General features: G+C 72.8%; 36 protein-coding genes and 1 pseudogene. 19 read left to right on the plus strand and 18 right to left on the minus strand.

Annotated features, from left to right (window positions below; translation table 11 throughout):
* Positions 1-709 (plus strand): annotated as a pseudogene (locus OM076_RS39700) (hypothetical protein); the annotation flags it as partial.
* A 75-nt stretch (positions 710-784) separates the two neighbouring features.
* Positions 785-1,345 carry a calcium-binding protein gene (locus OM076_RS39705; RefSeq protein WP_270045740.1) on the plus strand — a complete coding sequence of 187 codons (561 nt, stop codon included), beginning with the start codon at positions 785-787 and terminating at the stop codon, positions 1,343-1,345.
* 165 nt (positions 1,346-1,510) lie between these two features.
* On the opposite strand, the gene OM076_RS39710 is transcribed toward OM076_RS39705, so the two are convergent.
* Entirely contained in the window at positions 1,511-4,150 is a 2,640-nt protein-coding gene (locus OM076_RS39710) for an ATP-binding protein (protein WP_270045741.1), read from the minus strand.
* A 64-nt stretch (positions 4,151-4,214) separates the two neighbouring features.
* Between OM076_RS39710 and OM076_RS39715 the strand changes: the two genes are divergently transcribed.
* A complete protein-coding gene (locus OM076_RS39715) occupies positions 4,215-4,625 on the plus strand; it encodes a nuclear transport factor 2 family protein (RefSeq protein WP_270045742.1) in 411 nt (136 codons plus the stop codon).
* 9 nt (positions 4,626-4,634) lie between these two features.
* Here OM076_RS39715 and OM076_RS39720 read toward each other — a convergent pair whose 3' ends face one another.
* From OM076_RS39720 to OM076_RS39735, 4 genes are all read right to left on the minus strand, one after another.
* A complete protein-coding gene (locus OM076_RS39720; RefSeq protein ID WP_270045743.1) occupies positions 4,635-8,360 on the minus strand; it encodes a phosphodiester glycosidase family protein in 3,726 nt (1,241 codons plus the stop codon).
* Between the two features lie 109 nt (positions 8,361-8,469).
* Entirely contained in the window at positions 8,470-8,844 is a 375-nt protein-coding gene (locus OM076_RS39725; protein ID WP_270045744.1) for an arsenate reductase family protein, read from the minus strand.
* 13 nt (positions 8,845-8,857) lie between these two features.
* Positions 8,858-11,857 (minus strand): GAF domain-containing protein, encoded by a 3,000-nt coding sequence (locus tag OM076_RS39730; RefSeq protein WP_270045745.1) that lies wholly within the window; start codon positions 11,855-11,857, stop codon positions 8,858-8,860.
* A 63-nt stretch (positions 11,858-11,920) separates the two neighbouring features.
* Positions 11,921-12,742 (minus strand): alpha/beta fold hydrolase, encoded by an 822-nt coding sequence (locus tag OM076_RS39735; protein ID WP_270045746.1) that lies wholly within the window; start codon positions 12,740-12,742, stop codon positions 11,921-11,923.
* A 66-nt stretch (positions 12,743-12,808) separates the two neighbouring features.
* Between OM076_RS39735 and OM076_RS39740 the strand changes: the two genes are divergently transcribed.
* A complete protein-coding gene (locus tag OM076_RS39740; protein WP_270045747.1) occupies positions 12,809-13,501 on the plus strand; it encodes a molybdopterin-dependent oxidoreductase in 693 nt (230 codons plus the stop codon).
* Entirely contained in the window at positions 13,488-14,009 is a 522-nt protein-coding gene (locus OM076_RS39745) for a cytochrome b/b6 domain-containing protein (protein ID WP_270045748.1), read from the plus strand. The genes OM076_RS39740 and OM076_RS39745 overlap by 14 nt, the downstream gene beginning before the upstream one ends.
* Here the strand turns inward: OM076_RS39745 and OM076_RS39750 are convergent.
* From OM076_RS39750 to OM076_RS39775, 6 genes are all read right to left on the minus strand, one after another.
* Positions 14,002-16,905 carry a protein kinase domain-containing protein gene (locus OM076_RS39750; protein WP_270045749.1) on the minus strand — a complete coding sequence of 968 codons (2,904 nt, stop codon included), beginning with the start codon at positions 16,903-16,905 and terminating at the stop codon, positions 14,002-14,004. The two genes, OM076_RS39745 and OM076_RS39750, sit on opposite strands and share 8 nt — an antisense overlap.
* Positions 16,906-16,997: 92 nt before the next feature.
* On the minus strand, positions 16,998-17,816 hold the full coding sequence (locus OM076_RS39755) for an ABC transporter permease (RefSeq protein ID WP_270045750.1): 819 nt from the start codon (positions 17,814-17,816) through the stop codon (positions 16,998-17,000).
* Positions 17,817-17,822: 6 nt separating this feature from the next.
* A complete protein-coding gene (locus tag OM076_RS39760) occupies positions 17,823-18,674 on the minus strand; it encodes an ABC transporter permease (RefSeq protein WP_270045751.1) in 852 nt (283 codons plus the stop codon).
* A gap of 4 nt (positions 18,675-18,678) precedes the next feature.
* Entirely contained in the window at positions 18,679-19,893 is a 1,215-nt protein-coding gene (locus OM076_RS39765; protein WP_270045752.1) for an ABC transporter substrate-binding protein, read from the minus strand.
* A gap of 9 nt (positions 19,894-19,902) precedes the next feature.
* On the minus strand, positions 19,903-20,919 hold the full coding sequence (locus tag OM076_RS39770) for an ABC transporter ATP-binding protein (RefSeq protein ID WP_270045753.1): 1,017 nt from the start codon (positions 20,917-20,919) through the stop codon (positions 19,903-19,905).
* Positions 20,920-20,943: 24 nt separating this feature from the next.
* Positions 20,944-22,230 carry a DUF1479 domain-containing protein gene (locus OM076_RS39775; protein ID WP_270045754.1) on the minus strand — a complete coding sequence of 429 codons (1,287 nt, stop codon included), beginning with the start codon at positions 22,228-22,230 and terminating at the stop codon, positions 20,944-20,946.
* 93 nt (positions 22,231-22,323) lie between these two features.
* Between OM076_RS39775 and OM076_RS39780 the strand changes: the two genes are divergently transcribed.
* The gene (locus OM076_RS39780) at positions 22,324-23,424 is read left to right on the plus strand and encodes an ROK family transcriptional regulator (RefSeq protein WP_270045755.1); all 1,101 of its coding nucleotides are present in this window, start codon (positions 22,324-22,326) and stop codon (positions 23,422-23,424) included.
* A gap of 3 nt (positions 23,425-23,427) precedes the next feature.
* Here OM076_RS39780 and OM076_RS39785 read toward each other — a convergent pair whose 3' ends face one another.
* Together OM076_RS39785 and OM076_RS39790 are read right to left on the minus strand one after the other, a co-directional pair.
* Complete coding sequence (locus tag OM076_RS39785) at positions 23,428-24,360, minus strand: ACP S-malonyltransferase (RefSeq protein ID WP_270045756.1); 933 nt, start codon at positions 24,358-24,360, stop codon at positions 23,428-23,430.
* On the minus strand, positions 24,357-24,521 hold the full coding sequence (locus tag OM076_RS39790; protein ID WP_270045757.1) for a hypothetical protein: 165 nt from the start codon (positions 24,519-24,521) through the stop codon (positions 24,357-24,359). Before OM076_RS39790 ends, OM076_RS39785 begins: the two co-directional genes overlap by 4 nt.
* 105 nt (positions 24,522-24,626) lie before the next feature.
* Here OM076_RS39790 and OM076_RS39795 point away from each other — a divergent pair, with 105 nt between their 5' ends.
* The 13 genes from OM076_RS39795 to OM076_RS39855 all read left to right on the plus strand — a co-directional run bounded on the left by OM076_RS39795 (position 24,627) and on the right by OM076_RS39855 (position 37,203).
* Complete coding sequence (locus tag OM076_RS39795) at positions 24,627-25,121, plus strand: flavin reductase family protein (protein WP_270045758.1); 495 nt, start codon at positions 24,627-24,629, stop codon at positions 25,119-25,121.
* Between the two features lie 63 nt (positions 25,122-25,184).
* Positions 25,185-25,586 (plus strand): acyl carrier protein, encoded by a 402-nt coding sequence (locus tag OM076_RS39800; RefSeq protein ID WP_270045759.1) that lies wholly within the window; start codon positions 25,185-25,187, stop codon positions 25,584-25,586.
* Complete coding sequence (gene acpS, locus OM076_RS39805) at positions 25,564-25,956, plus strand: holo-ACP synthase (RefSeq protein WP_270045760.1); 393 nt, start codon at positions 25,564-25,566, stop codon at positions 25,954-25,956. Before OM076_RS39800 ends, acpS begins: the two co-directional genes overlap by 23 nt.
* Before the next feature lie 2 nt (positions 25,957-25,958).
* Entirely contained in the window at positions 25,959-26,396 is a 438-nt protein-coding gene (locus tag OM076_RS39810) for a hotdog family protein (protein ID WP_270045761.1), read from the plus strand.
* Complete coding sequence (locus OM076_RS39815; RefSeq protein ID WP_270045762.1) at positions 26,393-27,661, plus strand: beta-ketoacyl-[acyl-carrier-protein] synthase family protein; 1,269 nt, start codon at positions 26,393-26,395, stop codon at positions 27,659-27,661. The genes OM076_RS39810 and OM076_RS39815 overlap by 4 nt, the downstream gene beginning before the upstream one ends.
* A complete protein-coding gene (locus OM076_RS39820) occupies positions 27,658-28,026 on the plus strand; it encodes a 3-hydroxyacyl-ACP dehydratase FabZ family protein (protein ID WP_270045763.1) in 369 nt (122 codons plus the stop codon). Before OM076_RS39815 ends, OM076_RS39820 begins: the two co-directional genes overlap by 4 nt.
* Positions 28,023-29,288 (plus strand): beta-ketoacyl-[acyl-carrier-protein] synthase family protein, encoded by a 1,266-nt coding sequence (locus OM076_RS39825; protein ID WP_270045764.1) that lies wholly within the window; start codon positions 28,023-28,025, stop codon positions 29,286-29,288. The genes OM076_RS39820 and OM076_RS39825 overlap by 4 nt, the downstream gene beginning before the upstream one ends.
* Before the next feature lie 7 nt (positions 29,289-29,295).
* Positions 29,296-31,590 carry a beta-ketoacyl synthase N-terminal-like domain-containing protein gene (locus OM076_RS39830; RefSeq protein WP_270045765.1) on the plus strand — a complete coding sequence of 765 codons (2,295 nt, stop codon included), beginning with the start codon at positions 29,296-29,298 and terminating at the stop codon, positions 31,588-31,590.
* 13 nt (positions 31,591-31,603) lie between these two features.
* Positions 31,604-32,683, plus strand: coding sequence for a 3-oxoacyl-ACP synthase III family protein (locus tag OM076_RS39835; protein WP_270045766.1), 1,080 nt, complete (start codon positions 31,604-31,606; stop codon positions 32,681-32,683).
* Positions 32,680-33,627, plus strand: coding sequence for an ACP S-malonyltransferase (gene fabD, locus OM076_RS39840; RefSeq protein WP_270045767.1), 948 nt, complete (start codon positions 32,680-32,682; stop codon positions 33,625-33,627). Before OM076_RS39835 ends, fabD begins: the two co-directional genes overlap by 4 nt.
* A gap of 436 nt (positions 33,628-34,063) precedes the next feature.
* Complete coding sequence (locus OM076_RS39845) at positions 34,064-35,800, plus strand: histidine kinase (protein ID WP_270045768.1); 1,737 nt, start codon at positions 34,064-34,066, stop codon at positions 35,798-35,800.
* Positions 35,788-36,426, plus strand: a complete 639-nt coding sequence (locus OM076_RS39850; protein WP_270045769.1) for a response regulator transcription factor — start codon at positions 35,788-35,790, stop codon at positions 36,424-36,426. The genes OM076_RS39845 and OM076_RS39850 overlap by 13 nt, the downstream gene beginning before the upstream one ends.
* A gap of 72 nt (positions 36,427-36,498) precedes the next feature.
* Positions 36,499-37,203 (plus strand): class I SAM-dependent methyltransferase, encoded by a 705-nt coding sequence (locus OM076_RS39855; protein WP_270045770.1) that lies wholly within the window; start codon positions 36,499-36,501, stop codon positions 37,201-37,203.
* Between the two features lie 220 nt (positions 37,204-37,423).
* Here OM076_RS39855 and OM076_RS39860 read toward each other — a convergent pair whose 3' ends face one another.
* The 5 genes from OM076_RS39860 to OM076_RS39880 all read right to left on the minus strand — a co-directional run.
* Positions 37,424-38,572: an FAD-dependent monooxygenase gene (locus OM076_RS39860; protein ID WP_270045771.1), complete on the minus strand. Its 1,149-nt coding sequence runs from the start codon at positions 38,570-38,572 to the stop codon at positions 37,424-37,426.
* On the minus strand, positions 38,569-39,480 hold the full coding sequence (locus tag OM076_RS39865; RefSeq protein WP_270045772.1) for an ester cyclase: 912 nt from the start codon (positions 39,478-39,480) through the stop codon (positions 38,569-38,571). The genes OM076_RS39860 and OM076_RS39865 overlap by 4 nt, the downstream gene beginning before the upstream one ends.
* Before the next feature lie 17 nt (positions 39,481-39,497).
* A complete protein-coding gene (locus tag OM076_RS39870; protein WP_270045773.1) occupies positions 39,498-41,021 on the minus strand; it encodes a phytoene desaturase family protein in 1,524 nt (507 codons plus the stop codon).
* A 94-nt stretch (positions 41,022-41,115) separates the two neighbouring features.
* Positions 41,116-42,537, minus strand: coding sequence for an MFS transporter (locus OM076_RS39875; protein WP_270045774.1), 1,422 nt, complete (start codon positions 42,535-42,537; stop codon positions 41,116-41,118).
* A gap of 78 nt (positions 42,538-42,615) precedes the next feature.
* Positions 42,616-43,926 (minus strand): helix-turn-helix transcriptional regulator (locus OM076_RS39880; RefSeq protein WP_270045775.1); only part of this gene is annotated, 1,311 nt, incomplete at its 5' end.

Below are 43,926 nucleotides of genomic sequence, written 5' to 3' on the forward strand. Positions count from 1 at the left end.
GCAGCGCCGGGCTGCGCGCCGCGCGTCCGCCAAGCCCGCGCTCGCCCAGCGCCGCGCCTCCGCGGGTCTGACGCTCGCGCAGCGCCGGGCCGCCCGCCGCGCGTCCGCCGACTTCACGCCCGCCCAGCGGCGCGCCGCGATCAAGGCCGCCGCCAACCTCACCCCTGCGCAGCGCAGGGCGGCGCTGCAGGCCGCGTCGAAGCTCACGCCCGCGCAGCGGAAGGCGGCGCTGCAGGCCGCGTCGAAGCTCACCCCCGCGCAGCGCAGGGCGGCACTCGAAGCCGCGTCGAAGCTCACCCCCGCGCAGCGCAGGGCGGCACTCGAAGCCGCGTCGAAGCTCACGCCAGCGCAGCGCAAGGCGGCACTCGAAGCCGCGTCGAAGCTCACGGCCGAGCAGCGCCGCGCCGCCGTCGATGCCACCGCCGGCCTCACGCCCGCGGAACGCCGGGACGCAGCCCAACTCACCCCCGCCGAGCAGCGCGCGGTGGTCGGAGCGGCCAAGGATGCGACGCCGGAACAGCGGCGCGCCGCGCTCGAACATCCGAAGGCGGCCGCCGAGCGCATCCGCGACGGCAACGCCCAACCGACGCCCACGGCCACCCCGACCCCGATCGCGACTCCCTCCCCCACGCCGACGCCCACCGCGACCCCGGACGACGACGAGCCCACCCGCCGGGACCGGCTCCGCGAGCGAATCTCCGGCGCTTGATTGCAACCTCCCGCGGCGACCCCGGTCTCAACGGGTGTCCGAACACCTCACCACGGGAGGCACCAATTGCATCGCATGACCACCGCCCTGCTCGCCGCCGCCGCCGCGCTGGCGGTTCCGGCCGCGGCATCCGCGCAGACCACCACGCCCGTCAACGTCGTCCGCGGGACGGCGGGCAACGACACGCTCGTCGGCACGCCTGGCATCGACGTCATCTTCGGTTTCGCGGGCGATGACACGATCGCCGGTCTCGCCGCTCCCGACCGCCTCTACGGCGGCGACGGGGACGACCAGATCTCCGGCGGCGACGGCAACGACGTCCTGCGCGGCGGGCGCGGGGCCGACACGCTCGACGGCGGTGCCGGCGACGATCGCATCGAAGGCCGCGCGGGGTCGGACACGATCCTCGGCGGCGACGGCAACGACAAGATCTGGGCCAAGGGCCGCGGCGGGAAGACCGACACGATCGACGCCGGCCCGGGCGACGACGTGATCCACGCCCGCGACGGCAGCGAGGACAAGATCGCCTGCGGCGCGGGTGACGACACCGTCCTCGCCGACTTCAAGGACGACGTCGCCGCCGACTGCGAACACGTGCTGCGCAAGGCCGCCACGGGCGGTGACGACGCGTCCTGATCGACGCTCGGTGGGTTCTACGGCGTCGTGGTCGACAGTAGAAGTGTCCCGCCGTCTACGGAAAGCCTAATTCGGCAATGGGGCGTTACTCATGCGGCTTGCGTCGCAATCGCCGGAGCCGTTTCTCCACGCACAGTGAAAAGGTGAAACGAATGTGCGTGTGAGTCAACCCGCGCGTGAGACGGTCGCGGCGACCTGGGCCCGCGAGCGCAATCCGAGCTTGGCGAACACGCGCGTGAGGTGCGTCTCGATCGTCTTCTCGCTCAGGTAGAGGCGAGCGCCGATCTCTCGATTGGTGAGCCCTTCGGCCACGAGTTGGGCGACCTCGCGCTCACGCGGACTCAAGGCGCCCAAGCCCTCGCCCCCGGGCGCCCGCGGACCGCCGCGCCCGACGCGCACGCCGCTTTGACGCAGCACGAGCACCGCCTCTTCGGCCACTCGCGGCGCACCACACCGCACAGCCGCCTCCTCCGCGGTCCGGAGCTGGGCGATGCCGGCGTCGCGATCGTGGGCGAGCAGTGCCCGCCCGGCGAGGAGATGCGCCCGCGCGGCCTCGAGCGCCGCCCCGGCGGACTCAGCCTCGGCGATCGCTTGGAGGGCGAGCCCGGCGGCGAGCGGCGCGGCGGCGGCCCAGCCGCTCCCCTCCTCGGCCAATGCGACGAGCGCTTGCGCGCGCGCCGCCGCTGCGCGGGCGCCCGCCATGCCGCTGGCAGGCGCGAGGCTCGCGGCGCGCTCAGCGTGCCCTCGTGCCGCCGCGAGGTCGCCGAGCGCGATGTCACTCTCGACCAGTACCGGCGCCCAGCGGCAGACCCACCCGTGGTCGATGTCATACGCGGCCACGAGCGGGCGGCCTTCGGCGTGCGAGCCGCGCGCGATCAAGACCGCGCCGAGCACGGCGCGGGCGACGATCGCCGACGCCGAGTCGTCGAGCTGCTGGGCGAGCTCGACGCTCTCGGTCGCGGCCGCCAGCGCCGGATCGAGGCGCCCGCGCTCCAGCAGTACCCACGCGTCGAGCCACAGCGCCCACTGGACGAGCTGGGCGTTGCCGCTCACCCGCGCCGACTGCTCCGCGGCGTCGGCCAGCGGCTCGGCCTCGGCGATCCGTCCCAGCAGCCCGAGTGCGAGCACGGCCGCGAGGTCGTGCGGGATCGCAGCGGCCCCGTTGCCGCTCCGGCGCGCCGCCGCTGCGATCCGCCGCGCCGCGGCAAGCCCGTCCGGCAGCCGGTCGAGTGCGAGCAGACCCCAGGAGATCGCCATCGCCGGCTCGGCCAGTGCCCCGAGCTCGTCGTCGGCGACGGCATCGCCGAGCCCAGACGTGCCGGCCAACGGCTCACCCGCGAACGCATCACCGACGGCGAGCAGCGTTGCCGCGATCGCGCGGACCGCCCCGGACGTCCCGTCCGCGGCTCGAAACGCCCAGCCGCGCATCTCGGCGTACTCGCCGCGCTGGTAGGCGGCGACCGCGAGATCGGCGCTCACCCGCGCGGCGACTTCGGGCGTCGCCGCCGCGTCCAGCGCGCGTCGTAGCCGCAGCCGCGCGGCGTCGTGGCGGCCGAGCCGGCGCTCGACGCTCGCCGCGGCGACCGCCATTCGCGGCTCCGCGGAATCCCCGGCGATCGCGAGCGCGTCCGTCAGCCGACCCGCCTCGACCAGTGTCTCGGCGAGGTCAGCGAGATCCGCGCCGCGCGGATCGGCGCGCCGAGCGGCGAGCAGCCAGTCCGCGGCGACGCCCGGCGCCTGCGCGCGAACCTCACCCGCCGCCGCCCGAAGGATCCGCGCCGCGTCGAGATCCCCCGGCACCGCCGCGAACGCGAGATGGTGCGCGCGCACCGGCAGCGCCGCGCCGAAGCCGGCGAGCACGCGCGCCGCCGCCGCGTGCCCGCTCACCCGCGCCCCGGACCCGAGCCCCTCGTAGACGGCGCCGCGCACGACGGGATGCCGAAACGCGAACCGCCGGGCGGCCAACTCCGAGCGCACGAGCGTCGCCGCTTCCAGCGCATCGAGGGCGCCGAGCGCCCGCGACAGGTCGAGGTCCGCGATGCCAATCGCGACGTCGAGGTCGAACGGGTCCCCGGCGATCGCGCCCGCGCGCAGAAGCCGCTGCGCGTCCTCGGGCAATGCCGCCACTTCCGCCTGCACCGCCGCGACGATCCCGCCCGGCACGCCGCCGCCCGAGCGCGCGAGCTCCTGGAGCAGCAACGGATTGCCGCCGGAAGCCTCGAACACGCGGTCGGCGTCGACGACGTCCGCCAGCAGCGCCTCGGCGACCTCCCGCTCCAGCGGCGCAAGGTCGAGCGAGACCAGCTCGATCGCCCCGCTCGCCCGCCGCGCGGCCAGCAAGCGGTCCGCGACCGGCGACGGGCGCAGGCCCAGAGCGAGCAACAGGGAAGCTTCAGGCGGTCGTCGCAGCAGGTGATCGAGGAACTCGAGCGTCGCCGGGTCGGCCCAGTGGACGTCGTCGACCAGCAGCAGCAGCGGGCGCCCGGACGCCACCGATGCCACGCGCTCGCCGAGCTCCCGGTACGCCCGCCAGCGCTCGGCCCCCGAGCCGGACGACACCAGAGACCCACCGAGCGCGTCCAGGATCGGCACGAGCGGCACGTCTCGCTCCAGCTCGCTCGCACGCCCCTCGCAGACCACGAACCGCAACGCGACCGCGCGCGAGCGCAACACCGAAAGCAGCGCGGTCTTGCCGATCCCGGCCTCGCCGCGGACGAGCACGAGCCGCGATCCACCGCGAGCGACAGCATCGAGCACGCCTTCCAGCGCCTCGAGCTCAGCCCCACGTCCAAACAGCTCGGGCACGCGCTCAGGCTATTGCAGGGGTTCCCCTGATGTTCCCGCCCCGGAGCGGTGGGACCGTCCACCCATGACCAAGACCCTCGCACCCACGGCCAACGAACGCACCTGGCACGCCTCCGGCGCCGCCCTCTACGCCGGTGACATCGACACGTTCCTGAGCCACTGGCACGAAGACGGCCGCTACGAGGTCGCGTACCCGATCGCCGGCTTCCCCGCGGTCGTCACCGGCCATGACGAGCTCCGCGCGCTCTTCACCGGCTTCGCCACGCTCGCCGAATGGATCAAGGTCGAGAACGTGCGCTTCCACCAGACGACCGACGCGGACGTCGCGTTCGTCGAGGAGCACATGACCGCCGGGCTGCGCGACGGGCGCGGCTACGAGAACGACCTCTGCCTGCGCGTCACCTTCCGTGACGGCCGGATCGCGGAGATCTTCGAGTACTACGGGGAGCGAGCGCACGAGGCGCTCGCTCCCTGAGCCACATGACTACGGCGTCGTGGTCGCCAGCGTGAAGGTGACCGCGGCGCTGTAGTTGCCCGTGCGCAGCGGATCGGTCGCGGCGATCGACTGCTTGAAGGCGATCGCGAACGCGTCATTGGTGACCGGGCCGCTCCAGGCCGTCTTCTCCGGGGTGATCGCGACCGGCGTCGCCAGCTTGAACGCGCCGTTGGCGAGCGTGGCGGCCGTGGCCGTCAGCGCCGCGTCGCCGGCCGTCGAGGTGACGTTGGCGGTCGTCGAGGCGGTGTAGTCCTTCGTCACGCCCGGCGCGAACGCGCCGAAAGTGACTCCGCCCCCGCCCACCCCGCCGACCGTCAGCGCGAGCGTCGCCGGGACCTGCCCGCCGACCGGAGCGTCGGACCCGACGTGCGTGACCTGCACGTGGATCGTCTTCTCCGTGGTGATCGGCGCCAGCGACGCCTCGTCGGTGTACTCCCGCATCGAGTCGTTGGTGACCCGCACCGTGACATCGCCCGTGTGCAGGCCGGTGAGCTTGCGGGTGAGCGGGTCCAGGATCGCGGCCTTGCCGGCGGCCTTGGCGGCCGCGACGTCGGTACCGATCGCCAGGTTGTCCGAGCCGCTGAAGTGGACCGACATCGGGTAGCGCAGCGGCACGACGCGCGTGCCGTTGGTGACGCCCTGCGGCTGGACGATCGAGCCGTCGAGCTGCGCGCTGTCGCCCGCCTCCAGCACGGCCGGAGCATCCAGCGTGATCGACTGCGCGAACGCGCGGACGTCAGCGGTCAGCCACTGCTGGCCGGCGCTCGCGTCCTTGTCGACATGCCAGTCGAGCCAACCCGTGAAGCCGCCGCGATCCGGCGTGCCGTACGGGTCCTTGCCCGAGGACGGCAGCACCGTGTACGGCACGCCCTCGATGCGGTGCACGTCGGCGATCTGCGCGTGCGAGCCGACCATCGACACGCCCTTGTTGGAGGCCGTGCGGAAGTCGGACAGCATCTTCTCGACGAGCGCGACCTCGCCGCGGTCGCCGAGCTGCGAAGCGTCCGTCTCCGCCGGATCGTCCACCGGGTGGTGGGCGAAGACCATGACGTTCTTGACCGCCGGGTTGGTCTTGGCGTCGTCGAGCGCCGCCTGGAACATCGGCATCTGCGCCCAGTTGGTGCTGCGCAGGCTGCCGTAGGAGCTCGCCAGCAGGATGAAGCGCGTCCCGTTGTGATCGAACGTGCCGTAGGGCTGGCCGAACTGCGCGATGAACGGCGCGAGGTCGCCCTGGGCGCCGGCGCGGTAGGACTCGTGGTTGCCCGGGACGTAGTAGCACGGGGTCTTGTCCGCGGTCGGGGCCGGCGGGTCGTCCTTGCCGATCGTCGACTGGAGCGGGATCAGCTGGCAGCCGCCCTGCTCGAGCGTCGTGCGCGCGAGCGCGACGTCCTCGGCCGCGCCGTTGTCGGTGATGTCACCGTTGAGGACGATCAGGTCCGGGTTGGTCTTGCGGATGCGCTCGATCGCGGCCACGCCGACCTTCGCCAGCGTCGGGTTGGCGGCCGTGAACTGCACGTCGGAGAGCGTGCCGAAGGACCAGTCGTCCTTGCCATTGGTGGTGCCGTCCGCCGAGAACAGCGCGTCGGGCTTGAGCGGGTCGGCGGGCGGGCTCGCGACGGTCGCCGAGTAGTCCGCGTCGATGCTCTTGAACACGACGACGCCGTCCTTCTGCAGCGCCGCGTTGGTCTCGATCACCTGCGACGAGGTGATCGTGATCGGGAACTTCGTCGTCGACGGCAGCGTGAAGACGACGTCGTTGTCGCCGACCTTGACGGGCGCGCCGAGCGGACCGCTCGACACGTTGCCCGCGTCACGCCACGAGAGGTAGGTGAACTGCAGCGCCTGCGTGCTCGTGAACTTCAGGTGCAGGCGCAGCGGGGCGCCCGGGACCGCGATGGTGAAGCCCGTCTTGGCGCTGATCCCGGAGTTGCGCTCGGCCTTGTAGGTCAGGCGCAGGTTGCCGGAGCCGTCGACGTCGATCTTCTGGTTGGCCGCGACGGTGCCGTTGGTGTTCCAGCGCGTCGCCTCGTCGGCGTGGTTGAAGGTGTAGACGTTGTTCTGGACGACGCCGATCGTGATCGGGAGCTTCTCCTCCTGGTCTGCGACCTTGACGTCCAGCGTCGTGCCGCCCGCCTTCAGCGGCGTGATCTTCAGCGCGCCCGCCTCGGTCTCCTCGACCTTGATCAGGTCGTGGTCGTAGTCGAGGGTCATGTCCTGCAGCTCGATCGGGGCGGTGTAGCCCTGGTCGTCGCGGCCGACGACCTTCAGCGTCTGCGCGAGGTTCGCCGTCGCGTCGGCGTAGGAGAGGCGGTTGCTCGAGAGCTCGAGCGTCCGCAGCGGGTGAAGGACGTGGACCTTCGTGTCCTGGGTGACGCCGTCGATCGTGGCCGTGGCCGTGATGTCGTCCTTGGCGTCGGCGGGCGCTTGCACGTTGCGCGTCCACGTCGCGCCGCTGACGCGCGTCTGGTGATCGTCGAGCCCGACGCCGGTCAGCGTGCGGTGCAGCCCCGGGAAGATCCGCGGCTCCTCGGGCGAGACGACGATCGAGCCGACCTTGCCGTTGCCGGCGCCGACGAAGAGGCCGATGCCGGTCGGATCGGCGCGCTCCTGGCCGTCGGAGGGCGTGTTGCGCAGGGTCGCGACGGTGCCGCCGAGCGGGCGCGCGACGAGCGTCGTCGAGCCGCCGCCGTCGAGGTTCAGGCCGGTGTCGGCACCGAGGTCGAGCAGCATCTGCGCGGTCTGCGCGAGCGTCGTTCCCAGGGCGGCCTGCGTCTGCCGTCCGTCCGTGATCAGCAGGAACATCGTCTTCCCGCCGTCCTTGAAGCCGATCGCGGTGCGCGGGGCGACGGACGTGTCCCCCTGCGGCACGGCGACGCCGTTCTGGATCAGCGGCTTGTTGGTGCCGATCGCCCACTGCATCTGCTGCGCGGCCGAGTCCTTGAGGCCGTAGGTCAGCTTGACCGGATCGCCCGGCTTGAGCGCCTTGATGGCGTCGGCGCCGGCGTCGCGGCCGACGAGGTAGTACGCGCCGTCCGGGATCGCGCCGGTGCCGGCGGAGGTGTGAACCTCGACGACCTTGTCGTCCTGCACCAGGACCTCGGCGACGTTGGCCACGCCCGCCACGCTGCGGCTGCGGATCTGGCTGCCCCACGCGGACGTGTAGGCGATGATGCTGCCGGCCGGGACGCCGCCCGAGTTGGCCGCGTTGAGCGTGAGGATCGGCTTGACGGTGCCGTTGAGGTCGGCGCTCGCCTGCAGCGTCAGGTCGACGAGCTGCCCGAGGCCGCTCTTGCTCACGCCCACGTGCGCCCAGCCGCTGGCGTCGGCGCTCTTGATCAGCTGACCGGCCTGGATCTCGCCGCCGAGCGACGCCTGCGTCGAGTCGATGTCGAAGAAGTCGCCGTTGACGCCGGCGGCCGCGCCGGCGCGGCTGGCCATGCTGGAGAGCGCCTCGCCCTGCGCGACGTGCGGCGCCGTCAGCAGGTCGGACTTGACCGCGCTGTTGGACAGGTCGACGGTCAGCACCTGCTCGTCGTACCAGCCGGACGAGTTGAGGAACTTCTGGTGCTTGAGGGTGATGCCGGGGCCGACCGGCTCGGTCTTGTCGATCAGGTTCAACTGATCGGCGGCGCCCGCAAGGGACGGCGCGGCCAGGGCCATGGCGGCCGCGGCGATGAACGCACGCAGAAGCGTGCGCGGACGGGGTTCGAGCATCCGGGCTCCTATTGAGAGAGGTACTGCGGGGAGACCGCGCGATCTAACGCGACCCCGCCCCCGGATCCGTGACGGTGCTGTGAACCCGCCGGCCTTTGTCAGATGAACGTCAGCTGACGCGACCCGTTTGCGCCCACTCGGCTGCGCGGGTGCGAGGGCGCCCGATCATCACCGCGGTGCCGTCGTCGAGGATCGGCCGCTGCAACAGCGCGGGGTGCTCGACCAGGATCGCCACGACCGCGTCGATGTCGAGGCCGTCGGCGTCGAGGCCGAGCTCCTTGTACTTCTTGTCGCGGCGGATCAGCGCGTCCGGCGGGTCACCCTGCAGGCGCTCGGCGAGCGAGCGCACCTCCGCCTCCGACAAGCGCTCGGCGACGAGCAGGTACTTGCGGACGGTGACCTCGTGGCCGGCGTGTTGTAGAGCGTCGAGGGCGTGGACCGAGGTCGGGCAGTGCGGGTTGTGCAGCAGGGTGAGCGTGGACACGGCGCCATCCTATTCAGCGAAACTCGGCCTCAACGATCCCGGCGATGGGGATCGTGGCGGAGACGGTTGTCCCGCGCAGGGGCGGACTGTCGACGGTGAGCCGGCCTTGGAGCACGGCGAGACGGTCGGCGAGGCCGAGCAGTCCGCGGCCGTCGGACCGCGCGCCGCCGGCGCCGTCGTCGCGGACGGCGACCTGCAGCATGCCGTCCACGACGCGCGCGCGGACGTCGGCCCGCGTCGCCGCAGCGTGCTTGGCGACGTTCGTCAGCGCCTCGGCCACGACGAAGTACGCCGCCCCTTCGACGCCGCCGTCCAGCCGAGGAATCCATACGTCGACTCCCACCGGGATCGTCATCCGCGCGGCGAGTGTGGTGACGGCAGCACGCAACCCGCCGACGGTGAGGACCCGGGGCAGGATGCCGTGGACGAGGTCGCGTAGTTCCCGGGTCGCCTGCTCGGCCTGCTCCAGCCCCTCGGCGACGAACTCGCGGCCCTCTTCGGGCCGCTCGTCCAGCATCTTCAGCGCCAGCTTCAGCGTGACGATCGTGTGCACGAGGCGCTGCTGAGCGCCGTCGTGGAGGTCGTGGACGACGCGCTGGCGCTCGTCGTCGGCCGCGGCGACAACCCGGGCGCGCGAGGCCGCGAGCGCGTCGCGCGCCTCGAGATTGGAGATCGCCGCGGCGACGAGCTCGGCGAACCGCGCGATCCGTTGCTCGGTGTCGGCGGGGAACGGCTCCCGCTGGCGACTGACGATCGTCATCGCCCCCCAGACGCGACCGTCGACCATGATCGGCGCGCCGACGCCCCAGCGCAGTCCGAAGCTGAGCGCGTACTCGCCGAGCGGGCCGCTCCATTGGTCGGCCGAGATGCGCACGGGCGCGCCGGCGCGCTTGACCAGCGACGAGACGCTGTCGCCCTCGAGCGAGACGCGCTGCCCGGCGGGCGTGATGCTGTCGCCCCAGCCCGCGAGGACCGTCGCGTCTCCGTCCTCGTCGTAGCGGACAACCTGTGTCGGCATGTCCCACAGCAGCCCGCCGAGCTCCCGGCCGACGGCGGCGAAGACCGCTTCGGCGGGAGCCGCGTAGGCGACGAGCGTCGCCACGCGCCGCAGCGCGGCTTGCTCGTCGGCCAGCGCCTTGAGCTCGGCACGTGCCTCGCTGTTGCCGATCGCCGTGGCGACCAACTCACTGAACCGCTCCAGCCGAGCGGTGGTGTCCTTGGGCAGCCGGCGCTCGGCGGTCGTGTGCACGATCAGCGCGCCCCACACGCGGCCGCCGACGACGATCGGCGCGCCGGCCGCTGAGCGAGCGCCGAGGACATCACGGACGAAGCGTGTCAGCTCGCCGGCGGCGTCTTCGAACAGGTCCACGCGCGCCGGCCGGCCGGTGGCCCTGATCGCGTAGGCCAGGGTGTCGGGCGCGATCGGGAAGCGCTGGTCGATCTGCGGGTGGTCACCGCGGGGCGACCACGCCGCGGCGACCCAGGTCTCGTCGTCGTCGAACGGGGTGAGCGCCGCGAAGTCGGCGCCCAGCAGGTGGCCGATCGCCGCCGCGACCTCGGCGAACAGCTCGTTGGGCGCGACGTCGTGGGCGACGAGCGTGGCGATGTCGCGCAGCGCCTCGTGCTCCTGGTTCAGGCGCGCCCGCGCCTCCCGCGCCTCGAGGTTGCCGATCGCGGTCGCCAACAGCTCGGAGAACGCGGCGATGCGGTCGCCGACGTTCTCCGGTAGCCGGCGGTCGTCGGCGGCCGCCGCCCCGAGCACGCCCCAAAGGCGCCCGTCGACGCGCAGCGGCACGCCGACCACGGTGTGCGTCCCCAGCACGTCCAGCCGCTCGGCAATCGCGCTCGCGACGCTCTCGTAATCCGAGACGCGCACCTGGCGGCCGGTGCGCAGGACGAGCGACGGGATGCTCTGGCCCTCGTCGGAGGTGACGATGCCGAGCGGGATCGGGTTGCCGTGCCGCGACCAGCTGGCCACGCCGTGGGCGTCGCCGTCCTCGTCGTAGCGCGCGAGGTGCAGCATGTCGAGGTCGAGCAGCAGGCCGATCTCGCGCGTCATCGCCGCCAACAGCTCAGAGGTCGGGACGCCGCGGGCGACAAGGGTCGCGACGCGGCGCAGCGACGCCTGCTCGTCGGCCAGCCGCGCGAGCTCCCTCCTGCGCGCCATGCTCCCGACGCGGGAGGCGACCAGGCCGGCGAACGGCGCGAGCCGCTGCTCGACGTCGGCGGCCAGCGCCGCGCCGACATGCTGGCCGCCGAGCAACAGGCCCCACACGCCGTCGTCGACGACGACCGGCGTGCCGATCACCGCGCCGGTCCCGGCCGCGCGCAGCGCATCGGCCACCGGCCCGAGCGCGCCGGCGAGGTCGTCGACGCGCGCCCCGGCCCCCGCAGGCAGGTCTGCGGCGGCGTGACGGGAGCCGGGGCGAAGGCCACGGTCGTCCGCCGACCAGGCAGCCACCACGGTGACCGTCCGGTCGGGCTCGCAGCGGAGGATGTGCAACAGCGGCAGCCCGACGCTCCGCGCGATCTCGCGGGCCGCGGTCGACAGCGCCCGGCCCCCCGCCACCTCCTCGGCGATCCCGGTCGCCGCGCGGCGCAGCGAGGCCAACCGCGATGGGGCGTTGAAGCGGGCCGCGTCATCGTCGGCCTCCACAACGGCGGTGAACGCGATGACCGCCCCGCGGCCGCGGTCCAGCTCGATCGGCACCGCGAAGGCCGCGGCACGCAGGAACGCCCCGTCGGGGCACGGCAAGCTGACGAGATCCCGGGAGACCGCGAGTCCGTCGCGGGCGGCGCTGAGCAGAGAACCGCAGCCCTCAGCGGCGGATTCCTCGAGTGCCGGACGGCCGGTGAGCTCACGCGGGTCACCGCAGCCGAGGGCCACCGCGGCGGCTGCGTTGGCCACGACGATGGCGCCGTCCTGGCCGGCGATGAGCACGGGCGAGACGACACCGCCGACCGCCGCGGTCAAGACCGTGTCTGCATCAGGTGTCGGCAGCGGCGGATCCATCTCGGGCGTTTCGGCCCCATCATCTCCGAAGTGACGATCGAACCGGCTGCCGGCCTCTCGTCGCTAGGTCGCGATCGGAGCCGCGTCGCCCGGCACGAGGAAACGCTCGATCTCACCCGCCCACTCGGGATGCGTGGTGACCGTGATGTGGCCGCGACCCTCGAACACGCGGAGCCGGCTGTCCGGGATCAGCCGTGCGGTCTCGGCGAACAGCTCCGGGCTGTAGAAGCGATCCGCGCCGCCCGCGAGGATCAGCGTGGACGCCCGGATCGGGCTCTGACACCTCGCGAGGTCGAACGCATCTTCCGCCTCGATCGTCGTGGCCATGTCGGCGAGGTCATCGCCGCCGGCGAGCAGACGCGGGCCGGCGAGCCAGGCGAGGACCGCGGCGGGGAGTTGCCCGCGCCGGGGAGGGACGATCCCGGCGGCCATCACGGCGAGCGCCTTGCGCGGGGCACCGTGGCGGACGCGGGCGGCCGCGCGGCGCTGGAGCATTCGCCCGTGCGTGCCGAGCCGGCACGCGGTGCTGAGCAGCACGAGGCGATTGACGCAGTCCGGGTGATCGGCGGCGAGTTGCTGGGCGATGCTGCCGCCGGTGGAGATGCCGGCGACGTCGACCGGCGAGCCGAGCGAGGACCGGATCGCTTCGGCGTGCTCGTTCGCCAACTCGGCCATCGACATCCCGCGCGGCAGCCCGCTGCGGCGGTTGACGAACATCACCCGGCGTCGATGTGCGAACGGCCGCAGCAGCGAGGCGTTCATTCGCTCGGTGCCGGCTGCGTCCACCCCGGCCTCGGGAGAGAGTCCCGCGAGAAACAGCAGCGGAGGGCCGCTTCCCAGTTCGAGGCAGGGAAAGCGGCCGATCGTGCCGCGCCTCACGTCCATCTGATCATGATGCCCGATGCCGCCGTAATCTCCGTGTCACCTCTCGGCGCTAGCGTCGACGGGGCTGTGGACGACGCGACCGACCCGGAAGCACGGCCCTACGGGCGGCGCGCCTTCCTGGGCCTGCTGGCCGGCGGGCTTACGGCGTTCGCGTGGGCGGGACCGGCGAGCCGGGTCCTCTCGCCCATCACGTCCTCGTTCTCGCAGCTGGGCGCCAACTTGCTGCCGCTCGGCGGGTGGCGGATCTACACGATCACGGGCGTGATGCCGGACATCGACGCCGCGCGCTGGCGGCTGCGGGTCGACGGGCTCGTGGAGCGTCCGGCGAGCTTCTCGCTGGCCGATCTGCGTGCGCTCCCGCGGGCCGAGCAGGTCTCGACCTTTCACTGCGTGACGGGCTGGACGGTCAAGGGGGTGCACTGGTCGGGCGTGCGCTTCGCCGATCTCCTCGCTGCGGTGCAGCCGTTGTCGACCGCTCGCGCGTTGCGGTTCGTGTCCGCCGAGAAGCCGTATGAGGACTCGCTCACGCTGGGCCAGGCGCTCGCGCCGGATGCGATGCTCGCGTTCGGCATGGATCGGGCGCCGCTCTCGCGCCCGCACGGAGCGCCGGCGCGCGTGGTGATCCCGCAGATGTACGGCTACAAGGGCGTCAAGTGGCTCGAGCGGATCGAGCTGGTCGACGCGCAGCCGGAGGGCTACTGGGAAGGCCTCGGGTACGACCAGAACGCGTGGGTGGGTCACTCCAATGGTCACGGCTGAGCTGCGGCGCTTCTCGCGCACCGAGCGCGCGCTGCACCAGATCCACGCCACCGCGTTCATCGTGCTGCTGGCCAGCGGGCTGTGCTTGTACCTGCCGGCGCTGGCCGAGCTCGTCGGCCGCCGCGGGCTGTTCAAGACGATCCACTTCTACACCGCGGTCGTGTGGCTGGCCGCGCTGGTCGTGTTGGTGCTCTTCGGCAATCGCCGCTCGCTGCTCGCTTTGGCGCGGGAGGTCGACCGGTTCGATCCGCGCGACCGCGCGTGGTTCAGGACGCGCGTTGAACCGTTGGGGCGGATGAACGGCGGTCAGAAGCTCTTCACCGTGGTGACGGCGGCGTTCGCGATCCTGTTCACGGTGACCGGGTTCCTGCTGTGGTTCGGCGAGCGCGACACCCGCTTTCGCTTCGCCAACACGCTGCTGATCCACGACTGGGTGATGTACGTGTCGGCGTTCCTGTTCGCCGGACACCTCGTGATGGTGTTCCGGCATCGCCGGCGCGTCACCTGACGATCCGCGTCAGGAGGTTGGCGTCGATCCGCGTTACCCACAGGTCGCTGTCGGTGGCCGCGACCGACAGCGGGCCGCCGTCGACGGTCTCGGGGTTCTTCGCGGCCATGGTGGCGGGGTCGATCTCGATAACGCGGTCACCTTCGCGGTCGGTGACGAAGAGCTGCGTGCCGTCGGTGGCGATGTCACGAGGTTGGCCGCCGATGCGGACGCTGCCCTTCGCTTGATTGGCATCGCCGTCGATACGCCACGCGCGGCCGTCGCCGGCGGTCGCGACCCACACGTCACGATTGATGATCGCGATCGCGCGCGGGTTGGAGCCGATGCCGCCGACTTTCGTGACGACCCGCAGCTTGCCGCCGTCGACGCGGGTGACGCTCGCGTCGGACGCATCCGCGACCCAGACCGCGCCCGCACCGACCGCGACGTCGACGGGTTGGCCGCCGACACCGCGCACGCTGCGCACCTCACCGGTCGCCTCGAGGATCTGCGATAGCGTGCCGTCGCCGGAGTTCGCCACCCAGATCGCGCGTGGCGAGGGCGAGAGTCCCTCCGGCTTCTCGCCCACGTCAAACGTCTTCTGCACCTCCGGCTGCGCCGTCGCGGTGAGCCGCACGACCTTGTTCTCGCCGGTGACGGAGACCCACACGGAGCCGAAGGCCACGACGACGCTGTCGGGGTTCTGGCCGACAGCGACGCTTGTGGTCTTGCCGGTGGCGGGATCGATGCGGGTGAGCGTGCCGTCGCCGCTCCCGACCACCCACACCGCCCCCTCACCGACGGCAACGCCGTCCGGTGCGTCGCCGACCCTGAACGGCCCGGCACTGGCTGCGGCGGTCGGCGTCGCGCTCGCTTGAGCCGTCGGCGTGGGCGTGGGACCGCCGCCACCGTCACCACCGCCGCGCAGGACGAAGAACGCGACGACCGCCAGCGCGACGAGTGCGACCGCAGCGAGAGGGATGAGCGGAGACCGCCGGCGGGGCGCGGCCGGAGCGGGTGCCCGCGGCGTCGGCGCGATCGTGGGGGCCGCGGAGGCGGGAACGGGCTCGCGCCGAGGCGGAGGGACCGCGGGCGGCAGCGACAGGTCGCGCGTGGGCGAGTCCGCGGGCGTGGCCGGCGGCGGAGTCGGCGGGCCGGATGTGGGCGGCGCGGGCGTGACCTCGGGTGGCCTCGCCGGGCCGGAAGGTGTGACCGCGGGCTGCGCCCCCGCCGCGTTCGCAGGACCGGGCGGCGGCGCCGACAGCTCGTCGAAAAATCCGGTGACCGGGAGGGCGGGCGGCGCGGGCTCGGGCGGCCCCGCGTCCGGCGGCGGGGCGACGTCGACGGGCTCGGGCGCGGCGAGGTCGTGCGGCGGCGCGTCCGCGGCGGGCTCGGGTTCGCGGGCGTGCGGGTCGTACTCGACGTAACTCGGCGACGAGCCGGCCGACGGCGCCTCGGCGACGCCTCGCGGCGGCGGAGTGTCCGCCGCCGGCTCCGGCTCGCGCCCTTGCGGGTCGTACGGCGACGAGCCGGCCGGCGGCGCCTCGGCCACGTCTTGTGGCGGCGGAGTGTCCGCGGCGGGGTCCGGCTCGCGGGCTTGCGGGTCGTACGGCGACGAGCCGGCCGGCGGCGCCTCGGCGACGTCTCGCGGCGGCGGAGTGTCCGCCGCCGGCTCCGGCTCGCGGCCTTCCGGGTCGTACTCGACGTAGCTCGGCGACGAGCCGGCCGGCGGCGCCTCGGCGACGTCTTGCGGCGGGGGCGAATCCGCGGCCGCGGCCGGCTCGCGCGGTTCCGCGACGCGACTCGGCGACGATTCGGCCGGGGGCGGCGGCGTGTCTGTCGCCGGCTCCGGCGCGGGGTCGCCGACGTCCTCCGGCGGCGGAGTGCCCGCGGCCGGTTCCGGCTCGCGTTCGACAGAGCCGCCCGGGGGTGGCGGTGGCGGCGGCGGGGTGGTTCTGGCCGGGGTCGGTTCGGCGACGTAGTCCTGCCACGACGAGAAGCGCGCCGGGGTGAGCGGCGGTGGGTGCTCGACGGTGGGCTCGTGTTCGCCGAGGCGGGCTTCGCGGCGCCACAGCGGACCTTCGATCTCGACGATGATGTCCTCGAGCTCCGTCCAGGCCACGCGGGCGTTGCGCGGGCGGTCGGCGCGGTCCTTGGCCAGCATCCGCCGCACCCACGCCTCGAGCGCCGGGTCGGTGCCCGCGGGCAAGGCCGGTACCGGGTCGGTGAGGTGCTTCATCAGCACCGCGATCGGCGCGCCCTCGGAGCGGAACGGCACGTCGCCCGCAAGCAGCTCGAACGCCACCACGCCGGTCTGGTAGAGGTCGGTCCACGGGCCGACCGCCTCGGCCATCGCCTGCTCGGGGGCCATGTAGGCGGGGGTGCCGACGGTGGCGCCCGCGGGCGTGAGCATCTCCTCGGTCGCCACCTGCTGCAGCGCCTTGGCGATCCCGAAGTCGGCGATCTTGATCCCGCCTTCGGCCGTGACGAGCAGGTTCTCGGGCTTGACGTCGCGATGGACGATCTTCTTCGCCTCGGCGTGCGAGAGCGCGGCGAACAGCCCTTCGAGCACGCCGGCGACCTGCGGTAGCGACATCCGCCCCACGAACGGCCGCAGCGAGCCGCGCTCGAGGTACTCCATCGCGATGTAGGGGACGCCGTCCTGCTCGAGGAAATCGAACACGGTGACGACGTTCGGATGGTTGAGCGAGCCGGCAACGCGCGCTTCGCGGATGAAGCGCTGGGCGAGAGAAGGATCACCCGCGAGGAACGGCGCGAGCTCCTTCAAGGCGACGCTGCGCGCGAGCACCGGCTGCCGCGCGAGATAGACGACCGCCATCCCGCCCCGCCCGATCTGGCTGACGATCCGATACGGACCGACCTGTTCCGGCGTCTTGCTCACAGGCCGATCCGCCATGCCCTTCCGAAGCTACCACGCACCTCGCGTTCGGGGCCGGAGATGACTTGGTAAGCCTCTGGCTTACTAAGCGATCACTCGTGGGCGGCGCGCTAGTCCGTCGTCGCCACCGTCCCTGCGAGGCCGACGGGGTCGCTCGAGAGCCGCTGCGCGAACCACACGGGGATGATCGAGAGGATCACGACGACCACCGCCACGACGTTGACCACCGGCAGGTTGCGCGGGCGTGAGAGGTTGTCGAGGATCCACAGCGGCAGCGTCTGCGCGTCACCCGCCGTGAACGTCGTCACGATCACCTCGTCGAAGGACAGCGCGAACGCGAGCAGCCCGCCCGCGATCAGCGCCGAGCGCATCTGCGGGAACGTGATCTCGCGGAACGTCCGGCGCGGCGCCGCGCCCAGGTCGGCCGCCGCGTCCTCCAGCGAAGCGGGCGTGCGTCGCAGCCGCGCCGCGACGTTGTTGAAGACCATCACGACGCAGAACGTGGCGTGGGCGACGACGATCGTCCACAGGGCGAGGTCCACCCCCAGCACCTGCGTGAACGTCGCATTCAACGCCATGCCGGTGACGATCCCCGGCAGCGCGATCGGCAGGATGATCAGGAACGAGATCGCCGAGCGCCCGAAGAACGCGAAGCGCGCGAGCGCGTAGGCCGCCAGCGTCCCGAGCACCAAAGCGATCAGCGTCGCGACGAAGCCGACCTGCACCGAGGTCCACAGCGCGTGGCGCGCGCCGCTGTTGTGCAATGCCTTGGAGAACCACGACAGCGTGAACCCGTCCGGCGGCCAGCGCTGCACGCGGGTCGTGTTGAAGGCGTAGATCGCGATGACCACGAGCGGCGCGTAGAGAAACGCGAGCGTGATGAAGGACCCGATGCGCAGCAGCCAGCGGACAGGTTTGGTCACGTACATAGCCCGCTACAGCGCCTCGAACGCGCCGGCCCGCCGGACCAGCAGCAGATAGATGACCATGATCACCACCGGGACTGTCGCGAACGCGGCCGCGAGCGGCAGGTTGTTGGCGATGCCCACGTTGGCGTAGACGACGTTGCCGATGAACTGCGTCGAGGAGACCAGCTGCGGCGTGATGTAGTCGCCCAGGCTCAGCGAGAACGTGAAGATCGAGCCCGCCGCGATCGCGGGGATCGCCGACGGCAGGATCACCGAGCGAAACGTCCGCCACGGCCGCGCGCCGAGGTCCCCGGAGGCGTCCAGCAGCGAGTCCGAGATCCGCTCCAGCCCCGCGTAGATCGGCAGGATCATGTACGGCAGCCACAGGTAGGACAACACGATCCACACGCGGATGTAGCCCGACTGCGGCACGGACAGCCCGATCGGATCGAGCACCCAGTTCAGGATGCCGTCGTTGGCGAACATCGTGCGCCACGCGTAGACCTTGACCAGGTAGCTCGCCCACAGTGGCATCAACACCGCGACGGCGAGCGCGGCCCGCCGCCGGGGCGTCGCCACCCGCGCCATGTAGAACGCGATCGGGAACGCGAGCACGATGTCGGTGATCGTCACCAGCGCGGCGATCGACAGCGTCCGCAGCACGATCCTGCGGTACACGGGCTCCTCGATGATCGTGCGGAAGTTGTCCAGCGAGAAGCCCTTGACGATCAGCCCGCTGAACTCGTCGAGCGTCCAGAACGCCGTGATCAGCAGGACCGCGAGCGAGCCGAGATAGACGACCCCGAGCCATCCCAGCGGCGCCGCCAGCAGCGCGCCGATGCGCAACCACGGGCGACGCCACAGGAGACGGGAGAGCACGCGGCTAGCCCTTGATCTCGGTCCAGGCCTGGACCCACTGCGAGTAGTCGACGCAGGCGTTGCCGCGGTCGTCGCGGCAGTTGCGCGTCGGCGTCGCCCAGAACTTCACCTTCTCGTAGTAGCTCGGGTCCTTGACATGATAGGTGTCACAGAACGTCTTGTCGGAGGTGTGGTCGCAGGCCAGCGGGTTCGCCGGCGCCTCGCCGAACCACTCGGCGACCTGCGCCTGGACCTCAGGCGTCTCGATCCAGTTCATCCACTGGACCATGCAGTTCGGATGCGCGGCCTTCGAGGAGAGCATCCAGGTGTCCGACCAGCCGGTGGAGCCCTCGTCGGGCAGGATCGCCTTGATCTTGACCTTGTCGGCCTCGAGGAGGTTGGCGATCACCTGCCAGGTGGTCCCCAGGACGGAGTCGCCCTGCGTGAACGCGGCCTGCTCCTTCGTGTAATCCGACCAGTACTGGCCGATCAGCCCGCGCTGGACCTTCAGGAGCGCGACGGCGGCGTCGAACTGGTTCTGGTCGAGCTCGTACGGGTTGGTGATCTTCAGCTCGGGCTTCGCGGTCGAGAGGTACAGCGCCGCGTCGGCGATGTAGATCGGGTCGTCATATGCGGTCAGCTTGCCCTTGTACGGGCTGTTGGCATCGAACACCGCCGCCCAGCTCGTCGGCTCCGGGTTGACGGTGTCGGTGCGCCACATCAGCAGGTTCGCGCCGTACCCGTGCGGCGCGCCGTACATCTTGCCCTCGACCGAGTTGTAGGGCTGGTTCTTGACCTGCTCCGACAGCGAGCTCCAGTTGGTGAGGAGCTTGGTGTCGATCGGGACGACGTCGCCGCCCGCGATCAGCTTGACCGACGCGTTGCCGGAGGCCGAGACGCCGTCGTAGCGCCCGGTGCGCATCAGCGTGACCATCTCGTCGGAGGTGTTGGCCGTCTTGACCGCCGTCTTGCACCCGGTCTTCTGCTCGAACGGTGTCACCCAGTCGACCTTCGGATCGGTGGAGCCGTTCTCGGCGTAGCCCGCCCACGCGATCAGGCTGAGCGCGCCCTCGCCCGCGCCGAGCTCCGCCTTCGTCGGCACGTTGGGCACCTTGAAGCCCGCGGGACTCGTCGTGCCGCCGCCCGACGATCCGGTGTCACTATCGCTGCCCCCGCCGCAGGCGACGACACCTCCCGATGCCAGGCACCCGACCATGGTCCAGACCGCTACGCGATTCATGGGTCCTCCTCATGTGGCGTTTCCTTCGGCGATGGCGACCATCTGCTGCTCGCGCCATCCGACTCGCACGCGCTGCCCGCGCAACTGGCGGGCCTCGTCGTGGGAGGTCTCGAGGTTCTGCTGCGTGACGATCAGCAGACCGCCGCGCTCGAGCTCGATCTCGTAGCGGGTCGCGGCGCCCGTGTAGCCCGTGTCGAGCACCGTCCCGGACTCGACGACGAGCCCGTCCGCGTCCGCGTCGCCGAGCAGCAGCCGGATCTTCTCCGGGCGCACGGTGAACCGCCCGCCCTCGCGCTCGAGCACGTTCGACACGCCCACGAAACCGGCGACGAAGACGTTGGCGGGCCGCTCGTAGACCTCCGCCGGGGTGCCGACCTGCTCGAGCCGGCCTTCGTTGAAGACCGCGAGCCGGTCGCTCATCGAGAGCGCCTCGTCCTGGTCGTGGGTGACGTAGACGAACGTGATCCCGACCTCGCGCTGGATGCGCTTGAGCTCGCGCTGCATGTCGACGCGCAGCTTGAGGTCCAGCGCGCCGAGCGGCTCGTCGAGCAACAGCACGCGCGGGCGGTTGACGATCGCGCGGGCCAATGCCACCCGCTGGCGCTGGCCGCCTGAGAGCTGCGCGGGCTTGCGCGCGCCGACGTCGGGCAGCCGCACCAATGCGAGCGCTTCCTGCGCGCGGGTGCGTCGCTCCGCCCGCTCGAGCTTGCGCACCTTCAGCCCGTAGGCGACGTTGTCCAGCACGGTCATGTGCGGGAACAGCGCGTAGTCCTGAAAGACCGTGTTGACGTCGCGCTCGTACGGCGGTCGCTGGGCGACGTCAGCGCCGGCCAGTTCGACCCGCCCGCCGTCGGGGCGCTCGAAGCCCGCGATCAGGCGCAGCGTGGTGGTCTTGCCCGAACCGGACGGCCCGAGCATGGTGAAGAACTCACCCGCCCGGACCTCGAGCGACACGCGATCGACCGCTGTGAAGGACCCGAAGCGCTTCTCCAGGTCGACCAGCTGGATGTCCGGGACCGCGGACAAGCCCGTATGTTCCCAGAACGGAGCTCAGCGCATACCCAGACCGCGCCGCCCGGTGTCGTTGAGCTGCTCGGGCGCGAAGCGATCGGGCCAGCTGCGCTCGTAGTGCTCCTCCGGGAAATCGCTGGGGCTGTCGCCGTTGAGGAAGGCCTCGCGGACGCTGGCGGCGTACTTCTCGTTGCGCGGGCACCAGGGGGCGGCGGGGATGTACATCACGTTGCCCCAGCCCTGCTGATCCTCGACGGGCGCGACGCTGTGGATCATGTCGCAGTGCCACCACACGGAGTCGCCGGCCTGGACGTCCGGGATGCCGCTGAGCGCGCGCATCAGCAGCGGATGCCACTTCTCGATCGCCGGGAAGACCTGGTTGACCGTCGTCCCGCACATGTCGTCCTCGGCGACGTCGTCGAGCAGCGGGCGCAGCATCAGGTAGGCCATCGCCTCGGGGATCGGCACGGTGTGCAGGACGCCCTGGTCGTGCGCCATGTCAGACAGCGCGGTCCACCCCTGGAAGGTCCGGAACACCGAGCACATGGTCGAGCCGGGGTATTGCGGGCCGGCGGTGCGGTGCGCGGCGTCCCAGGGGTCGTACTGCTCGACGGACCCGTCGAACAGGTGCCGGAAGGCCTGCTGGTACGCGCTGGTCATCCAGAGGTCGAGCGTGCCGGGGTCCAGGTGAGCGCCGAGGCCGCCCGAGCTCGCGCCCGGCGGGCGCCGGCGGATCCGGTCCGGGTAAAGCGAGTCCTGGTCGGGATCGAACCACTGCACGCCGTCGGACTCGGACTTCCACAGGCGGTTCAGGAACGCCTGGACGTTGGCCATGCGGTCGCTCTGGCGAGCCTGCATCTGCGCGGCCGACCAGTACACGGGATAGATCTCGGGGCGCGAACCGACGCTGCCGAAGAAGTCGTCGGCGGGACCCTTGTAGCGCTCGAAGAACTGATTGCCCTCGACGTAGTCGACGATGTCCTGGTCCCACGCGAGCGCCTGCTCGCGCTCGAAGTGGCCGCGGATGACGACGCAGCCGCGGCGGTGCAGGTACTCGAGCTGCTCGGGCGTGACGGTGCCGGCTTCGATGTCGGCGTAGTCGATGACCGGCCACACGGACTCGCCGCGCCGCTTGGTCTCCTCGATCTCCTCCACGCGCTCGCTGAGCTGCGCGGTGACGGCGTCCCAGACCTCCTCGACCGTGCGCCCGGAGGCCTCGATGCGCGCCCGGATCGCCGCCTTGATCTCGCGGACGGCGGCCTTGAGGTCCTCAGGCGTGGACTCCCAATGCGGGAGCGGTGGGGCTTGCGTGGTCGGGGTCGTCATCGCAGGTTCTCCTCCAGGAAGGACTCTTTACTAGATCCCGCAAGCTAGCAACGTTCTCGCATTCAGTCAAGGGTCCTGACTAGAATTGCCGGCTTGCCCACGACGAAGCCGACCCTGGAGTTGCTGCGCTCGCTTTCGGACGAGCACGTGCTGCGAGCGTTGATGGCGCAGCGGCAGGCGACCCGGGCGGAGATCGCGGCCGTGACGGGTCTGTCGAAGCCGACGGTGTCGGAGAGCGTCCGGCGCCTCGACGCCGCCGGCGCCGTCGTCGATACCGGGGCGCGTACGACCGGCCGCGGCCGCGTCGGCACGTACTACGCGCTGCCCGGCGATACGGGCCGCGCGCTGGTGGTCGGGATCGCGCCGGAGGGGATCGTCGCCGAAGCGGTCGACGTCTACGGGGAGGTCGTCGCGCGTGCGCAGGCGGCGGTCGACCGGTCACCGGCCTCGGGAGAGGTGGCGCGTGCACTGCAGCGTGTCGCGGGCGGGGTGGGCGGGCCGCTGCGGCTTGCCGTGGTGAGCGCCGCCGACCCGGTGGACCGGCGCACCGGGCGCCTCGTCGCGCTGCCCGACGCACCGTTCCTGCTCGGCGAGCTCGACCCGCCGGCGCTGCTTGCCGATGTGGTCGAGGGCCCCGTCACCGTCGACAACGACGTCAACTGGGCGGCGCGCGCCGAGCATGGGCGCGTCGCGCGCGACTTCGTCTACGTCTACCTCGGCGAGGGCGTCGGCTGCGCGGTGGTCAGCGACGGAGAGGTCCGGCGCGGCCACGCGGGTGTGGCGGGAGAGATCGCGCACGTGCTGACCGCCGGCCCGGGCGGTGTCGCGATGCCACTGACCGACGTCTTCGCCGCGCTTGGGCTGCGCCGCGCCGGCTCGACCGCGATCGACGTCTCGGCGCTCCTGCGTGACGCCGAGCGTCTCGCGGGCGCGCTGGCGCAGGCGGTGGGCGGCGTCCTGTCGGCGGCGGTGGCGCTGGCCGACCCGGCCGTCGTGCTGCTCGGCGGGCCGTGGGGCCGCGACCCGCGCATCCTCGCCGCCGTCGCGCGCGAGTTCGCGCGCTCGCCCCGCCACGTGCCGGTCGAGGCCGCCACGGTCGACGACGAACCGGCCCTGACCGGCGCTCGCGAGACCGCGCTCGAACACCTGCGCGACGCGATCGTCGCCGCGGCACCGCGCCAGCGTCCAAGGTGACGCTCAGCTCGCGAGACGCTCCGGTTGCGGTGCGGCGGAGAGGATCCCGCGAAACGCCGCGATGCCTGCGTGCGTCCCGGCCGCCATGGCCACCGCATCCGCGTCGTGTTCGCCGGAGAGGACGGTGAGCGCCCGGCCGGGCCCGAGCTCGAGGAAGTGCCGGCAGTCCTCGTCCAGTAGCGCGGTCATGCTGCGCGTCCACTGGATCGGCAGGGTCTCGCCACCGATCAGCGCCCGCCGGACGGCCGCGCCGGACTCCAGTGGACCGCCCTGCAACCCGCTCATGACGGGGATGCGGGCGTCATGCCAGTGCATCGTCTGCGCGAGCTGCGCGAGCCGCGCCTGCACGCTCGCCATCAGCAGGCTGTTGTGGGCCACGCGGGCCGGCAGCATCGCGGCCGCGGCGCCGCACCCGCGGGCGCGCTCGACCGCGACGGCGACCGACGACGCATTGCCCGAGACGACCGCGCGCTGCGGGGCGTTGGCCTGCGCCAACGTGACATACCCGTGGCGCTGGCGCACGACGGCGCAGACGTAGCGGACGGTGTCCAGCGGCACGCCGACGATCACCGCCATCCGCCCGGACTGCTGACGCTCGGCGGCCGCGAGCAGCCGCCCGCGTTCGGTGACGAGGCGCAGCGCATCCTCGGAGCGCAGCACGCCCGCCACGGTGGCGGCCGTGTAACCGCCGAGCCCGTGTCCGGCGACGAAGCGCGGCCGCAGCCCGTGCGAGATGGCGCTGCCGGCGAGCGCGAGGCAATGGGCGACATGCGCCGGCTGGGCGGAGGGCTCCGCCGCCGGCTCCGCGGTCACCGCGTGCAGCGCCCGCGGCTCCCGCGCCAGCAACTCGGCGGCGCGGCCCGCGGTCTCCGAGCCGTGATCGGGGAAGAGGAACGCCGGCCCGGAGGCGATCGCCCGCAGGCGCCGCCCGGTCACGAGTAGTCGCCCTCGTCCGGGTTCCAGTGCGGCGTGCCGACGCCGTCGCCGGCGCTGCCGTCGTACTGAACGCCGTCGGAGCGGGTTCCGCGCGCCGGCCGTTCGTCGGTCGGCTCCAGCGGTCCCCGCCGCGGGGTGGTGTCGTGTTGAGAGGAAGTCATCTTGTCCGGCCCAGAGCGTGCCACCGCGGCGGTGATACCGATGTATTTCGCCGAGGCATTGGCCACTCCGGTGGGGGCGACATCCCCTTCGCAGGAGATCCGCCGATGACATCCGTGCAGGAAGAACCACCCTTTGACTCGACCGAGTTGCGCCGTGCGCTCGGGGCGTTCGCCACCGGCGTGACGGTGGTGACGACCGGCGGCCCCGCGGGCCTGTACGGCGTCACCGCGAACTCGTTCACCTCGGTCTCCCTGGAGCCGCCGCTGGTGCTCGTGTGCCTCCGGCGCCGCGGCTCGGGGCGGGCGCTGATCGCCGCCAACGGCGCCTTCGCCGTGAACATCCTCACCGCCGACCAGGAGGACCTGTGCCGGCGCTTCGCGCGCGCCGATCGCGGCAGCGCGATGTTCGACGGCATCGAGCATCGCCCCGGCAGAACGGGCTCCCCGATCCTCGCGGGCGCGGCGCACGTCGAGTGCCGCGTCGCCGCCGTGCAGGCCGCCGGCGACCACGTGGTCGTCGTCGGCCACGTGCTCGCGCTCGCCGTCGACCCCGAGGCGACGCCCCTGCTCTTCCACGCCGGCCGCTTTCTCGCGGCCTGACCCGTATCAGACGCCGCCGCGGCCCATCTGTACCCCTCGACCAACCCCCCTCTAGGAGGAACCGTGAACAAGACTGACATCGACGTCGCCGTGCAGAACGCGGTCTGCGAAGCGCTCGCGCTCGAGGCCGACGAGGTGACGCCGGAAGCGACGCTGACCGACGAGCTCGGCGCCGAGTCGATCGACCTGCTCGACGTGCTGTTCCGGATCGAGCGCGGCACCGGCGTGAAGGTCCACGCCGCGGACCTCGCCGAGCACATCCAGGGCGGCCTCAGCGACGACGAGTTCTCCGACGACGAGGAGACGATCAGCGAGGCGGGCCTCACGCACCTCGCCTCGATCATGCCGCAGATCGACACCGATGCACTGCGCGGCACGCTCAAGGCCGAGCGCGTGATCGACCTCTTCACCGTCCAGAACCTCGCCGACCTGGTGTCGCAGCGTGCCGCTCTCGCCTCCGCCTGAGCTGCGCGTCGGCATCGACGTCGTCGCCGTCGAGCGCATGGAGCACCTCCTCCGTGAGCACGACGGCGCGGCGACGACGCTCTTCACCGAGCGCGAGCTGGAGTACTGCCGCGGCCGCCGTCGCGGAACCGAGCACCTGGCCGCGCGCTTCGCCGCCAAGGAGGCCGTGCTCAAGGCGCTCGGCACCGGCATGGCGCGCGGCATGCGCTGGACCGACGTCGAGGTCGTCCACGAGCCCGGCGGGCGCCCGTCCGTCGAGCTGCACGGCTTGACCGGCGAGCTCGCCCGCCGGCGTGGCATCGGCCGCGTCGAGGTCTCGCTCACCCACTCCGCCGGCCTGGCGGCCGCGCACGCCCTGGTGGTCTCCTAGACATGCGCTTTCACCTGATCGACCGCATCGACGCCTGCGAGCCCGGACAGCACGTCCGCGCCCGCAAGCTGACCTCGCGCAGCGAGACCTTCTGGCGCGACGGGCGCATGCCCGAGCCGCTGATCCTGGAAGCGCTGTGTCAGGCCGGGACGTGGCTCGTCCTGATCGGCTCCGAGCGTCGCCGCCGCGCGGCGCTGCTCTCCGTCGGCTCGGCGACGTTCACGGGCGCGGTCGAGCCGGGTGACGTGCTCGACCTCGACGTGCGCGTCGAGTCGATGAGCGACGAGACCGCGGTCGTCTCCGGCCGCGTCAGCGTCGCGGGCGAGACCGTGCTCGAGGCGCGCGACGTGATGTGCGCATTGATCGCCGCCGACACGCTCGAGGACCTCGAGGAGACGGCACGCATGCAGGACCGGCTGACCCAGGGGATGGTGCTGTGAACCGTCGCGTCGCACTCACCGGCATCGGCGCCGTGACGCCGGTCGGCAACGACACGGAGTCGACCTGGTCGGCGCTCGTCGCCGGCCGCAGCGGCGTCCGCCGGATCACCACGTTCGACGCGTCGACCTACCCGGTGCGGATCGCCGGGCAGGTCGAGGGCTTCGACGTCCGCGAGCGGCTGGTCGACACGCGGATCGCTCGCCACCTCTCGCGCTCCGCCGGCTTCGGCGTCGGCGCGGCGCTGGAGGCGCTCGAGAACGCCCGCGCGCACGGGGCCTACGCGCCCTGGGAGCGCGGCGTCTCGATCGGGACCAGCGTCGGGCGGCCGGAGCCGGAGGATCTCGCGGAGATCGCCGCCGCCCAGGCGGGTCCGGGCACGCTGGTCCGCCAGGCGCCGTCGCAGGTCGTGCGGCGCGGGCAGAACACCGCGGCCGCGACGATCGCGCACGTCGCCGGCTGCGCCGGGCCGCTGATCGGCGTGAGCACCGCGTGCACCGCGTCCGCCCAGGCGCTGGGCGAGGCGATGCGGCGGATCCAGGAGGGCGACGCGCGGCTGATGGTGGCCGGCGGCTGCGACGCGCTCACGACGTGGCTGGACGTGCTCGGCTTCTCGCTCCTCGGCGCGCTCACGACCGAGTACGACGACGCGCCGGAGCGGGCGTCGCGGCCGTTCGACCGCCGCCGCTCGGGCTTCGTGCTCGGCGAGGGCGCCGTCGTCGCGGTCCTGGAGGACTGGGACTCGGCCGTCGAGCGCGGCGCCCCGATCCTCGCCGAGCTGGCCGGCTACGGCTCGACGCTGAACGCCTACCGGCTGACCGACGCCCCACCCGACGGCGGCGGGGCGATCGGTGCCATGGCATCGGCGCTGCGCGAGGGTGGCATCGCCCCGACCGACGTCGACTACGTCTCCGCACACGGGACGAGCACGCCGGGCAACGACAGCTCGGAGACGCTCGCGATCAAGCGGGTGTTGGGCGAGCACGCGCATAACGTCGCAGTGAGCTCGCCGAAGTCGATGACCGGCCACATGACGGCGGCCGCCGCCGGCCTGAACCTGCTCGCGGCCGTGCTGGCCATGCGCGACGGCGTCGTCTCCCCCACGCTCAACCTCGACGAGCCCGATCCCAAGCTCGACCTCGACTACGTGCCCAACCACGCGGTCCGCCGCCCCGTGCGTGCCGCGCTCGTGAACGCCTTCGCGTTCGGCGGCACCAACGGCTCGCTGGCCGTCCGCCGCCCCGATCTCGCCCTGGAGCCCCGATGACCCCACGAACCCTCGATCGCGTGCTCGCGGTGGACCCCGGGCAAGGCGCCCTGGCCCTGCGCAACGTGCCCAACACGCTGACGCTGCTGGACTCGCACTTCCCGCGCTTCCCCGTGCTTCCCGGCGTGCTGATCCTCGAGTCGCTGGCCGAGCTGGGCGCGCTCGCCGCGGGCGACGGGGACTGGCGGCCGGCGGGCGTCGAGCGCGCGCAGTTCCGCCGCTACGTCCGTCCCGGCGACCAGATGGAGCTCTCCGTCGAGGTCGTCGACCGCACCGACGCCGAGGTCACTCTGAGCGCCAAGGTCCACGTGGGCGGCAAGCTCGCCGCGCGGATCGGCGTGCTGCGCCTGAAGGAGGCGGCATGAGGCGCGTCGCGATCACCGGGATCGGCCTGATCACGCCGCTCGGCGTCGGCGCCGATGCCACCTGGGAAGGCCTGCTCGAAGGCCGCAGCGCGATCGGGCCGCTCAGCTTCGACGCATCCTCGCTGCGGACCCAGGTCGGCGGCGAGGTCACCGCGCTCGACGCGGACAAGTTCGTGTCGCGCAAGGCGCAGCGGACGATGACCCGCGCGGATGTGCTGGCGGTGGCGGGCGCGACGCTCGCGCTGCGCGACGCCGAGCTGGAGATCAGCGAGGCCGAGGCGGAACGCGCCGCGCTCTTCACGGCCGGCAACAAGGAGATCTCCGATCCGTCCGACATGCTCGCCGCGACACTCGCCGCGCGCGGGGCCGACGGCCGCGTGGACCTGCAGCGGTTCGGGGTTGACGCGCAGTCGGCCGTGCATCCGCTCTTCTACGTGCAGGGCCTGCAGGCGGCGTCGCTGTTCTACATCTCCCAGCAGCACGGGCTCAAGGGCCCCAACACCTACTTCGCGGGCGGCGCCGAGTCCGGCGCCACGGCGATCGGGCGCGCGTTTCGTTCGATCCGCCGCGGCGAGGCCGACATCGCCGTCGCGGGCGGCTTCGACGACGCCGTCACGTGGTGGAACATGAGCAAGCTCGATGCCACGGGCATGCTCAGCCCGGGCGAGTGCCGGCCGTACGACCGCGAGCGCGAGGGCACGCTGCTCGGCGAAGGCGCGGCCTTTCTCGTGCTCGAAGAGAGCGAGCGAGCGCGTATGCGTGGCGCCCGCGTCTACGCCGAGCTGACCGGGTTCGGCAGCGGCTTCGACGCACGCAATCTCGTCACCCCGGACCCCGACGGGGAATCGCTGTCGCGCGCGCTCACCGGCGCGCTGAATGAGGCGCGGCTGGAACCGGAGGCGGTCTCGTTCGTGGCCGCCCACGGCAGCGGTACCCGCCTCGGCGATGTCAGCGAGGCGCGGGCGATCGCACGCGCCTTCGGCGGTGTCCGCCCGGCGGCCTCGACGGTCAAGCCCGCCACGGGGCACCTCGTCGGCGGCGCGGGCGCGTTGAATGCGGCGGTCGCGGCGCTCGCGTTGTCGCACGGCGCGCTGCCGCAGACGCTCGGGCTCGAGGATCTCGACCCCGACTGCGACACCGCGGACTGGGTGACCGGCGCGGCGCGCGAGGTGCGCGGCGACTCAGCGGTCGCGGTCGCGCGCGGCGTCGAAGGACAGAGCGTCGCCCTGGCCATGTATCGCCACGAGCCGTCGCGGATCTGATCAGACGATGTCCACTTCAGCCACCGAACGGCGGGTCGTGATCTGCGGCCTCGGCGCCGTGACCTCCCAGGGCCCGACCGCCCAACATCTGTGGGACGGCGTGCGCGCGGGGCGCGTCGCCATCCGCCCCGTCCAGCACCTGCCGATGGACGGCTACCGCACCCGCCTCGGCGGCGAGGTGCTCGACCGCGAGGCGCCGGTGCTCGAGTACCGGCGGCCGAGCGGGGCGCGCGAGCCCGCGATCGAGTTCGCGCTGCGCGCCGCCGCCGAGGCCGTGGCCGACGCGGGCGACCTGCTCGCGTCCGTGGCGCCGGAGCGCCGCGGCATCGTCGTCGGCACCTGCAACGCCGGCCTGATCAGCGGGCGCGAGTGGTACGCGCGCCGCATGGCGGGCGAGCCGGCGGACCCGGAGCTGCTCTTGCTCATGGGCCCGCAGGCGATCTCTGAGGCGCTCGCCGGCGCACTCGACTTCGGCGGGCCATGCCTGTCGATCAACACCGCCTGCGCGGCGGGTGCACACGCGCTCGGGCAGGCCGCGGATCTGATCCGCAGCGGCCGCGCCGACGCCGTCCTGGCGGGCGGCACGGACGCCTTCTCGGACGTGCTCTTCTCGGGCTTCAACTCGCTCGAGTCGCTCTCCCCCGCGCCCGCGGCGCCGTACTCGGGCGACCGTCAGGGCCTCTCGCTCGGCGAGGGCGCGGGCATGCTGCTGTTGCTCGCCGCGGACCTGGTCCCGGAGGGCGCGGCGCGGGCCGAGCTGCTCGGCTACGGCACCTCCGCCGACGGCTACCACGCGACCGCGCCACATCCCGAGGGCGAAGGCGCCGCGCGGGCGATCCGGGCGGCGCTGGCCGCGGCGGGCGTCGACGCGGACGAGGTCGGCTATGTCAACACGCACGGCACCGGGACGGCGAAGAACGACGTCGCCGAGACGCGTGCCAATCGCCGCGCGCTGGGCGGGGCGGCGCACCGCGCCGCTTTGAGCTCGACGAAGTCGATGATCGGGCATCTGCTCGGCGCGGCGGGTGCGGTCGAGGGGATCGTCACCGTGCGCGCGCTGCAGGAGCAGATCGCGCCGCCCACCGCCGGCTACACCGTCCCCGACGCCGAGTGCGACCTGGACTACGTCCCGAACGCGGCGCGGGCGATGACCACGGACGTCGCGCTGTCGAACAACTTCGCCTTCGGCGGGGCCAACGCGAGCCTCGTCCTCGCACGGCCGGGACGGCTCGCGAAGCCACCTGTGCCGGTTGCGGAGCGCGTCGTCATCACCGGGCTGGGGACGCTCACCTCCGCGGGGTGCGATCCCGAGGCGCTGTGGGACGCGTTCCGCACCGGGCGCCGCTGCGCCTCGGATGAGGACGGCGTGTTGGTCGGCCGCGTCCCGCTCGACGTGCGTTCGGCGATGCCACCGCGCGAGCGCCGGCGGCTCGACCGCCTGGGCCTGCTCTCGGTCGTCGCCGCGCGTTCTGCCTTGGCCGACGGTGGGCTCTCGATCGACGAAGGCAACCGGCACGCCGTCGGTGTCGTCGTCGGCACGGGCGCGGGTCCGATGGAGAGCATCGAGAGCTTCACCCGCGGCATCCTCGAAGAGGGTCCGGCCGCCGCCAACCCGGCGACGTTCCCGAACACCGTGTACAACGCCGCGGGCGGCCAGGTCGCGATGCACCTCGGCGCCGTCGGCCCCGCCTCGACGGTCACGACCGGGCACGCGGCGGGCGCCGCGGCGCTCTGCACCGCCGCCGAGATCGTCGCCGGCGGGCGCGCGGATGCCGTGCTCGCCGTCGCCGTCGATGCTTTGACCGACGCCGTCATCGACGGCTATCGGGCGCTCGGGCTGCTCTCCGGCGACTTCGCGCTTGCGGAGGCGGGTGTCGCGCTGCTGGTGGAGTCACGCTCCTCGGCGCTGGCGCGCGGCGCCACGATCTACGGCGAGCTGCGCAGCCACGCGGTCACGTGCGACGCGCTCGGCGTGGGTGGCATCGATCCGGCCGGTGTGGCGGCGGAGCGGGCGATGCGCCTGGCCTTGAACGGCACGCCGAACGCCCGCGTGTGGGCGAGCGCGTGCGGCCATGCGGTCGCCGACGCCGCCGAAGCGTCCGCCATCTCGCGCGTGTTCGGCTCCTCGGTGCGGGTCGATGCGCCGAAACGCCTGCTGGCCGAGCCGATCGGCGCCGGTGGCGCTTTGAACGCCGCGCTCGCGCTGCTCGCCTTCCGGCACGGCGAGCGCGAGCCCGCGCTGGTCAACAGCGGCTCGCTCGGCGGCACGCACGTCTCCCTGCTCCTGACTCCCCACGACTAGAAGCGAGAACCCCTTGCGACCCGTCAAGATCGCGAGCACCGGCGCGCACCTGCCCGGCGAGCCGCTGTCCAACGCCGACCTGGAGCGCCTGTGCGGGCCGCTGCCGCCCGACATCCTCGAGGGCATCCAGGTCCAGACCCGTCACTGGATGGTCGACCCGGAGACCGGCGAGCACCGCGAGACCAACTCCGAGATGGCCACCGCGGCCGGTCGTCAGGCGCTTGAGCGCGCCGGCGTCGACGCCTCGGAGGTCGACCTGCTGATCATCTCCACCGCCAGCCCGGACTTCCCGCTGCCGCCGATGGCGACGCTCGTCCAGGACGCGCTCGGCCTGCGCCGCTGCACGTCGCTGGAGGTCCGCTCGGGCTGCGCGGGCGCCGTCGAGGCGCTCGACATCGCGCGCTCCTACATCGAGCGCGGCTCGCACTCGACCGCGCTGGTCATCGGCAGCGAGGCGATCTCGCCGCTGCTCGTCCCGGTCTTCCAGGACGTCGAGCCGGAGAAGATCCGGATGCGCGACCGCATCGGGCTCTACACGTTCGGCGACGGTGCCGGAGCGATCCTGCTCCAGGCCGCCGATCCGAGCGAGACGCGTGGTGTCATCGCGGCGTCGTCGGCGTGTGTCGGCGGCGGGCAAAAGCCGGGGATGCAGATCGTCGGCGGCGGTACGCACATGTCGCTGCGGCGCCAGTTCGCGGCCAAGCGGCCCGTCGACCTGCGCGTCGATGTCAGCGCGAGCGCGACGCAGACGCCGGCCGTGATCGCCGAGGCGCTGACGGACCTGCTCGAGGCGGGCGGGCTGCAGGCGTCGGACGTCGCCGCCTGCATCCTGCCCGAGGGCAACGCCGGCTACCTGACCGACGAGCTCGCCGAGGCCGGGATCGACATGACCCACTGGGACGGGCTTGCCGGGCGCGTCATGGAGAACCTCTCCGAGGTCGGCGCGACGGGCTCGGCGGCCGTGCCGCTGGCGCTCGACCACGCGTGGGCGACGGGCCGGTTGTCGCCCGGCGACCTCGTGATGCTGCTGGCGATCGAGACCAGCAAGTGGAAGTTCGCCGGGATGATCCTGCCGTGGACGGTGGCGGCATGATCGCCTTCCTCTATCCCGGGCAAGGCTCCCAGCGCGTCGGGATGGGCGAGGCGCTGCGCGCGACCGACCCCGTCCTGTTCGACCGCTACTTCAGCCTTGCGGAGGACATCTCCGGCCTGCCCGTGCGGCGGCTCTGCCTCGAAGGGCCGGCCGACGAGTTGACGCGTACCGAGGTCAGCCAGCCCGCGCTCTTCGCGCTGTCACTGGCGTTGACCGAGGTGGCGCGCCAGGAGGGTCTCGAACCTTCTGTGGTCGCCGGCCACAGTTTGGGCGAGCTGTCGGCGGCGGTGGCTGCGGGCGCGCTCTCGCTCGAGGACGGGATGCGGCTCGTGGTGGCGCGCAGCCGGCGGATGGCGGCGGTGCAGGCCGAGCGCCCGGGCGCGATGGCCGCGGTCCTCGGCGTGTACGCCGACCGCCTGCAGGAGCTCTGCACGCGGGCGGGCGACGTCGTCGTGGCCAACCTCAACGCGCCCGGCCAGATCGTCGTCTCCGGCGAGTGCGACGCGGTCCAGACGCTGTGCGAGCTGGTAGAAGGTTCGGGCGGGCGAGCGGTGCGACTGCCGGTCGGCGGGGCGTTCCACAGCCCGGCGATGATCCCGGTGCGCGAGACCTTGGCGCACGCCGCCGACGAGCTGCGCTGGCGTTCCGCGCGCGTGCCTTTGGCAGCCAACGCGTCGGGCCGCCTGGTGCGCGAGGCGGACGAGATCCGCGCCTCGCTCGTCGCCCAGGTGGCCGCGCCGGTGCTGTGGGTGGACTGCATGCGCGCGCTGGTCGACGCGGGCGCGACGACGTTCCTCGAGCTCGGCCCGGGACGCGTCCTCAGCGGCCTCGCCCGCTCGATCCGGCGGGAGCTCCCCGCGACCGCGGCGGACTCGCGCGCCAAGCTCGCCGCGTTCGCTGCCACGCACGCACACCCGCTCGATGACCTGGCGTCCGCAGCCTAAGCCTGGTTCCACCGATTCTCGCGGCGCCTCGCGGTCATCCACGATCGATCGGTGGATACAGGCTAAGCGACCGCCAAGCGCGCCGCGCACGACCAGCGTGCGGCCGGAGACGGCCGCGGGTGTGCGGCACGCGACCAAGCTGCGCCTGCGGCCGAGAGCGGCCGCGGGCGCGACTCGCTCGCCCGGCGCCCGGTTCGGCCCGCCGCCCGACGCGGCCGCAGGCGCGACACGTTCCAGCGCGCGTCGCGCGGTCGATCGCTTGATCGGCCTCGGGTCGTGGCCCGGGGCGGCCGTCGACGCGCAGCGCGTCGGGGGTGCACCGGCAAACTCTCGCTGGGCGATACCAGGACGGGGCACCCCCCGTGATCCGCGCGCCGCGGACCGCCGCCGCTCGCCCGACGCGTGGCGCCCGACCGATCGTTTGATCGGTCGTCGCTTGCGGCCTGGCGCGGGCGCGATCGGAGCGGTCGCCATCGCCGCCGCGGCCGGCGCCGCCGCGCTGTGGTCGCGTAGCGACCTGCATGGCGCGCGGGGTGGTGGGACGTTTGCCGCGGTCGGCGTCGCGATCGCGCTCTCACTCGTCGGGTGCGGGCTCGCCGCGCGGCGGAGCCGGCCGGCGAGCCGCACCGGCGCGCTGATGATCGCGGCAGGGTTCGCGTGGGCGGCGACCTCGGTCAAGCACGCGACCGACTGGCCCGGTGCCGCGATCGGTTCGACGTTGTGGGCCGCGGTCGTGTTGCACCTCGTGCTCGCGTTTCCGAGCGGGCGGCTGCCCGACCGGGTGGCTCGGCTCGTTGTCGCGACCGGCTATCTCGCCGTGACCGTGCTCCAGGTTCTGCCGTTCAAGACGGTCCAGTTCGTGGTCGTCGCCGCGGTGGTGGTTGCGGCCGTCGTCCTGCTCACCCGCCGTCACGCGGGCGCCTCGACCGCTGAGCGACGGTCGCTGGCGCCCGTGCTGTGGGGCGGCGGCCTGACGCTCGTCGTCGCGGCTCTGCGGTTGTCAGCCCCACCCGCGCTCGAGTCACTCGCCTCCTGGGCGACGCTCGCGGCGCTCGGCTCGCTGCCGTTCGCGCTGCTCGCGGGTCTGTTCCGCAGCCGCCTGTCCGCGCTCGACGGCGTCGCGCGGCTGATGCGCCAGACGCACGCGCTGCCGGGGCCGGTCCAGCTGCGCGACGCCCTCGCCCAGGCCCTGGGCGACCCCGGCCTGGCGCTCGCGTACTGGGTGCCGGACCGCGGGCACTTCGTCGATGCGCGCGGCCGCCCGGTCGCGCTGCCGGACGGCGATGACCCAGTGGCGCGCGGCGTGCACGCCGGACGCCAGGGCGACATTGCCGGGCGAGGCGAGGCCCAGGGCCGCGAAGGCGTCGATATCCCGGCGGCGCTCGGCGGACAGGGCGACGGAGGCGATCGCGCCGTCACGCGCATCGGCGACCCGCGGCCGATCGCGGCCATCCTCCACGACGCCTCGCTCGATCCCGACGCCGTCCGATCCGCGGGAGCGGCGGCCGGGCTGTGGCTCGATCGCGAGCGGCTGGAGGCCGACCTGCGCGCGCGTGTGGGCGAGCTGCGCGACTCGCGTGCGCGGCTCGTCGCCGCCGCCGATGCCGAGCGGCGGCGGATCGAGCGCGACCTCCACGACGGCGCGCAGCAGCGGCTCGCCTCGCTGCTCCTGCACCTCGAGCTCGAACGCCGCGCGCTCGGCCCGGGCGGCGCGGCCGACGTGCTCGACGGTGTCGCCACCGGGCTCGCGGAATCGCTCGCCGAGCTGCGCGCCCTGGCCGCAGGCATCCTGCCCCCGGTCTTGCGCCAGGACGGCCTCGTCGCCGCGATCGAGGAGCTCGCGGCCCGCACTGCGCTGCCCGTCACGGTCGACGCGATGCCACACCAGCGCCTGCCCGATGGCATCGAGGTGGCGGCGTACTTCTTCGTGGCCGAGGGCCTCGCCAACGTGGTCAAACACGCCGGCGCGCAGAGCGCCGGCGTCCGCGTCGTGCGGGAGGCCGGGCACGCGATCATCGAGGTCACCGACGACGGTCGCGGCGGCGCGGACCAACGTGGCTCCGGCTTGCGCGGGCTCGGAGATCGCGTCGGCGCGCTCGGCGGGCGCATCGACTGTCACAGCCCGTCGAATGGCGGCACCGTGCTGCGTGCGGAGATCCCATGCGCGTCGTGATCGCGGAGGACCAGCCGCTGTTCCGCGCTGGTCTGCACCGGCTGCTCACCGAGACCGGGTTCGACGTCGTCGGCGAGGCCGCCGACGCCCCCGATCTCCTGCGCAAGGTCCGAGCGCACCGGCCCGACGTGGTCGTGACCGACGTCCGGATGCCGCCGGACCACAGCGACGACGGGCTGCGCGCCGCGATCGAGATCCGGCGCCAGCGGCCACAAACGGGCGTGCTCGTCCTCTCGCACTACGTCGCCGAGCGCAGCGCCTTCGACCTCGTGGGCGCGAGCGCGGACGGCGTCGGCTACCTGCTCAAGGACCGCGTGCGCGACCTCGACGACTTCATCGACGCCGTCCGGCGCGTCGCGCAAGGCGGCTCCGCGCTCGATCCCGAGGTCATCACGCGCCTGCTCGGCCGCCACCGCGAAGACCCGCTGTCGGCGCTGTCGCAGCGCGAGCGCGAGGTGCTCGCGCTGATCGCCGAAGGCCGCTCGAACTACGGCATCGCCGAGCGCCTCGTGATCAGCGAGGGCGCGGTCGAGAAGAACGTCCACCGCATCCTGCGCAAGCTCGACATCCCGCTCGACGGCGGCCACCGCCGCGTGCTCGCCGTACTGGCGTTCCTGCGCACGTAGTACGGCCAGCAGGACAACACGCGGCCCGCTCACCCCATCGATCTAGACCCGCCGAACGGCGAACCTGGACCAATGCACGCGCACCCCATCCAGAGCTCGCTCGCCGCCCGCGGCGGACCGCGGCCCGGCGATGTCAGTTATGCCGGCCAGAAGCAGTACACGCCCGCCTTCCTGGACCACATTTATGACCGCGTCGTGGTCGGCTTCTCCAACCGGTACGTGTGGCGCTGCCGCAGCGCGCACATCGTCGGGCTCTACAACGAGCACGTCACCGAAGCACACCTCGACGTCGGCCCGGGCACCGGCTACTTCCTCGACCGCTGCACGTTCGAATGGCCGACGCCGGACATCACGCTGCTCGACCTCAACCCGCACGTGCTCGACGTCGCGGCGAGAAGGCTCGCCCGCTACGCGCCGCGCACGTACCAGGCGGACCTGCTCGAGCCGCTCGAGCTCCAGCCGGGCGCGTTCGGCTCGATCGCCGCCACGCACGTGCTGCACTGCGTGCCCGGCACGATGGGCGAGAAGGCCGGCATCCTCGAGCGGCTCTCAGCGCTCCTGCGCCCCGGCGGCGTGCTCTTCGGCACGACGGTCCTGGCCGGCGGCGTGCCGCAGACGCTGCTCTCGCGAGCGCACATCGCCGGGCTCAACCGCGAGGGGATCTTCTCCAACCGCGCCGACACCCTCGACGGGCTGAGAGATGAGCTCGACGCGCGCTTCGACGACTACGAGCTGACCACGCGCGGCTCACTCGCGATCTTCGAGATCCGGGCGTGAGCGGCTCGTGCACGAACGCCGGCCGCCGGCACACCGCCAGCCGTGCGCTTCGGCATCGCCGCTGGGGCTGCGTGTGACCGCCGCCGAGAGGGGGGTCAGACCCCTTAACAATGTAAACGGCGCTGCAGAGCCAAAAACTTTGTTGAGGGGTCTGACCCCTTCATCGCGTCGCCGCCGCTCGTCGCCGAAGCGACGGGCGGCGGCAAGACCTGCGGGCACGTCATGGCGCGGTGCGCATCTCCAGCTCGTGCCGGCGCTGCCCCATGCCCTCGAACGAGGCACGGATCAGGCGGTCGCGGACGCCGCACGCGACGCCGGTGCGCCAGCGGCCGAGCGAGCCGATCATGCGCGATTCGCGCTGGAAGCCGGCGGTGCGGCTCCGGCGCGCGTCCTCGTAGCGGCGCAGCGCGCCGGGCACGTCCAAAGCGCCCGCGAGCTCACGGCTGATGACCACCGCGTCCTCGATCGCCTGGCAGGCGCCTTGGCCCTTGTTGGGGGTCATCGCGTGAGCGGCATCGCCGAGCAGCGTGACGCGACCCTCGCCCCAGCGCCGCAGCGGCGCGTGATCGGCGATGTCCACGCGGGCGATCGCCGCCTCGGGCGTCGCCTCGAGCATCGCCTCGACCGGCCCGTCCCACCCGCGGTACTCGTTCAACACCGCGGCCCGCGCGCCGCCCTCGGGATCGGTCCCGCCTTCCGCGGCACGCGCCAGAGCGAGCCAGTACAACCGGCCGTCGCCGATCCGGTAGCTGAGGAAGCGCCGGCCCGGACCCCAGAGCTTGCGAGCGAGCCCGGGAGGCGCGTCGTCGTCCGGGAAGTCGAGGACGCCGCGCCACGTCGTGTAGCCCGCGTAGCGCGGCGCGCGCGCCCCGAGCAGCTGGGTGCGGACGGCGGAGTTGATGCCGTCGGCACCGATCAGCAGGTCGGCGCGCTCGCTCCCGCCGCCGGCCAGCTCCACGGTCACGCCGTCGTCGTCCTGCTCGAAGCCCGTGCACGCCTCACCGAGGCGCAACACGCCCGGAGCCAGAGCGGCGGCCAAGGCGACATGCAGGTCGGCGCGGTTGATGCCCACGGTCGGCGCGCCGAGCTCGCGCCCGAGCTCCCCGACCTGCCAGCACGCCAGCGGCGCGCCGCGCCAGGTGCGGAACTCGAAGCGGTCGATCGGCGTGCTGCGAGACGCCACAGCGTCACCGACGCCCAGGCGCTCCAGCGCGCTCGTGCCGTTGTGCCACACCATCAGGCCGGCGCCCGCCGCCACCTTGGAGAGCTCCGCGCGGCGCTCGAGCACCGTGACCTCGACGCCGGAACGTTGAAGGGCGAGGGCAGCGGCGAGACCGCCGATGCCACCGCCCGCGACGATCGCCTTCACCGCGCCGCACCCACCGGGGCCGGCCCCGCGAGGCCGATCTGCTGCATCACGGCCGCGCGGTCGATCTCGCACCAGTGCGAGACGATCTTGCCGTCGACGACGCGGCTGATCGCCATGCCGCCGACCGTCGCGCGCTGCCCCGACGGCTCGATCACGACGAGCGGCCCGGTGTGCGTGCCCTCGAAGCGAAAGCGCGTGGCGACGCGATCGCCGTCGCAGTGGACGGAGTCGAGCGTCATCACGCCGTCCGGGAACGCGGTGCGCCAGACGCCGATGAACGCGTCCATCCCGTCCGGGCCGTGCAGGAGCGGCGGCCCCGGAGCGTGGGTGATGCAGTCGGCGGCGACCAGCTCGCTCGCCGCGCCCGTGCCGTTCCACAGCTCCTCGTACAACCGCTCGACGACGCGCGTGTCGGCAGCGCCCGCGTGCTCGGCGACGGCGAACTTCTCGGCGCCGTTCGGGAACAGCGGCGGGCCGGGCACGACGCCGAGCTGCTGCAGCATGTAGAGCGCGTCCCAACAGGTCCACGCGTCGGTGATCAACCCGTCGTCGGCGACGCGGGTCATCGTGACGCCGGTGATCTCGCCAAAGAGACCGGTGGGCGCGATGCCCATCAGCTCACCCTCCTGCGTACCGCCGCAGCGGTGGCGCATGACGACCATGTCACCGTCGACGAATGCCTCCTCGACGGTCATGAAGAGGTCGGGCAGCGCGTCGCGCCAGGCGCCGATGACGGTCTTCGCCGTCTCCTTGGCGGCCTCGCCGCTGCCCCCCAGCGCGGTGTTCTGCCACAGCGCGTGCAGCGTGAAGTCGGGCGCGTAGTTGTCGTCGATGAAGCTGAAGTCGCCGTCGTTCCAGACCTCGTCGAAGAAGCGGCTGACGAGCCGCAGGCGGTCGGAGCTATCCATGGGGTCCTTTCGGGAGGTCATGACGTCGCGGTGGCCGGGACGTCGCTCATGAAGCGGGGCAGTTCGACGCCGTCGCGCGCGAGGATGCGCTCGGCGGCGATCGTGCCGGACAGGGCGGAGCGGACGAAGCCGCCGCCCAAGGACGTCCACTGGCCCGCGAGGTAGAGCCCGTTGACCGGCGTGACCGTGTCCGGGCGCAGGCTGGACTTGTGGTCGGCGGCGTAATCCCAGCCGTACATCGCGCCGCCCTGGTTGCCGGAGAAGCGCTCGAGCGTGAGCGGCGTCGCGGGCTCGCTGAACGTCAGCGATTCGCCGAGGCCGGGCGCGAGCGCGTCCAGCCGGTCCACGATCCGCGGCGTCATCGACGCCTTGACCGCGCCCCAGTCGGCGTCGGTGTCGTAGCGCATCGGCGCCGCCGCGACGAGCACGTGCTCGCCCTCGGGCGCCAGCGTCGGGTCGACCAGCGTCGGCACCGAGACCGTCAGCGCGGCGGCTTCACCGGCGAGCGTGCGGCGGTAGGCGTCCTCGATGTCCCAGGAGTCGTAGTGGAAGTTGACGTGTCCCGCGCCGGCGCGCTCGACGTCGAGGCCGGTCGCGCCGAACAGCAGGTAGCCCGAGATCGAGGGACGCATCCGGTGCATCCGCCGCAGGTAGCCGACGGGCGCGTCGTCGCCCAGCATCGGCCCGAACGTCTTGAACGGGTCGGCGTTCGACACGACGATCGGCGCGGTGACATGGGCGCCGCCCGCCAGCTCCGCGCCAACCACACGGCCGTCCTCGACCACGATCCGCTCGACGGCGGTGGAGCAGAGCACCTCGCCGCCGGCGCGCTCGACGGCCAGCACCAGCGCGTTGATGAGCTGCTGCAGGCCGCCCTCGATGTAGGCGGCGCCGTTGACGACGTGGCTGAAGACCATCTGGCTGAACGCGATGAACGCGAGCTTGGACGGCGGCAGGCCGAGGTAGAGCGACACGGCCCCGCACAGCGCGCGGGCGCGCGGGTCCGGGAGCAGCTCGTCCATGACCTGCTCGATCGTGGACTTGCGGTAGCGCATCAGCGTCGGGAAGCGCTCGTTGATGTCATCGAGGCTGCCGAGGCCCGCGCGTGACGGGAGCTCGTGCGCGTCGCGATGGATCTGCGCCGCGGCCTCCCAGAACGCGCGGATCTGCTCCGCCTGCTCGGGCAGCGCGGCCTCGAAGGACTCGATGAACGGCTCCAGGCCGAGCGGGGCGTGCATCTGCAGGCCGGGCAGCGAGACCGAGAAGAAGTCGCCCGGATCGAGGAAGGTGACCTCGTCGCGAACGCCGAGGTGCTCGAGCAGGCGCGAGAACATCGGCGGGTCGACGACGAGGTGTGCGGCCGGGTCCAGCGTGTACGGGCCGCGCTGGAAGGAGTGGACGTAGCCGCCCGGCGCCCCCTGGGCCTCCGCGACGAGTACGCGCCGGCCGGCGGCGCTGAGCAGGGCGGCGGTGAGCATGCCGCCGATGCCACTGCCGGCCACGACGGCGTCGTACGCCTCGTGGGTTGGGGTCATGGCCATAGGTGTCGGTTCCTCCGTCATGTGGTCGGTGCGATCAGCACTCCCAGAGGGACGGGACCCCGGGGCAAATACACCCGGGGTCCCGCGGACGACTTCAGTCGGCCATCGCCAGCTCGGGCGTGCGCGCCGGCGCCGGCTCGTGCGTGTGGTAGCGGGTCTCGCCCTTGCCGATGAACACGGCGGCGACGGCGGCCACGGCGATCACGGCCGCACCGATCCACACGGCGGGCAGCAGGCCGTCGACGTAGTCCTGCGGCGACGCGAAGCTGCCGTAGTGGCTGAACACCGACGCCAGCACGGCGATCCCGAACACGCCGCCGAGCTCGCGCAGGGCGTTGTTGATGCCCGAGGCCTTGCCCTCGTCCTCGAGCGGGACCGAACCGAGCACGACGTTGGCGACGGGCGCGAAGAAGAATCCGTTGCCGATGCCGGACACGACCAGGCCGCCGAGCAGCGCGCTGAACGGCGCGTCGACCGACAGCTCGAGGCCGAGCCAGGCGAGGCCGATGGCCTGCAGGGCGAGCCCGATCACCATGTAGCGGCCGCCGCCGTGCTTGTCGGACATGGCGCCGATGACGGGCGCGACGAACATCGGTGCGAGCGTCCAGGGCAGGCAGCGCAGGCCGGCCTGCAGCGGCGAGTAGCCCTGCGCGACCTGGAGGTACTGGATCAGCAGGAAGACGGCGCCGAAGGAGCCGAAGTACATCAGCAGCGACGCGAGGTTGGCGGCAGCGAACGGGCGGTTGCGGAACAGCCGGAGCGGGACCATCGGTGCCTTCGCGACGCGCTCCCACAGCAGGAAGGCGATGATCAGCGCGGCGCCGGCGCCCAGCGCGGAGAGGATGCCGGCGCTCGTCCAGCCGTCCTCGTTGCCGTGGATCAGGCCCCACACGAGCGAGAGCAGGCCGAGGCTGATGAGGCCGAGACCGGGGAGGTCGAGCGGGAGGCGCGAGCCGAAGCTCTCGCGCAGCTTGGTCGAGGCCAGCGGGATCAGCGCGAGGCCGATCGGCACGTTGATCCAGAAGATCCACTGCCAGGAGAGGCCTTGGACGACGGCGCCGCCGACCACCGGGCCACCGGCCACGGCGATGCCGCCGACCGCCGACCAGGCGCCGAGCGCGACGCCGCGCTTGTTGGCACCGACAGCCTCCGCGAGGATGGTGAGCGAGAGCGGCGTGACGATCGCGCCGCCGACGCCCTGGAGCGCGCGGGCGGCGATCAGCGTCCCGATGTCCGGCGCGAGCGCCGCGCCCGCCGATGCAGCGGTGAAGAGCGCGAGCCCGAGGATGAAGATCCGGCGGCGGCCGAAGCGATCACCGAGCGCGGCGCCGCTGAGCAGCAGCACGGCGTAGGGCAGCGTGTAGGCGTTCACCGTCCATTCGAGCTGCTCGAGGCTGGCCCCGAGATCACGCTGGATGACGGGCAGTGCGGTCGTGACGACGAGGTTGTCGAGGACGACCATGAAAAGCGCCAAGGAACTGATGGCGAAGGTCCACACGACCGTGCGGCGTTGCATTTCTGCCTCCTGGGGAGCGAGGTTGACGGACGCCTCGTAGCGTCCCGCCCAGGCGGCCGCCCGCACACGGGCGCTTCCCTAGTCCCAGTCCCTAGTCTCGAGCTTGACCAGCTCGACGCGCGATTTGATACCCAGCTTGCGGAAGATCTTCGCGAGGTGATATTCGACCGTCTTGGGGCTGACGAACAGCTGCGCGGCGACGTCGCGGTTGGTGGCGCCGCCGCTCACCAGCCGCGCCACCTGGCGCTCCTGCGGGGTCAGCGCCTCGGCGCCGTCGAGCTCCGTCGTCGGGCTGGAGACCTCGCCCGTCGCGCGCAACTCGGCGGTGGCGCGGGCGGCCCAGGGGGTCGCGCCGAGGCCTGCGAAAGCGTCCCGCGCGTAGCGCAGATGGGCCCGCGCGTCGCGCCGCTGGTGGCGGCGCCGCAGGTGCTCGCCGTAGAGCAGCTCGGTGCGCGCGCGAAACAGCGGGCTCGGGATCGTCTCGTGCAGCCGCAGCGCCTCCTCGAAGCACTCGCCCGCTTCCTCCTCGGGGCCGGTGAGTGCGCGGGCGCGCGCGGCGAGGGCGAGCGTCCACGCGGACTCCGTCGCGTGCGCCCACGCCTCGAAGTCGCGCAGCGGGCCCGCCACGTCGTCGATGCGCCCGGTGCGCGCGGCGGCCTCGGCCAGCTCGGGGATGGCGACCAGGCGGTAGATCGGGTGCGCGGCAGGGCGGCCGGCGACGCTCGCGAGGTGATCGAAGGCGGCGGCCGGATCGCCGGTGCCCAGCTCCAGCAGGCCGAGGGCGTACCCGGCGGCGGAGACCGCGAGCTCGATCCCGCGCGGGAGCGCCAGCGCGAGGGCGTCGGCCGCGAGCCCGCGGCACGTCTCGACCTCCCCGCGCAGTGCGGCAACCGAGGCCAGGATGCCCAACAGGACTGCCTCGACGCCGACCTGCTCGGTCTCGCGCGCGAGATCCAGGGCCTCCGACGCGTCGGCCTCCGCGTCGGCGGGCCGGCCGTGCCAGAGCTCCATCATCGCCGTGTACTGGAGCATCAGCGCGAGCATCCCGGCCGAGTGCGCGGCCCGGGTGCGGGCCACGGCCTGCTTGAACAGCGCGTTCGCCTCCTGCGGGCGGCCGAGGTAGGCGGCAGCCGCGGCTGCGGCGGAGAGCTGGCGGATGTCGCCCGAGCCGGTTCCCTGGTCGACGGCGCGGGCGAGCGGCGCCGCGGCGGCGGCGACGTCGCCAAGCAGCATCGCCGCGAGCCCCTCGATGAAGCTGCGCCGCCCCTCGTCCGGCTCGCACGCGCGGGCGGCGTCGCGGATCTCGCGCGCGCGGTCGAAGTGCCCGCCGAGCGCGGCGGCCTCGAGCGCGAGCCGCGCGGCGCCGAGCGCCGCGGGCGAGCCGCGGCG

The organism is Solirubrobacter ginsenosidimutans (assembly GCF_027587205.1).

Excerpts from the sequence above, each read along its gene's own strand:
- OM076_RS39705 (WP_270045740.1), top strand. The coding sequence starts at position 785 with ATGACCACCGCCCTGCTCGCCGCCGCCGCCGCGCTGGCGGTTCCGGCC.
- OM076_RS39715 (WP_270045742.1), top strand. The coding sequence starts at position 4,215 with ATGACCAAGACCCTCGCACCCACGGCCAACGAACGCACCTGGCACGCC.
- OM076_RS39720 (WP_270045743.1), bottom strand. The coding sequence starts at position 8,360 with ATGCTCGAACCCCGTCCGCGCACGCTTCTGCGTGCGTTCATCGCCGCG.
- OM076_RS39730 (WP_270045745.1), bottom strand. The coding sequence starts at position 11,857 with ATGGATCCGCCGCTGCCGACACCTGATGCAGACACGGTCTTGACCGCG.
- OM076_RS39735 (WP_270045746.1), bottom strand. The coding sequence starts at position 12,742 with ATGGACGTGAGGCGCGGCACGATCGGCCGCTTTCCCTGCCTCGAACTG.
- OM076_RS39745 (WP_270045748.1), top strand. The coding sequence starts at position 13,488 with ATGGTCACGGCTGAGCTGCGGCGCTTCTCGCGCACCGAGCGCGCGCTG.
- OM076_RS39750 (WP_270045749.1), bottom strand. The coding sequence starts at position 16,905 with ATGGCGGATCGGCCTGTGAGCAAGACGCCGGAACAGGTCGGTCCGTAT.
- OM076_RS39755 (WP_270045750.1), bottom strand. The coding sequence starts at position 17,816 with ATGTACGTGACCAAACCTGTCCGCTGGCTGCTGCGCATCGGGTCCTTC.
- OM076_RS39765 (WP_270045752.1), bottom strand. The coding sequence starts at position 19,893 with ATGAATCGCGTAGCGGTCTGGACCATGGTCGGGTGCCTGGCATCGGGA.
- OM076_RS39775 (WP_270045754.1), bottom strand. The coding sequence starts at position 22,230 with ATGACGACCCCGACCACGCAAGCCCCACCGCTCCCGCATTGGGAGTCC.
- OM076_RS39790 (WP_270045757.1), bottom strand. The coding sequence starts at position 24,521 with ATGACTTCCTCTCAACACGACACCACCCCGCGGCGGGGACCGCTGGAG.
- OM076_RS39795 (WP_270045758.1), top strand. The coding sequence starts at position 24,627 with ATGACATCCGTGCAGGAAGAACCACCCTTTGACTCGACCGAGTTGCGC.
- OM076_RS39810 (WP_270045761.1), top strand. The coding sequence starts at position 25,959 with ATGCGCTTTCACCTGATCGACCGCATCGACGCCTGCGAGCCCGGACAG.
- OM076_RS39820 (WP_270045763.1), top strand. The coding sequence starts at position 27,658 with ATGACCCCACGAACCCTCGATCGCGTGCTCGCGGTGGACCCCGGGCAA.
- OM076_RS39825 (WP_270045764.1), top strand. The coding sequence starts at position 28,023 with ATGAGGCGCGTCGCGATCACCGGGATCGGCCTGATCACGCCGCTCGGC.
- OM076_RS39830 (WP_270045765.1), top strand. The coding sequence starts at position 29,296 with ATGTCCACTTCAGCCACCGAACGGCGGGTCGTGATCTGCGGCCTCGGC.
- fabD (WP_270045767.1), top strand. The coding sequence starts at position 32,680 with ATGATCGCCTTCCTCTATCCCGGGCAAGGCTCCCAGCGCGTCGGGATG.
- OM076_RS39850 (WP_270045769.1), top strand. The coding sequence starts at position 35,788 with ATGCGCGTCGTGATCGCGGAGGACCAGCCGCTGTTCCGCGCTGGTCTG.
- OM076_RS39855 (WP_270045770.1), top strand. The coding sequence starts at position 36,499 with ATGCACGCGCACCCCATCCAGAGCTCGCTCGCCGCCCGCGGCGGACCG.
- OM076_RS39865 (WP_270045772.1), bottom strand. The coding sequence starts at position 39,480 with ATGGATAGCTCCGACCGCCTGCGGCTCGTCAGCCGCTTCTTCGACGAG.
- OM076_RS39870 (WP_270045773.1), bottom strand. The coding sequence starts at position 41,021 with ATGGCCATGACCCCAACCCACGAGGCGTACGACGCCGTCGTGGCCGGC.
- OM076_RS39875 (WP_270045774.1), bottom strand. The coding sequence starts at position 42,537 with ATGCAACGCCGCACGGTCGTGTGGACCTTCGCCATCAGTTCCTTGGCG.